This window comes from Syntrophus sp. (in: bacteria) (genome assembly GCF_040768185.1).
In the GTDB taxonomy this organism is placed as follows: domain Bacteria; phylum Desulfobacterota; class Syntrophia; order Syntrophales; family Syntrophaceae; genus Syntrophus; species Syntrophus buswellii.
The window spans coordinates 115,343-172,062 of sequence record NZ_JAXGNC010000004.1 but is presented as its reverse complement, the minus strand read 5'-3'; the positions used below and the strand labels follow the sequence as shown (position 1 = coordinate 172,062).

At 56.5% G+C, this 56,720-nt stretch carries 56 protein-coding genes and 1 tRNA gene (2 of these 57 running past the window's edge); 25 read left to right on the top strand and 32 right to left on the bottom strand.

The window, feature by feature from the left end:
• Positions 1–159, top strand: partial view of a hypothetical protein gene (locus AB3175_RS06380; protein WP_367360109.1) — the 3' portion only. 678 nt of this gene lie to the left of the window's left edge; only the last 159 of its 837 coding nucleotides appear in the window; its start codon lies beyond the left edge, outside the window; it ends in the stop codon at positions 157–159.
• Positions 160–177: 18 nt separating this feature from the next.
• Here AB3175_RS06380 and AB3175_RS06375 read toward each other — a convergent pair whose 3' ends face one another.
• The 4 genes from AB3175_RS06375 to AB3175_RS06360 form a co-directional block, all read right to left on the bottom strand.
• A complete protein-coding gene (locus AB3175_RS06375) occupies positions 178–1,071 on the bottom strand; it encodes a hypothetical protein (RefSeq protein ID WP_367360108.1) in 894 nt (297 codons plus the stop codon).
• A gap of 251 nt (positions 1,072–1,322) precedes the next feature.
• Entirely contained in the window at positions 1,323–2,117 is a 795-nt protein-coding gene (ubiE, locus tag AB3175_RS06370) for a bifunctional demethylmenaquinone methyltransferase/2-methoxy-6-polyprenyl-1,4-benzoquinol methylase UbiE (RefSeq protein WP_367360107.1), read from the bottom strand.
• A gap of 346 nt (positions 2,118–2,463) precedes the next feature.
• Positions 2,464–3,294, bottom strand: a complete 831-nt coding sequence (locus AB3175_RS06365) for a zinc metalloprotease HtpX (RefSeq protein ID WP_367360106.1) — start codon at positions 3,292–3,294, stop codon at positions 2,464–2,466.
• 31 nt (positions 3,295–3,325) lie between these two features.
• Positions 3,326–3,595: a PspC domain-containing protein gene (locus tag AB3175_RS06360; RefSeq protein ID WP_367360105.1), complete on the bottom strand. Its 270-nt coding sequence runs from the start codon at positions 3,593–3,595 to the stop codon at positions 3,326–3,328.
• A gap of 314 nt (positions 3,596–3,909) precedes the next feature.
• On the opposite strand from AB3175_RS06360, the gene rnhA reads away from it, so the two are divergent.
• On the top strand, positions 3,910–4,485 hold the full coding sequence (gene rnhA, locus AB3175_RS06355) for a ribonuclease HI (protein WP_367360104.1): 576 nt from the start codon (positions 3,910–3,912) through the stop codon (positions 4,483–4,485).
• Between the two features lie 69 nt (positions 4,486–4,554).
• Here the strand turns inward: rnhA and AB3175_RS06350 are convergent, their stop codons facing one another.
• The gene (locus AB3175_RS06350) at positions 4,555–4,902 is read right to left on the bottom strand and encodes a hypothetical protein (RefSeq protein WP_367360103.1); all 348 of its coding nucleotides are present in this window, start codon (positions 4,900–4,902) and stop codon (positions 4,555–4,557) included.
• 48 nt (positions 4,903–4,950) lie between these two features.
• Positions 4,951–5,457: a molybdopterin-guanine dinucleotide biosynthesis protein B gene (mobB, locus tag AB3175_RS06345; RefSeq protein WP_367360102.1), complete on the bottom strand. Its 507-nt coding sequence runs from the start codon at positions 5,455–5,457 to the stop codon at positions 4,951–4,953.
• A gap of 257 nt (positions 5,458–5,714) precedes the next feature.
• On the opposite strand from mobB, the gene AB3175_RS06340 reads away from it, so the two are divergent.
• Together AB3175_RS06340 and nth are read left to right on the top strand one after the other, a co-directional pair.
• Positions 5,715–6,545 (top strand): formate dehydrogenase accessory protein FdhE, encoded by an 831-nt coding sequence (locus tag AB3175_RS06340; RefSeq protein ID WP_367360101.1) that lies wholly within the window; start codon positions 5,715–5,717, stop codon positions 6,543–6,545.
• Positions 6,546–6,569: 24 nt separating this feature from the next.
• Entirely contained in the window at positions 6,570–7,226 is a 657-nt protein-coding gene (nth, locus tag AB3175_RS06335; protein WP_367360100.1) for an endonuclease III, read from the top strand.
• A 121-nt stretch (positions 7,227–7,347) separates the two neighbouring features.
• On the opposite strand, the gene polX is transcribed toward nth, so the two are convergent.
• Entirely contained in the window at positions 7,348–9,081 is a 1,734-nt protein-coding gene (polX, locus tag AB3175_RS06330) for a DNA polymerase/3'-5' exonuclease PolX (protein WP_367360099.1), read from the bottom strand.
• A gap of 345 nt (positions 9,082–9,426) precedes the next feature.
• On the opposite strand from polX, the gene secG reads away from it, so the two are divergent.
• The 5 genes from secG to AB3175_RS06305 all read left to right on the top strand — a co-directional run bounded on the left by secG (position 9,427) and on the right by AB3175_RS06305 (position 12,229).
• On the top strand, positions 9,427–9,801 hold the full coding sequence (gene secG, locus AB3175_RS06325) for a preprotein translocase subunit SecG (RefSeq protein ID WP_367360098.1): 375 nt from the start codon (positions 9,427–9,429) through the stop codon (positions 9,799–9,801).
• A gap of 150 nt (positions 9,802–9,951) precedes the next feature.
• Positions 9,952–10,038, top strand: a tRNA-Leu gene (locus tag AB3175_RS06320).
• A 423-nt stretch (positions 10,039–10,461) separates the two neighbouring features.
• Positions 10,462–11,217 (top strand): SDR family NAD(P)-dependent oxidoreductase, encoded by a 756-nt coding sequence (locus tag AB3175_RS06315; RefSeq protein WP_367360097.1) that lies wholly within the window; start codon positions 10,462–10,464, stop codon positions 11,215–11,217.
• A 374-nt stretch (positions 11,218–11,591) separates the two neighbouring features.
• Entirely contained in the window at positions 11,592–11,777 is a 186-nt protein-coding gene (locus tag AB3175_RS06310; RefSeq protein ID WP_367360096.1) for a DUF2080 family transposase-associated protein, read from the top strand.
• A gap of 8 nt (positions 11,778–11,785) precedes the next feature.
• Positions 11,786–12,229: a GNAT family N-acetyltransferase gene (locus tag AB3175_RS06305; RefSeq protein WP_367360095.1), complete on the top strand. Its 444-nt coding sequence runs from the start codon at positions 11,786–11,788 to the stop codon at positions 12,227–12,229.
• A 136-nt stretch (positions 12,230–12,365) separates the two neighbouring features.
• Here the strand turns inward: AB3175_RS06305 and rnfB are convergent, their stop codons facing one another.
• The 18 genes from rnfB to AB3175_RS06215 all read right to left on the bottom strand — a co-directional run bounded on the left by rnfB (position 12,366) and on the right by AB3175_RS06215 (position 29,504).
• On the bottom strand, positions 12,366–13,226 hold the full coding sequence (gene rnfB, locus AB3175_RS06300) for an RnfABCDGE type electron transport complex subunit B (RefSeq protein ID WP_257395006.1): 861 nt from the start codon (positions 13,224–13,226) through the stop codon (positions 12,366–12,368).
• 28 nt (positions 13,227–13,254) lie between these two features.
• Positions 13,255–14,223, bottom strand: coding sequence for an electron transport complex protein RnfA (locus AB3175_RS06295; RefSeq protein WP_367360094.1), 969 nt, complete (start codon positions 14,221–14,223; stop codon positions 13,255–13,257).
• On the bottom strand, positions 14,220–14,843 hold the full coding sequence (gene rsxE / locus AB3175_RS06290) for an electron transport complex subunit RsxE (protein WP_367360093.1): 624 nt from the start codon (positions 14,841–14,843) through the stop codon (positions 14,220–14,222). Before rsxE ends, AB3175_RS06295 begins: the two co-directional genes overlap by 4 nt.
• 17 nt (positions 14,844–14,860) lie before the next feature.
• Positions 14,861–15,763, bottom strand: coding sequence for an FMN-binding protein (locus AB3175_RS06285; protein ID WP_367360092.1), 903 nt, complete (start codon positions 15,761–15,763; stop codon positions 14,861–14,863).
• Positions 15,760–16,812: an RnfABCDGE type electron transport complex subunit D gene (locus tag AB3175_RS06280; protein WP_367360091.1), complete on the bottom strand. Its 1,053-nt coding sequence runs from the start codon at positions 16,810–16,812 to the stop codon at positions 15,760–15,762. Before AB3175_RS06280 ends, AB3175_RS06285 begins: the two co-directional genes overlap by 4 nt.
• Before the next feature lie 26 nt (positions 16,813–16,838).
• The gene (gene rsxC, locus AB3175_RS06275) at positions 16,839–18,161 is read right to left on the bottom strand and encodes an electron transport complex subunit RsxC (protein ID WP_367360090.1); all 1,323 of its coding nucleotides are present in this window, start codon (positions 18,159–18,161) and stop codon (positions 16,839–16,841) included.
• A gap of 302 nt (positions 18,162–18,463) precedes the next feature.
• Complete coding sequence (locus tag AB3175_RS06270; protein ID WP_367360089.1) at positions 18,464–19,387, bottom strand: radical SAM protein; 924 nt, start codon at positions 19,385–19,387, stop codon at positions 18,464–18,466.
• A 164-nt stretch (positions 19,388–19,551) separates the two neighbouring features.
• Positions 19,552–20,319 (bottom strand): ABC transporter permease, encoded by a 768-nt coding sequence (locus AB3175_RS06265; RefSeq protein WP_367360088.1) that lies wholly within the window; start codon positions 20,317–20,319, stop codon positions 19,552–19,554.
• Positions 20,316–21,101, bottom strand: a complete 786-nt coding sequence (locus AB3175_RS06260; RefSeq protein ID WP_367360087.1) for an ABC transporter ATP-binding protein — start codon at positions 21,099–21,101, stop codon at positions 20,316–20,318. Before AB3175_RS06260 ends, AB3175_RS06265 begins: the two co-directional genes overlap by 4 nt.
• A complete protein-coding gene (locus tag AB3175_RS06255; protein ID WP_367360086.1) occupies positions 21,098–22,108 on the bottom strand; it encodes an FAD:protein FMN transferase in 1,011 nt (336 codons plus the stop codon). Before AB3175_RS06255 ends, AB3175_RS06260 begins: the two co-directional genes overlap by 4 nt.
• Before the next feature lie 138 nt (positions 22,109–22,246).
• A complete protein-coding gene (locus AB3175_RS06250) occupies positions 22,247–22,765 on the bottom strand; it encodes a SoxR reducing system RseC family protein (RefSeq protein ID WP_367360085.1) in 519 nt (172 codons plus the stop codon).
• A 175-nt stretch (positions 22,766–22,940) separates the two neighbouring features.
• A complete protein-coding gene (locus tag AB3175_RS06245) occupies positions 22,941–23,417 on the bottom strand; it encodes a universal stress protein (RefSeq protein WP_367360084.1) in 477 nt (158 codons plus the stop codon).
• A 25-nt stretch (positions 23,418–23,442) separates the two neighbouring features.
• Positions 23,443–24,267, bottom strand: a complete 825-nt coding sequence (gene fdhD, locus AB3175_RS06240) for a formate dehydrogenase accessory sulfurtransferase FdhD (protein WP_367360144.1) — start codon at positions 24,265–24,267, stop codon at positions 23,443–23,445.
• Positions 24,268–24,269: 2 nt separating this feature from the next.
• The gene (locus AB3175_RS06235) at positions 24,270–24,971 is read right to left on the bottom strand and encodes a formate dehydrogenase accessory sulfurtransferase FdhD (RefSeq protein WP_367360083.1); all 702 of its coding nucleotides are present in this window, start codon (positions 24,969–24,971) and stop codon (positions 24,270–24,272) included.
• Positions 24,972–25,187: 216 nt separating this feature from the next.
• The gene (menA, locus tag AB3175_RS06230) at positions 25,188–26,072 is read right to left on the bottom strand and encodes a 1,4-dihydroxy-2-naphthoate octaprenyltransferase (protein ID WP_367360082.1); all 885 of its coding nucleotides are present in this window, start codon (positions 26,070–26,072) and stop codon (positions 25,188–25,190) included.
• A complete protein-coding gene (gene menH / locus AB3175_RS06225; protein WP_367360081.1) occupies positions 26,069–26,920 on the bottom strand; it encodes a 2-succinyl-6-hydroxy-2,4-cyclohexadiene-1-carboxylate synthase in 852 nt (283 codons plus the stop codon). Before menH ends, menA begins: the two co-directional genes overlap by 4 nt.
• Positions 26,917–28,380: an AMP-binding protein gene (locus AB3175_RS06220; protein WP_367360080.1), complete on the bottom strand. Its 1,464-nt coding sequence runs from the start codon at positions 28,378–28,380 to the stop codon at positions 26,917–26,919. The genes menH and AB3175_RS06220 overlap by 4 nt, the downstream gene beginning before the upstream one ends.
• Positions 28,377–29,504 (bottom strand): enolase C-terminal domain-like protein, encoded by a 1,128-nt coding sequence (locus AB3175_RS06215; protein WP_367360079.1) that lies wholly within the window; start codon positions 29,502–29,504, stop codon positions 28,377–28,379. The genes AB3175_RS06220 and AB3175_RS06215 overlap by 4 nt, the downstream gene beginning before the upstream one ends.
• 346 nt (positions 29,505–29,850) lie before the next feature.
• Between AB3175_RS06215 and AB3175_RS06210 the strand changes: the two genes are divergently transcribed.
• Positions 29,851–30,189: a hypothetical protein gene (locus tag AB3175_RS06210; protein WP_367360078.1), complete on the top strand. Its 339-nt coding sequence runs from the start codon at positions 29,851–29,853 to the stop codon at positions 30,187–30,189.
• A gap of 78 nt (positions 30,190–30,267) precedes the next feature.
• On the opposite strand, the gene AB3175_RS06205 is transcribed toward AB3175_RS06210, so the two are convergent.
• Together AB3175_RS06205 and AB3175_RS06200 are read right to left on the bottom strand one after the other, a co-directional pair.
• Positions 30,268–30,732 (bottom strand): LEA type 2 family protein, encoded by a 465-nt coding sequence (locus AB3175_RS06205; RefSeq protein WP_367360077.1) that lies wholly within the window; start codon positions 30,730–30,732, stop codon positions 30,268–30,270.
• 219 nt (positions 30,733–30,951) lie between these two features.
• Positions 30,952–32,724, bottom strand: coding sequence for a flavocytochrome c (locus AB3175_RS06200; protein ID WP_367360076.1), 1,773 nt, complete (start codon positions 32,722–32,724; stop codon positions 30,952–30,954).
• A gap of 441 nt (positions 32,725–33,165) precedes the next feature.
• On the opposite strand from AB3175_RS06200, the gene AB3175_RS06195 reads away from it, so the two are divergent.
• Positions 33,166–33,915, top strand: coding sequence for an FmdE family protein (locus tag AB3175_RS06195; protein WP_367360075.1), 750 nt, complete (start codon positions 33,166–33,168; stop codon positions 33,913–33,915).
• Positions 33,916–34,074: 159 nt separating this feature from the next.
• Here the strand turns inward: AB3175_RS06195 and AB3175_RS06190 are convergent, their stop codons facing one another.
• Genes AB3175_RS06190 through AB3175_RS06180 form a run of 3 tightly spaced genes read right to left on the bottom strand, consistent with a single transcriptional unit; the run spans position 34,075 to position 38,097 of the window.
• Positions 34,075–34,968, bottom strand: coding sequence for a 1,4-dihydroxy-2-naphthoyl-CoA synthase (locus AB3175_RS06190; RefSeq protein ID WP_367360074.1), 894 nt, complete (start codon positions 34,966–34,968; stop codon positions 34,075–34,077).
• A gap of 28 nt (positions 34,969–34,996) precedes the next feature.
• The gene (gene menD, locus AB3175_RS06185; protein ID WP_367360073.1) at positions 34,997–36,733 is read right to left on the bottom strand and encodes a 2-succinyl-5-enolpyruvyl-6-hydroxy-3-cyclohexene-1-carboxylic-acid synthase; all 1,737 of its coding nucleotides are present in this window, start codon (positions 36,731–36,733) and stop codon (positions 34,997–34,999) included.
• Complete coding sequence (locus AB3175_RS06180) at positions 36,733–38,097, bottom strand: isochorismate synthase MenF (RefSeq protein WP_367360072.1); 1,365 nt, start codon at positions 38,095–38,097, stop codon at positions 36,733–36,735. Before AB3175_RS06180 ends, menD begins: the two co-directional genes overlap by 1 nt.
• Before the next feature lie 266 nt (positions 38,098–38,363).
• Between AB3175_RS06180 and AB3175_RS06175 the strand changes: the two genes are divergently transcribed.
• From AB3175_RS06175 to AB3175_RS06125, 11 genes are all read left to right on the top strand, one after another.
• The gene (locus AB3175_RS06175; protein WP_367360071.1) at positions 38,364–38,813 is read left to right on the top strand and encodes a Fur family transcriptional regulator; all 450 of its coding nucleotides are present in this window, start codon (positions 38,364–38,366) and stop codon (positions 38,811–38,813) included.
• Between the two features lie 134 nt (positions 38,814–38,947).
• Positions 38,948–40,408, top strand: coding sequence for a catalase (locus tag AB3175_RS06170; RefSeq protein ID WP_367360070.1), 1,461 nt, complete (start codon positions 38,948–38,950; stop codon positions 40,406–40,408).
• A gap of 433 nt (positions 40,409–40,841) precedes the next feature.
• Positions 40,842–43,352, top strand: a complete 2,511-nt coding sequence (locus AB3175_RS06165; protein WP_367360069.1) for a transglycosylase SLT domain-containing protein — start codon at positions 40,842–40,844, stop codon at positions 43,350–43,352.
• Positions 43,353–43,358: 6 nt separating this feature from the next.
• Positions 43,359–44,606 (top strand): hypothetical protein, encoded by a 1,248-nt coding sequence (locus AB3175_RS06160; protein ID WP_367360068.1) that lies wholly within the window; start codon positions 43,359–43,361, stop codon positions 44,604–44,606.
• Positions 44,607–44,947: 341 nt separating this feature from the next.
• Positions 44,948–45,976 (top strand): undecaprenyl-diphosphate phosphatase, encoded by a 1,029-nt coding sequence (locus AB3175_RS06155; protein ID WP_367360067.1) that lies wholly within the window; start codon positions 44,948–44,950, stop codon positions 45,974–45,976.
• 126 nt (positions 45,977–46,102) lie between these two features.
• Positions 46,103–46,864: a DtxR family transcriptional regulator gene (locus AB3175_RS06150; RefSeq protein ID WP_367360066.1), complete on the top strand. Its 762-nt coding sequence runs from the start codon at positions 46,103–46,105 to the stop codon at positions 46,862–46,864.
• A 33-nt stretch (positions 46,865–46,897) separates the two neighbouring features.
• The gene (locus tag AB3175_RS06145; RefSeq protein WP_367360065.1) at positions 46,898–47,113 is read left to right on the top strand and encodes a ferrous iron transport protein A; all 216 of its coding nucleotides are present in this window, start codon (positions 46,898–46,900) and stop codon (positions 47,111–47,113) included.
• Positions 47,114–47,191: 78 nt separating this feature from the next.
• Entirely contained in the window at positions 47,192–49,351 is a 2,160-nt protein-coding gene (gene feoB, locus AB3175_RS06140; RefSeq protein ID WP_367360064.1) for a ferrous iron transport protein B, read from the top strand.
• 15 nt (positions 49,352–49,366) lie between these two features.
• Positions 49,367–49,540, top strand: coding sequence for a hypothetical protein (locus AB3175_RS06135; protein WP_367360063.1), 174 nt, complete (start codon positions 49,367–49,369; stop codon positions 49,538–49,540).
• Positions 49,537–49,806, top strand: coding sequence for a hypothetical protein (locus AB3175_RS06130; protein WP_367360062.1), 270 nt, complete (start codon positions 49,537–49,539; stop codon positions 49,804–49,806). The genes AB3175_RS06135 and AB3175_RS06130 overlap by 4 nt, the downstream gene beginning before the upstream one ends.
• A gap of 137 nt (positions 49,807–49,943) precedes the next feature.
• Complete coding sequence (locus AB3175_RS06125; protein ID WP_367360061.1) at positions 49,944–51,173, top strand: carbohydrate porin; 1,230 nt, start codon at positions 49,944–49,946, stop codon at positions 51,171–51,173.
• 96 nt (positions 51,174–51,269) lie between these two features.
• Here the strand turns inward: AB3175_RS06125 and AB3175_RS06120 are convergent, their stop codons facing one another.
• The gene (locus AB3175_RS06120; protein WP_367360060.1) at positions 51,270–52,328 is read right to left on the bottom strand and encodes an agmatine/peptidylarginine deiminase; all 1,059 of its coding nucleotides are present in this window, start codon (positions 52,326–52,328) and stop codon (positions 51,270–51,272) included.
• A 15-nt stretch (positions 52,329–52,343) separates the two neighbouring features.
• Positions 52,344–53,219 (bottom strand): carbon-nitrogen hydrolase, encoded by an 876-nt coding sequence (locus tag AB3175_RS06115; protein ID WP_367360059.1) that lies wholly within the window; start codon positions 53,217–53,219, stop codon positions 52,344–52,346.
• Positions 53,220–53,822: 603 nt separating this feature from the next.
• On the opposite strand from AB3175_RS06115, the gene AB3175_RS06110 reads away from it, so the two are divergent.
• The 3 genes from AB3175_RS06110 to AB3175_RS06100 form a co-directional block, all read left to right on the top strand.
• Complete coding sequence (locus AB3175_RS06110; RefSeq protein ID WP_367360058.1) at positions 53,823–54,929, top strand: cytochrome-c peroxidase; 1,107 nt, start codon at positions 53,823–53,825, stop codon at positions 54,927–54,929.
• A gap of 222 nt (positions 54,930–55,151) precedes the next feature.
• Entirely contained in the window at positions 55,152–55,880 is a 729-nt protein-coding gene (locus AB3175_RS06105) for a hypothetical protein (protein ID WP_367360057.1), read from the top strand.
• Positions 55,881–56,720, top strand: partial view of a M48 family metalloprotease gene (locus AB3175_RS06100; protein ID WP_367360056.1) — the 5' portion only. The gene runs 339 nt beyond the window's last position; only the first 840 of its 1,179 coding nucleotides appear in the window; its start codon is at positions 55,881–55,883; the stop codon falls past the right edge of the window.

Here is a 56,720-nt window from a genome sequence, read left to right as displayed (position 1 = left end):
CGGCAGGAAGAGACAGCCCGTCTTCTCCGGGAGATTTTTTCCGTCGAGGCCCGCATTTTCCGCTTTTTTCTGGAACGTGGGAAGGGGCTACCCGATTACGAACAGCTCATGCGCCGGGTGGAATGTCTGGTGGAGCAATTTCTGGAGGGAACCGGCTGAAAAAAAATTATTTTTTCTTCAGAAAATCCAAAGCAATCCGGAGGGTTCATCATAAAAGGTCATATGGGCCAGGAAACCGGATGCCAGGGCGGGAGGCGCTCTTTTCACCCGAGGCTCTTCTTCGGGTGACATGGAAAGGGTGCAACAGTCCTTTCCGGATTCAGCAGGAGCCCTGACGGCAACACCTGCGTCTCTGCCAGGCTCCGCCTTGGCGAGTCCTCCAGGCGGAACAGGTTCTCCTGGCACCGGTTTTTCTCGATGCGACCCATCACCTGGAACACGTGCGGCCGATTGGGCCGCTGACTGCGCTATGACGGCATGGCGTAGGTTGCCGTAAAGATCCATGCCGAAGGTCAACCCCCTTTTTCCGGCAATCCGGGCGTCCGAGCTCAGAACCGTCTCAATCTTCGGCGATTTCTTCTTTACGCAGAGATGCACCTCGGCTGTCAGATAATCGTATTCCCTGCTGTCGTTCGGAGGTCCGCAAAAACAATCTTCCCGTGTATGATTGATCAGCGTCTTGAACGCGTGGCAGAAAATCAGCGGCTCGATAAAAAACAGATTTGCGGAAAGGGACTGAAGGCCCGAATCCTCCCAGAGCTCGTAGAGCGTCTGTCTTTCCTGGATTCGCCGCCCGTGGCTTGCCAGCATGATCCTCGGTTCCAAAGGAAGAGAGCAATAGCCGGAAGAAGATCGGCTGGACAACACATTCTCCTCGCTCCAGCTTATGATCTCCCCCAGATCGGGGCGGACATAGGGATTTTCCACTTCCACCAGATCGGGCCCGAAGAGGAGCAGAGAGTCGCTGAATTCACGCACAGCACTGCGCAGGGTGCATTTGCCTGTTTTCCATGCGCCTTTCCGAAAACAGGCAACCTTCCAGACAACCTCAAAGAAATAAATAGCCGGCACGATCGTCTCACACTGTCGAATCAGGAGATATGGACAAGATATTTCCGCTCGAGAGGCAACATGTCATCCTTTACCTGAACCGTTTTCCCGAACCTTCGCTGCCTGCGCCTCTATCGCTGCTTTCCGGAGAACAGATCATTCTTTACCTCTTTTTTCAAGAAAAAAATCCCCGGTGTTCCTGCCGGAAGGAAAAGATTCACATTCCCGCCGGCTCACCGGACCGTCACAATGAGCCCCTGTCCGAATTCTTTTCAGGAAAATGGCCGGGTTGCTTTTCGGGGGGGCAAGGAGCAATCGGGCTTCGTGCCGACATAAAGCCGTGTGATGCCCAATGTCAGAGGATAGTGACGTACATTGGAAAAGCCGGCGTCGCGAATCATCCCCGCGAATCGTTCCGGGGCTGGGAACTGGATGATGGAATCGGCAAGATAAAGATAGGCCGCCGGGTTTCGGGTGAAACACCGGGCCATGCGGGGCAGGATCCGGCGGAGATAGAAGCTGCACAAAAGCTGCAAAACCTTCTGCTGCGGGAGCTGCATCTCCAGTATGGCCACCTGGCCGCCTTCAATGAGAACCCGGGAAAACTCCCGGAGCGCTCCCGGACGGTCTGGAATGTTGCGGATCCCGAAGGCTATTCCCACCACGTCAAAAGACCTGTCCGCAAAGGGAAGGGCCAGGGCGTCACCCTGGACGAAGGATACCCGGTTCCGGCATTCCTTCCGACGGGCGGTTTTCATTACTGCTTTTCCAAGCATTTCCAGGACAAAATCAACGCCGGTTACTTCAACATCCGGATAGCGGCTCGCCACCTCCAGGGCCAGATCCGCCGTGCCGGTGGCCACGTCCAGGTAACGACGGGTCCTGGGGAAATGCATCTTCCGGGCGGCAAAGCGCCGCCAGGCAACATCGCGCCGGAAACTGAGCAGGTGGTTGAGAAAATCGTACTTTCCCGTAACCGTCGCAAATATATCCTGAACGATGCGAATGTGGTCATCCGCTTTCAGGTTCTTGACCGGGGCGTAATCCCGCTTCAGGCGTTCTTTCAAAGATTGAGGTCCTTTTCGGAAGTTCTGGCGATCTTTCTGTGCTTTCAGTCGGGAATTGCCGCTGTAACCGTCCTCAGGCCATTCCGGAACCCGGAACCCGGAACCCTTTGCGGGGTTCCGGCCGCTTCAGCGTGGCTTTTCTATCACAGTTCAAGGCGGATCACAACAGGAGGTGTTCTCCCTGAATCCACCGGCCTCCCGACCGTTCGGTTTTTTCATCGATTATTTGAAGATGGTCCCGGCGGGCAGGTCCAAATCCGGCGGCGGTCATGGGAGGCTCCACGGGACCAAAAAAGCATGGGGCCGATCCCTACCTCCAAGGGATGCTTTGCTCTTTCATCAATCCCTATGCCTTCTGAGCCGCTTTCATCGCCAGCAGCCGCTCGATCCTTTTCTCGATCGGCGGATGGGTGCTGAAGAGGGTCCGAAGAAAATCTCCTGATAACGGATTCACGATGAACATGTGCGCCGTGGAGGGGTTCACATTCATCGGGTTGGCCCTCGAGGCTTCCGACAGCTTCCGAAGGGCGGAGGCCAGGGCTTCCGGCTTGCCGGTGATCCTCGCGCTGCCTGCGTCGGCGTCATATTCCCTGGACCGGGAGATCGCCATCTGAATGACCGTTGCCGCAACAGGTGCGATCACGGCCATGGCAATGGCGGGGATCATTCCCCCTCCCTCGTCATTGCCGAAAAAAACAGCCCACCGGGACAGAAGCACGACGGCGCTCGCCACCGTCGCGGCCATGGTGCTGATCAGGATATCCTTATGCTTGATGTGGGAAAGTTCATGGGCGAGGACGCCCTCAAGTTCATCCCGGTCGAGAATCTTCTGGATGCCGGACGTCACTGCGACGGCGGCATGATCTTCATTTCTTCCTGTTGCAAAGGCGTTGGGAACATCGTTGGAAACCACGTAAATCCGTGGCTTCGGAAGACCGGCCTTCGCGGCCAGGGCTTCCACTGAGTTGTGGAGGGCAGGGGCCTCCGCACGAGGTACTTCGCGGGCGGAATACATGCGAAGGACGATGCTGTCCGAATACCAGTAGCTGCCGAAGTTCATGAGCGCGGAAAGGACCAGGGCGATCACCACGCCCGTTCCCCGCGCGACAAAATAGCCGGCCAGCATGAGCAGCCCGGACAGGGAGGCCAGCAGGAGGATGACTTTGAGCGTGTTCATGGCATGTTACCTCGGGATTGTATCGCGCCGTTCAGCTTCCGGCGCCGTTTCTCCGGTTTTCGTCATTCCATTGTTGCGGGACATCCGATTCGCCCCCAAAGTTGTCGCCTTTGGGGACGAGAATCCACAGGAGAAGATACAACAGGAATCCAAATCCGCAGAAGAAGAACAGAAATGCAAACAGGAACCGCCAGCACCACGACGGAATGGGCGTATGCTCCCCCAGGCCTCCGCAGACTCCGCCGATCCATTTGTCCTTTCGTGATTTCTTAAAGCGTTGCAGCCAGTTCTTTTCCTCCATGTTGCAACCTCCAATGCCTCGAAATGTTCCATGAATCCGATTTTATGGCCGGCTTTTCGGCGTTTCGCCGTTTTTGCCCGATCCGCGTTCCTGCCGGGCCTCTTTGCTTCGTTCGAGCTGCCATCATATCCAATCATCCCAATGAGATACTAAAACCAGTAATTTTGTAAAGAACATTCTGAAAGCAAACCGCCCTGAAAAAGGACAGGCCCCTTCAGGGACTTCGGCAACGGGGCTTTCCCGATTTTCTTTTCTTGCAACCTTGCGTCCCGCTCTTGTATGATGCGTTCTTCTTTTGAGGCACAAGAAAGGTCGTGATGAAAAAAAGTCGGGAAAGAACAAACCTTGAAGATACGGCTGCGACGCCCCGAACCGGTGGCGGGGGGTCGACGTCGTCCGGCGCGGCGTCTTCCCAGAAGCAGGTAATCCTTTATACCGACGGCGCCTGTCTTGGAAATCCCGGGCCGGGCGGATATGGCGTTGTGCTTCTCTATGGGGAACGCAGAAAGGAGCTTTCCGGGGGCTACCGGTTGACCACGAACAACCGCATGGAAATTCTCGCGGCAATCAGAGGTCTGGAGGCCTTGAAGGTTCCCTGTTCGGTGACGCTTTACTCGGATTCCCAATATCTGGTGAATGGGATCACCAAGGGGTGGGCAAAACGCTGGCGGGCAAACGGCTGGAAGCGGAATTCAAGGGAAAAGGCGCTTAACGCCGATCTCTGGGAGCGGTTGCTGAATCTGTGTTCCCTTCACCGGGTCACCTTTGTCTGGGTGCGGGGCCATGCGGACATCAAAGAAAACGAACGTTGCGATATCCTTGCCAATGAAGCTGCCGGACAGGCCGACCTGGAAGAGGATCACGGGTATTTGCAGAAGGCGTCTTTCTGAAAGGCCGTGCCGCCGCAGCCCATGGAACAGCGGGGTGTCCTCTGCCGGACTTCGCACTACGGGGATCCTTCAAACGTCCTCCTTCTTTTTCTTTTTTTGCTCTTTGACCTGTGCCTTGAGCGCTTTTTTCCGGAGCTTGGCCTCGTCTGTTTCCGATGGAGGAACGGCATCCGCGAACGTTGCGACTTCCGGCTCTTTCTGCGCCATGGAAACGCGCTCCGGCGGCAGGGCCGGCTTCGGGGGCTCTTGGCCGCTGGCGGCCGAAGTCAGCTTCTCCGCTTCCAGGGCTTTTCTCGCCCGGATTTTCTCCAGGAGATATTTGGCGAAGGATTTTCCAAACTGGGCAATAAAACCGGTAATCAGGACAATCAGCACCCATTTCAGGATGCGCTGGACGTCAATATTCGAAATATCCATGGGCCACAGTAAAGATGATTCAGCAATCGTAAAAAGAGCCGTTTCTCTTCATTTCAAGACCGAGGCTTCAATGAGATCCGCCAGGCCCTGAATGTCGTTGATATCCAGGCAGGGCACCCCGATGTCAAGCGGTGTGTCGCTGGCCAGGGCAAGCAAATTGTCCTGCGGGCCGCAGAGAAGTTCCCGCTTGAGGGCAGCCCGGTATATCTCGATTTTCTGATGGGGGTTGCCTTTGAACCCTTCCGTCAGGATCAGGTCTACATCGTGGATATAGCGTTCCCGGAGGGCGTCGATGCTGAAATCTTCCTCCACGTCTTCAATCAGGGCCGCCTTCCGGGGGGTCGCAATGACCGTTGCCCGGGCGCCTGCCTGCCGGTGCCGCCAGCTGTCTTTTCCTTCGATGTCGATATCGAAGTCGTGCAGATGATGCTTGATGGTCGCCACCCGGTATCCCCGCCTGGCCAGTTCCGGAACCAGCTTCTCAATCAGGGTCGTTTTTCCCGTATTGGATTTGCCGACGATGGAAATCACAGGAATGAGGGTATGTGCTTTCATGCCTTCTCCTTGGGCCCTTTCCCGGCCGCCATGTTCAACGGATGAACCAAAGCAGAGCGAAGTTCCGAGCATCTTGATCCATCCAAACATGAACTGTCTGAAATTTATAGACGAAGGCAGATTGCATTTCAAGCAGTATATCTCCCTTTCCGGGGGATTAATAATTGCTTGCACTTTTGGCAGGAAGGATTATATACGTAGCAGGCGCTTGAATTGTAACCAAGGCGCAAGTCCAAGGACAGGAGGCCTGAAACTGCATGGCGAACATGCTGAATGCCCTAAAAACGATCGAGCAGTACAAATCCGACAGTCCGTATTACAGCGAACTGCTGGATATTCTCGCGGAGCTTCTCATCCTGCGGGAAGAGTATCACAAAACATCCGACAGGATGATCTTTCAGGTGGATGAGCACCTGATCCCCCAGAAGGTGGCGGGCGGATTGCCCCTGATTGATTTTATCTCGGGAGAATTTAATCTTTCCCTGCCCAGGGATTATTTTCTTAAGCTTCTGGATATTGCAAAAAAGCGTTCTCCGGAAAAAACAGAGGAAATGATCGAGCAGCTGCACAGCGGGGCTCTGGATTTTGAGAGGATGATCCGTCATACCTTCGACCCCCTTGCGGAAGGGGATTTTCCGGAAGAAAAAGATGATGATTTTTATGATCTTGTGGAGCTGTTCCTGGAAGAAAGCCTGAGACCTGAACTGGAAAAGATCGCCAGCCATTATGGTGACCGGATTTCCCAACTTAAATGGTCTGAAGGGTACTGCCCGATCTGCGGCAAAGAGCCGAAAATCGGCAAGATCAAGGCCGGCGACGGACGGCGTTATCTTTTCTGCAACCAGTGCGGCTTTGAGTGGCATTACCGGCGGGTGAAATGCCCCTTCTGCGGCAATGAAGAGCAGCACGCCCTCGCCTATTTTACGATTGAAGGGGATGAGCGCTACCGGGTAGATGTTTGTAACGTCTGCAAACGGTACATCAAGATGGTGGATCTGAGAGTGACGGAGCAGGAGGCCGATCTGGATGTCGAAGACATTGCCACCCTTCATCTGGACATGCTGGCCTACGAGGAGGGGTATAGTTAGTCCGCAGGATTCGGAGCCCGGTTCATGGACAGGAAAGAAATCGACCTCCTGGTTCACAGGCTTGAAGTCAGTGCCGGGGGAGCTGACTTTCCCATCGTCACCCAGCTGGCGGAAAGGCAGCACGATCCTTTCAAGATCCTGATTTCTACCGTGCTCAGTCTGAGGACGAAGGACGAGGTCACGGGTAAGGCCACCGAGAAGCTGTTCCGTCTGGCTTCAACGCCTGAGGGGATGATGAAGCTGAGTGAAGAGGAAATTCGCCAAGCCATCTATCCCGTCGGCTTTTACCGGAACAAGGCCCGGCAGATTCCGGAAATCTGCCGGGCTCTTGTGGAGCGCTTTTTCTCCCGGGTGCCCGACACCCTGGAGGATTTGCTTTCGTTGAAAGGGGTGGGGCGAAAAACCGCAAATCTCGTTCTTTCGCTGGGCTACGGACAAGAGGCCATCTGCGTCGACACACATGTGCACCGGATCTCCAACCGCCTCGGTCTGGTCAAGACAAAAACACCGGAGCAGACGGAATTCGCTCTCCAGGATACCCTTCCGCGATGCTACTGGTCACGCTACAACACCCTGCTGGTTTCCTTCGGCCAGCGTGTCTGCCGTCCGGTTTCTCCCCTCTGCAGCTCCTGCCTCCTTGGTGATCTCTGTCCCCGCATATCCGTTACCAGCCATCGATGATCTCCTGCCTGGGCGCCGCCGCCGGCTTTGCTGCTTAAAGGCCGTCATTCGGCTTCCTCGCGCGTTTTCCATGAACGGATAAGGGCTGTGTTCCATCCGAAACGCAAAATGGTCCGGCAGGCTACCGGGAGGTGTTCCCCTGTCTGAAATGAGCAAGCACCTCGTCAACCGATCGAGTGTTCAGGATGGAAGAGGGCCGGCACCAGCCGCGCCGGGCCATGCCGATTCCGAAGCGGATCAGCTCGAAATGCTCCGGGCGGTGCGCATCCGTATTGATTGCCAGCAGGACGCCCAGCTCCCGCGCCCGGTAGATGAAGTTGTCCTTAAGATCCAGGCGGTCGGGCATGGAATTGATCTCCAGGACCTTGCGATACTGAGCTGCGGCGGAAAAAACCGCCTCCAGATCCACTGCGATGGGCTCACGCTTTCCGATGAGGCGGCCCGTCGGGTGAGCCAGGATGTCCACATGGGGATTCTCCAGGGCCTTCAGGATCCTCCGGGTCATTTTCCCCTCGCTCTGGTTCAGGGATGAGTGGATCGATGCCACGACAACATCCAGCCCGGACAGGATCTCGTCCGGCAGATCCAGCCGTCCGTCGCTCATGATATTGACTTCAATCCCCGTAAGCAGCCGGATTCCCTCGATCTGCTGGTTGAGTTCGTGGATGGCCTGCTGCTGTTTCAGCAGCCGATCTTCATGCAATCCCCCGGCAATGCCCAATCCGCCGGAATGATCCGTAATGGCCAGATAGGCATACCCCGCTTCCTTCGCCGCCTGGGCCATGGATTCAAGGGATGCCGTTCCGTCGCTCCAATGGGTATGCACGTGGAGATCCCCCCTGATGTCTGAGCGTTCGACCAGTTCAGGAAGGGCATGGGTTGCCGCAAGTTCGATCTCCCCGTAATCTTCACGGATTTCCGGCGGGATGTACTGCATTCCCAGGCGCGCATAAAAGTCCTCTTCCGTTGCAAACGTTTCCAGCCTGCCCGTGGAGGCATCGGTAATTCCGTATTCGCTGAGTTTCAAGCCCCGTTTTTGATTCCTGGCCCTCAGGGCGATGTTGTGCTGACGGCTCCCCGTAAAATACTGCAGGAGCGATCCGAAGGCCTCATGCTCCACCATCCGGAGATCGGCCTGAAGCCCGTCGGCCAGAATGACGCTGGCCTTGGTGGGCCCCTGGCCGAGGACGTCTCGAACGGCGGGCAGGGACACAAAGGAGCGGATGACCTGTTCCGGGTAATCCGCCGTTCCCATCAGGTCGATGTCGCCGACGGTTTCCCGGAAGCGGCGAAGGCTTCCCGCTGCGACCAGATTCTTCACTCCCGGCAGGGGGCGGAGCATGGAGAGAACGTCTTCGACCAGGGGAAGGGCCCGCCCAAGGGGAATGCGCTGATCCTTGCGCCGCAAGGACTCGATCTGGTGCAGCAGATTGTCCGCCGTCCTGTCGCCCAGCCGAAAGAGGGAGGCCACCTTACCCTGCCGAATGGCTCGCTCCAATTCGTCCACGGAGGAGATCCCAAGCTCTGACGCCAGGCGAAAAGCGGTTTTCGGACCGATGCCCGGTATTTCCAGGAGTTCGGAGAGGCCTTCGGGAAGGGAGCCTCTCAGGGTTTCCCAGGCGGCCAGGCGTCCGGTGCGGACCAGCTCTTCCGCCTTGGCGGCAATCGCCTGGCCGATCCCCGGAAGGCTTTTCAAATCCTCTCCCGCCGCAAGCATGACGGCGAGTTCCCGGGGCAGATGTTCTATGACCTGGGCGGCTCGTCGATAAGCCCTTATCTTGAACGGGTTTTCTCCCTTGATTTCCAGAAAATTCGCCATGTGTTCGAAGATCCCGGCTATGTCGGTATTGTTCATGATGCCTCCTTTTGCCCGGATAGGTTCGCTGCGCATCGTCCCGTGAACAGGGCCCGGGAAGCACGGAACGCAGTGCTGCAGCCATAGTTATAATCCATAATGGAACCCTCGCAACAGAAGAAAATGAAGAAATATCCGGTTATCGGCGGGTATGAGATCTCGGTTTTCCTGGAGAGCACCGGCTTCAACGGGAGAAAAGAATCGCGGATTATAACGGCTGCCCTCCTGAAAAAGGATTGAATTCTTTTGACATCGGTGATATACGGCACTGCGTCGCTGTTTATGAACGCATGTCCTCTTGGTTCCGGCAGGAGGCTCAATAAAATTAAAAGAGGCGGAATTACTGTGCACATTCTGATTAATGTATTGCATATCATCTCCTGTTTTGTCCTTGTGATCGTCGTGCTTCTTCAGGCGGGAAAAGGCGCCAGTATGGGGGCGGCATTCGGCGGTTCCAGCCAGACCGTCTTCGGCAGCAGCGGGGCAGGGACCTTTCTCGGAAAAATGACGACCGCCGTAGCCGTCGTCTTCATGCTGACGTCGCTTTTCCTCTCCTATGCGTCGATCCATAAAGGCTCCTCGCTGATGGAAGGGGCTTCCAGGCCTGTAGCGGAAAGGCCGGCCGCACCTGCCGCACCGGCAGCACCCGCCACGGCGCCGGCACCGGCGCAGAACACAGCGCCTCCTGTCTCCACGCCTCAGTCACAGCCGGCGAAGTAGGGGGCCGTACCAAGAAAAATGGCCGGGAGACTCTTTTCGTATTGACAAATTCATGAGGGGTGGGGTAGCTTATCGATCGGCAGGAAAATGGGCCTGATCGAGATAGTTTGAAAAAGACCGTTTTTTGCCGTATCCGTATTCCGGAATATTGCCGAAGTGGTGGAATCTGGTAGACACGCTATCTTGAGGGGGTAGTGAGCCACGCTCGTCCGGGTTCAAGTCCCGGCTTCGGCACCATAAATCCAATATATCACTTCTGATACTGGGGATTTAGAGTGGGACTCTAAACCCCTTTATTGTTTGGAGTCTCTTTCGGAAACAGACCATAGAACGGGAGGAAGAAGGGTATTTCCCATTTGAATTGCAGAAAAAGCCCGCGAAAGAGAAGCGTTGAGCCCGTAGAATTGACTTGACAAAAGAGGATCAAGTTGTTATTGCAGCACACTGTAATAGTTCATGATTTTGCTCCCGAGGTGCAAGGAGATCTCCAGCCCTCAAAAAGTCGTGCCCTTTCTTAACATTCTGAAAGATGGTCAAAGCCGGATGAGTTTTTTGAAGTCTGAACATTGTGGACCGATCGTAACCTTCTTTAGATGATCAAGAGCAGAAAAAAATACTTCGAGTAACGAACATCAACAATAATAACAGGGGGATTTAGAAATGGGAAAGCTAGAAGGTAAGGTAGCGGTAGTAACCGGCGGCGGAAGAGGTGTGGGAAGAGCCATTTGTCTTGCCTATGCGGAAGAGGGCGCCGATGTTATCGTAAACTACGCCGGTAATCATGCCGCAGCCAATGAAGTGGTTGCTATGATTGAAAAGATGGGGCGTCGTGCCGTGGCCGTTCAGGGGCGTGTCGAAGTCAAGGACGAGGCGGTAAAGACCATCCAGGCCGCTGTCGATAATTTTGGAAGAATTGATGTCCTGGTGAATAACGCCGGTGCGACGAAGCCCGCAATGCTCCATAAGATGACGGAGGAGCAGTGGGATGCGGTCGTTAACATCCACATGAAAGGCCCCTTCCTCTGTGTGCAGGCGGCGGCAAAATATTTCATGGAGCAGAATTACGGCAAGATCATCAACGTCACTTCCGTTGCGGGACTGGTGGGAACGACGGGCCAGATTAACTACGCGGCTGCTAAAGGCGGCATCCTTTCCTTCACCATGTCAGCCGCGAGAGAGCTTGCAAGATTCAACGTCACGGCCAATGTGATCTCTCTGGGCATCGTGACAACGGACATGACCGAAAAAATCACAACTGATGAAAAATTGAAGGAAATTTACATGAGGCGCATTCTCCTCAATCGCTATGCGGAACCTTCAGAAGTGGCTCCCGCCTTTGTTTTCTTCGGCTGCGACGATTCCAGGTATATTACGGGACAGCTGCTGAGAGTCGACGGTGGTTACGGTATGACCTAAGCCGCTGCATGGGGATGAAAACGCTCTGCACGTGCGAAACAGCCTGATAGTGCCTATAAGACCCTCTGGAATAAGAAAACTATATTCAGAGGGTTTTATACTCATAGGGGCTGCCTTCAAGAATTTTGAAAGCGGTCATCCTGAAGGCTGGACGCGAGAGGAAGACAGGACAAAGCTGATGAATTGACCTCTTGAAAGATATTTCTTGACAAAAGTAAAGTTACATCATAGCTAAACCATAGAATAATTTAAAATATGGCAGGAAAAAAAGTCAGGAAATAAGGATTATGGGAACAAGGGAATCAGAAAAAAAGAGCTCTTTGTCGAAGCCTCCATTGTCCAGAAAGCCTTCTGAGAAATCAGATGAGAGAATAATGGAAGCGACCTCAACAAAAAGCGCGGATCAGCAGGCGGACAAAAGCATCTTTGAAAAAGTCAAATTTGAAGTCTATGGAGAAGAAATGATTTCCAAGGAGGTCAAGCAAAGCGGCAACAGCGGCCGGGTGTACCTGCCTCCGGATTGGATTGGAAAGCATTTAAAAATTATACGGATCGATTGAGTTGCATTATGGCAGATGATATAGAGATAAAAGAAATAGATTTAACATATGCGCCTGAGATTACAGAGATTCATCGTGCTATCATGAAAGGCAATATTACCGATTCCTGGATGCAGAGTATTGAACTCCATCTTCGGAAGCAGGACGTTGTCGGTTACGTGGCCATAAAAGACGGCCGCGTGACGGGATTTATCATCGGTGAAATTAAAGGACCGAGTTTTGGACTGGAAAAGAGCGGATGGATCATTGCCCTTGAATCCCACCCGAATCACATGGGTGGCGGGATCGGCAAGGCCCTTGTGGAAAGCATCTTTAAATATTTCAAGCAGAAGGGAGTGCGGGAGATTTATACCGCACTGAGATGGGATGCGGTGGACATGGTGTCCTTCTTCATATCTGTAGGGTTTGACCGCTCCGAGTTCATCAATCTGGGAAAGCATCTCGATGATTAACTGAAGTCCAGGCTCGGATCAGGCAACGCTGCAAAACAACAAGCAGCGTAAGAGAAGAGACAAAAAGAGGGTGCGGAACCGAAAAGGTCCGCACCCTCTTTTTGTCTGTCTATTATAAAGTTGCTATGAAATGTCCTCAGGCCGCTTCAAGCTCTCCCGCCTTTTTAAATTCCTTCCGGAAGGGCCGGAATATGTTGCGGGGACACTTTGCAACGCAGGCTTCCTGGCAGTCCGGTCCGTAGGCCAGACACTTGTCATGATCAATGTGGACCACATCGTTTTCAATACTGACCGCTCCCGCCGGACACGCCTTGACACACATTTTGCACGTGATGCAGCCGACCTTGCAGATGTTCCTCACCGTCTTTCCAGGATCCTTTGTGCTGCAGGGAACCCAGACGCGAGCCTTCAGGGGCATCAGCTCAATAACCTTCTTGGGACAGGCGCGTACACAGGATCCGCAGCCGACACACTTTTCCACATCGACAACGGGAAACTGCTGCTCCATGGTAATGGCGCCAAAGGGGCAGGAAGCGGCACAGTCGCCCAATCCGATGCAGGCGTATGCGCAGTCCTGCGGACCACCAAAGGCGATACTTGCACCTGCGCAGGTATCGAAACCAAGATAGGAATACTTCTGTTTGACCTGCCCTTCGATACGGGAACATCGGATCTGGGCAACCACATTTTCGACACCGCCGACCGTTTTTCCCGCAATTTCGGCAACTGCCGCAGCCACTTCCGCCTTGCCGGGAAAGCAGAGATTCGGTGGAACGTCAGGGTCGTGGACAACCGCTTCGGCATATGCTTCGCAACCTGCAAAGCCGCAGCCGCCTCATTGAGCCCCCGCCAGAACTTCCAGGACCTCTTCTACCTTGGGATCGCCCTCCACGGCGAACTTCTGAGCGGCCAGCGCCAGGCCGATGCCGAACAACAGACCGATGCAGCCGAGGAACGCGATGCCTCCAATTGCCAATTTAATCAATACAGGATCCATGACATACCTCAATTCATTTCAGTTAATTTTAAAAAATCGCCATTCCGGAAAAGCCCATGAAGGCCAGGGCAAAGAGCCCTGTAGCCACAAAAGCGATGGGCAATCCACGGTAGGTGGGAGGCACGTTTGCCAACTCCAGGCGCTCCCTGGATGATGCCATGAGAAAGAGTGCAAGAAGGAATCCGCCGCCTGCACCCAGGGCCAGCATGAAGCTTTCAGCGGCGTTGTACTCGGCACTCGCCAGAGTCAGGGGAACGGCGATAATAACGCAGTTGGCGATGACCAGCACGAGGTACACACCGAAGGCCTTGAAAAGGGCCGGGTTGACCTTGCGGAGGATGGTATCGACGGCCTGCACGGTCAGCGAGACGAGGCCGATAAAGGTAACAACCTGCAGAAAGTCGAGCCGATAGGGTTTCAGAACGAACTGGTAGAGGAACCATGAGATCATGGCGCTGATGACGATGACGATGGTAAAGGTGACCCCCATTCCAACCGCCGTACTCTTTTTCCTGGATGTTCCGATAAAGACGCAAAGCCCAAGATACTTGGTGAATACGTAATTGTTGATCAGCATTGCACCGATGAGAATGGAAAAGAGGTAGCCGAAATAGGACTTCTTGACGTCCAGAAACGAGGCGCCCATGTCTTTCCCCTCGGATGGAATGCTTGCCATACTGACCGTGTGCGCCAGTTTCAGATCAAGATCTTCCCCGAATTTCAAGAAGACGGTCTTCTTGTCCGGGCCCACATCCACCTGCCTCACCGGCAGGAGAACATCGGGGTTATTCTTCTGAAAAACCTTGAAATTGGCGGGATCCGAGACCCATGACGCATCGGGCGCCCCGGCGAATTCGATCATGATGGAGCGGGCGTCCTTGAATCCACCCTTCTTGATGAAGGGATTATCAATTTTCTCACATCCGGCAAGAAGGAACAGCAGGGCAAGAACCAACCAGACCGGCCGAAAAGCGGATCGTTTTATCGAAGCGTTCATGACTTACTCTCCTTCCGGCGATTGTAAACAACTTCCACATAGTTGAACATCGCCATCATGATACCCACGCAGAAAAACCCCGCCGCAGGAAGAACAAAGAACAGCAGCGGCTTGAATCCCAGAACATCGTAGCCAAGGAGCATGCCCGAACCGAGAAGCTCGCGGACAAAACCGATGGTGACCATGCCGAACATGAAGCCGAAACCCATGCCGATGCCGTCCCACCAAGAGGCGGAGACGCTGTTTTTGCAGGCAAACATCTCAAGGCGCATGGTGATGATCGCGAAAGCCACGATCAGTTTTACGAAGAGACCGACCTGCTTATAGGCATCAGGAACATAGGCAGCAAGGACCAGGTCGATCACCGTGACCCAAGTGGCGATGGTCAAGGTGTAGGTGGGGATTCGAATCCGGGGGTGTATGAAGTTTTTTATGGCAGCAATCGTGCAGCTGGAAAAGACTTGCACGAAGAGGACTGCCGTGCCGAGCAATAATCCGTTCTTGATGGAGGTCGTCAATCCGACGGCCGGGCACATGGAAAGGGCCAGGCGGAAAATCGGATTTTCCAGAAATATCCCATCAAGGACAAGCTGACTGTTGGTTTTTTTCGTGGCGGCCAAGACTATCCTCCTTTATATCAAATCAAAGCTGGTATTTTCTGGTCGGCAATCACATCGTTCAGGACCTGGATCCTGTAGGCGAAACGCTTGACCATGTTCTTGACACCATCAGTTACAGACCGGCTGGAAATCGTTGAACCCGTCAGGGCGTAAATGTCCTTTTCACCATACTGTTTGATAATGGCATCCGCTTTATCCTTGTCCATCTTATCCGGCGCATTCAGATAGGCGCGATACTCATCGGGCAGAGGCTCCTTGATGACATCGAGAGATTTCAGACGTTCAAAGGATTTATTACGAAATTGGTTTTTGAAATAATTCTGGGAAATTTCAGCACCCAGACCGGGGTCTTCCTCGTGCTCCATGATTTCCAGGCCGCGGATGGCGAAATCTGGATTCAAAGACAAAATGACGTTGATAAATGTCTTGAATCCGCCGAACTTGCCGGGGAGCAGATAGGCTAAGCGCTGATCTCCGAGGCGGGCTACGACGGTCCGGTCCTGGTAGGAAATGCCCTGCTCCGTTTTCAGAGCCTCCTTCATAGCGGTCGCACGCTCCGCGTCTTCAGCCGCCGCATCCGGGGAGATATTCATGGGCACACGCTGCATCAGCTTCCCCTCCAGGTTCAGCTTGAGCAGTTCATAGGACTCCTTGCCCGACTCGGTGACGGGAACCATGTAGCCCAGGTAGGTCGTTCCCTTTTCTTCAATGATGTAGCGATAGAGGGAATAAAGCTTCAATTCCTTGGGGGCGGGGTTCAAATCGCTGTAGCCGAGCAGGCTCAACATCGTTGTCTGAACATTGACGTGTTCATTGTGCTTCTTTGCCTTGTCTGTGAAGATGAACGCTGTTCCCATCACCAGGGCAGCCATGAGACAAGAAAGGGTCAAGCGAAATGTTATTTTTACAAATTCGTTCATTTTGTCGCACCTTTCGCTGGAGCAAAACGCTTGGGTTGAAACCATGAATCCAATGCCGGCGTGAGGGTATTCATGAGCAGAATCGCATAGCAGACACCCTCCGGATAGCCGCCTTTGAGGCGGATCAGAACCGTAATGGCGCCGACCCCGAATCCGAAAGCAAGCTGGGCGTATTTCTGGGTGGGTGAGGTGACGTAATCCGTAGCCATGAAAATGGCGCCAAGGAACACGCCGCCGGTAAGAACGGCCAGAATGGGATCGCCGTTGAAGTAGCCTTCACCGCCGAAAATCCAGGTCAACACACCGATGGTTGCAATAACGGAAACCGGAATGTGCCAAGAGATGTATTTTTTGAAGATCAGCACCAGCCCTCCAAGGAGGAGGAGCAGATTGGAGACTTCACCGATGCAGCCGGGCCGCACACCAAGAAAGAAATCCTTGTACATGGTGGAAACAGCGCCGTATTTATCGATGAGGGCCGCCAAGCCGTAATGCTTCAGCACATAAAGAGGGGTAGCTGTGGAGACCGCATCGACCCCGGGCTGCATGTATTTGAAGATGGAGAAGTCGTTCATGGGCATGATCCAGGCCGACGTCATGGCCACAGGGAACGTGGCCACCAGGAAGGCGCGCCCGATCAGTGCCGGATTAAAAATGTTGAAGCCCAGCCCCCCGAACAGATGTTTGGTGATGTAGATCGTAAAAACCGCGCCCAGGATCGGCATCCAGTAGGGCACTCCAGGGGGTATTATGTAGGCTAGAAGCAGACCCGTCAACACGGCGCTCCCATCCTTGATGGTGATGGAGCGGTGAAGAAGCTTCTGGGAAACCGCCTCGGCGATAACGCAACTGAAAACGCTGACCAGGGTGATGATCAGGGTCTGAAATCCGAAGATGAAAACGGATAAAAGAAGGGGAGGCAACAAACAGGCATTCACGGTCCACATGATCTTGGCCGTGGATTCGCGGCTCTTGACATGCGGAGAAATGGAGACCGTGCATGCAGGTAACGGATGTTCTGAAATTTGAGTATCTTTTACTTGCTCCACGATGGCTTTGCTCCTTATCTTTTAGACTATCTTTTTGCCTTTTGCTTGGCCAGGCGGATGAACTGGACCAGCGGTCTCTTGGCAGGACAGACAAAGGCGCAGGAACCGCACTCAAAACAGTCGAAGACTCCAAAAGGCGCCGTGTCCGCAGCCCGTCCGGCCTCAACATAAAGGCCGATCTCGTTCGGCGACAATCCCATGGGGCAGGCCTCTACACACCATCCGCAGCGGATGCAGGGCCCATGGGGCTGATCATCGATCTCTTCTTTGGTCAGGAAGAGGACTCCCGAAACCGTCTTTGTCACAGGAATGTCCAAAGTTGATACGGCGAATCCCATCATGGGGCCTCCCATGACGATCTTTGCCAGATCCGGCTTCGTACCGCCAAGATATTGAACGATGTCCCGAATGCGCGTACCGACCCGAACCTGGAGGTTGGCCGGTCTCGAAATGCCCCTGCCGGAAATGGTAATGACCTTTTCATAGAGCGGCTTATTGAGAACAACAGCGTCATAAACAGCCTTCGTTGTGCCGATGTTCTGAACAATCACGCCGACGTCGAAAGGCAATCCGCCACCCGGGACTTTGCGTCCGGTCACACTTTCAATCAACTGTTTTTCAGATCCCTGGGGATATTTAACCTGGAGTGCGTCAATCGAGATCTTCGCGCCGTCGAGCTTCTGCGCTTCAGCGGCCTTCCGCAGGACATCGATGGCGTCGCTTTTGTTGGCTTCAACACCGATATGCCCTTCCGAGATCCCCAACACGCGAAGGAGAATCTGGGCCCCCACGATGACCTCTTCAGGCTTTTCCAGCATGACCCGATGGTCCGTGGTCAGGTAAGGCTCGCATTCGGCGCCGTTCAGGATCAGTTTGTCGACCTTGGTGCCCGGAGGCGGAGCCAGCTTGACATGGGCCGGGAATCCGGCGCCGCCGATGCCGACAATGCCGGCATCCTTTATTTTCGAAAGCAGCTCCTGCGGGCTCAGAGATTTCCAATCCGAAGGCGTATAGGTTTTATCCGGCGCTTCGAGATCCCTGGAAATGGTCACCGAGGGGACATTGAGGGAGACCGGCCCGATGGATGTGCCGATATCCGTGATGGTTCCGGTGACGCTGGCATGCACATTGGCTCCCAGTCCGCCCGTAACCTGGCCGATGAGATCGCCTTCCTCAACACGGTCCTTTTTCTTGACCAGAGGCTGGCATGGGGCGCCAAAATGCTGAAGGAGCGGAATTTCGAACTCCTCGGGCAGAGGCATCTTCTCAATAGCCAATCTTTCGGTAATTTCTTTGGATTCTGGAGGATGAACCCCACCTTTGGCAAAAGTCAATAATGACGTGCTCATAGTAGACAGTCCGTTGATAAAATTAAAATTTATTATGCAAGCCGAAAAACTCTTGAGATCTAACGCGCCTCCCTAAATGAAAGAGGAAAAGGTCAGAAAAGCTTTCAACAACCAGACTTGCCACCCGAATACGATCTTGCATTACCCATCGGTGAACTGCTTGAGAATTCTCTGAAAACATCAGCATCTCACCGACATTCAGCCTCCTAGGATAGCGTCGATGTGGATATTATGTAATCATGGCTTTGTCAAGAAATATTTTGTCGGCAACAGGAGGGAACATCGGGAGTCTCCGTGCATGGTTAAGCTTGAAAGGGGTCGGTCCGTGAAAAATCGGGCAGGTATTCCTGTTGACTTCCGCACTCCTGAACGAAGGCATTTTCCAGGCCGAGTTCCAGGGCGCAGTCGATGATCGATTCGTACTCCTCTTCGGAAAGAGTCCTGTTGATCCGTGGATAGTCTCCTGCCCGGAATTGCGGGGAATACTGGGACATGATGCTGACGGGAAGATCCCGGGAAAAGCCGGCCAGAAAACGGAGGCAGGAACGGCTGTTTTCAAGATGGCCGGGCAGAACGAGATGGCGGACCAGCAGACCCCGCCGGGCTGAGCCGGCCTCATCGAGCACGAGGGGGCCGACCTGGGCGAACATCTCCCCGAGGACGCCGGGGACGATCCGGGCATAATCGCCGGCGGCGGAAAGCCCCCTGGCCGCATCCTCGTCGAGATACTTCAGATCGGGCAGAAAGATATTGATGAGCCCCCGGATCTCACGGAGCGCGGCAACGGAATCGTAGCCGTTGGAGTTGTAGACGATGGGAAGGGTGAGCCCCCTGTTCCGGGCGATTGAAATTGCATCCGCCAGGGGGAAGATGAGGTGGGACGGAGAGACGAGGTTGATGTTGTGTGCCCCGGCTTTTTCAAGGCGCTGCATTTCGTCGGCGAGTTCCCGTGGGGAAAGGGTTCGCACGCTCCCCCTTTGAAACTCCTGGCTGATCTGATGATTCTGGCAGAAGACGCAGCGGAGATTGCATCCGGCGAAAAAGATGGTGCCCGATCCACGGGAACCGGAGATAGGGGGCTCCTCTCCGAAGTGCAATCCGATATGGGCAACGGGAATGCCGGAACCGGTCCGGCAGAAGCCGGTCTCCCCCCTGAGGCGGTTGACACCGCATTCACGCGGGCAGCACCGGCAGCAGGCCATTTCTTCGCTGAAGGATCGTCTCATCAACCTATTCCAATGCCATATCAAAGCGCCATTTTAGCATACTGCGTTGCCGGCTCCCCGACGTATGCCCCGATGCGCCTTCGTCGCCCCATTTCCGCCGCTCTGCCGCCATGTTCGATCCGGAAGCGGAGTTCATCCCTCTTTCGGGATCGATGATCCCTGCTTCAAGGATAATATTGCCTGCGCTGCGCAAAGAGGTAGAGCGCGGACAGGAAAATGACGTTGGTAAACAGGACGATGGTCAGGATGTCAAGCACGGGATCTCCATCCAGCCCCAGAAGAATAACGCGCAGGAGATCCACCGCATAGCTGAAGGGATTGAGATAAATCAGAATCTTCAGCCAGTCCGGGATGTTGGACAGGGGATGAAGGGCGCCGCTGAGGAAAAAGACCGGCATGACAACGAAGTTGTTGACTGCGCCGAAGCCTTCAAGGGTGCGGATCCGCGCGGCGAGCAGCACGCCGACGGCGGTTACCGCCATGGCGATGAAAAAGATGGCCAGCAGGGTCTGGGCCAACTGCAGAAATCCGAGGGAGATGCCCAGGAGCGGATAGACCGCCAGAACGAGAACTCCCTGGCAGCCCGCGATGATGGTGCCGCTGAGGACCTTCCCGAGAATGATCGACCAGCGGGGTATCGGAGCGATGGTGATCTCCTTGAGAAAACCGAATTCGCGGTCCCAGACGATCGTGGCCCCGGACATCACCCCGGAAAAAAGGACGTTCATGGCGATGATGCCGGGAAAGATGTACTGCTGCCAGTTGATCCCGACGAGCGGCAGGGCGATGAACCCGAATTTGAGTCCGGTCCCGAGAAAAAAAAGCCAGAGGATAGGCCGGACAACGGCCCCGATGAGCGGCATCTTCTGGCGCGTCATCCGGATAAGATCGCGCTTCATGATGTAGTAACTGTCTTTCAGGCCGCTGGTCATTTGATTCTCCGAACGCGCAGGGCCGCCTTCAGCCGCTCCAGTTCACCGGTTTCCGAATCCTGAAGGTCCCGTCCGGTCAGGTGGAGAAAGAGGTCGTCCAGGGTCTTCTGCCCGTGGATTTCTTTTAAGCGGGCCGGGGTATCGCAGGCGATGACGGCCCCGTGATCTAGGATGGCGATCCGATCGCAGATTTCCGCCTCCTCGAGGTAGTGGGTTGTGAGAAGGATGGTGAGGGGGTAATCCTGGCGGAGGCTGGCGATATAGTCCCAGATGCGGCGGCGGGCCTGGGTATCGAGGCCGACGGTCGCCTCGTCCAGAAGCAGGAGCTGCGGCTGGTGCAGGATGCTCCGGGCGATTTCCAGGCGGCGTTTCATTCCGCCGGAGAAGGTGATCACCCGATCGTTGCTGCGGTCGGCCAGGCCCACCATGGCCAGGAGAGCGGTGATGCGTTGAGAGGCTTCCCGGGGGGGTACGTGATAGAACATGGCGTGAAAGTACAGGTTTTCATAAGCGGTCAGACGCTCGTCCAGGCTCGAATCCTGAAAGATCACGCCGATGGAACTTCGGATCTTCGCCGCTTCGGTTGCCAGCGGCCAGCCGTTTATCGTCACGGAGCCGCTGTCCGGCTGCAGCAGGGTCACGAGGATGTTGATCAGCGTCGATTTTCCTGCGCCGTTGGGACCGAGCAGGCCGAAGCACTCGCCCGGCGAGACGGAAAAAGAGAGGTTCTTGAGGGCGGGATAACCATGAAAGGAATGGGAAACGCGCTCCACGGAAATCATGACGGCCTCAGCAATTGAAACCCCGGGGTCTTGTGCAGCTTTCCCTGGCTGTCGATCAGGATGGCCTTGAGGTTTTCCTGTTTTAAAAAGGCCATGCTCCAGTCGATGTTGTTCAAGAAGAGGGCTTTGGTGACGATGTCGGCCGTTGCTGCATTGTCCGTAATCACGGTCACCAGGGCCATGGTTCCCTTGGCCGGCCAGCCGGTGCGGGGGTCGATGATGTGGGAGTAGCGGTGACTGTCCTTGATGAAAAAGCGCCGGTTGTCGGCGGATGTGCCCATGGCCTCACCGGAGCGCAGGACAATCACCCCAACCAGCTTTCCGGCCGATCGCGGGTTTTCCACACCGATTCGCCAGCCGCGGCCGCCTGGGCCGTCTCCGATCACCTTGATGCTGCTGCCGGCATTGATCATGGCGTTCGTGATGCCGTTCTTCATGAGAATCCTGGCGGCCTCTTCAACGGCGTACCCCTTGGCGATGCCGCCTACGGTCAAGGACATTCCAGGCTTCGCCAATCGGATCTGCCGCTTTCCCGGGAAGAACAGCATCTTGTCACTGCCGACCCTGGGCAGGGCGGCCTTGATGGCGTCAGGTTCGGGAAAATTGCCCTCTCCGTCGTAGCCGAAACCCCACAGTTCCAAAAGAGGATTAACCGTTACATCGAAGGCCCCGTTGGTCTTCCGCCAGTATTCGGCGGCCAGGGAGAGGATCTCCCACGTATCGCTGCTGACGTTAAGAGGGGGGCCTCCGGCTGAGGCGGCCAGACGGCTCAGGTCGGACCATTCTTCCCTGCCGACGGCGTCCTCGATCTGCTGCATGCGCGTAAAGGCCGCCGTGATCGCCGCTTCGGCACCCCGGTCGCAGGCCGTAATCTCGATGATGGTCCCCATCATCAAACGGGAACGGACCAGGGGCTCGTGAGCAATCCGGTTCCAGGCCATCCAGAAAAAGCCGAACATGGATCCGGAGAGAAGGAGCATCAGGATCGCTTTATGACTTTTTTTCATCGTCTTGTATTTCTGACCGTTTTCTCAATATGTTAAGGGGCGGGGCTCTGTCTCCTGTAGGCGCTGTCCTGTCCATGGGGCTCTTCGGCATCATGACGGGGAAATTCTGGGAGGCTTCGGGAGGAATGGAAGGAGTTGTTATAACATGGAAGCGCAACGGTCACAGCCAACCTGGCAGCCTGACGGCCCCTTTCCCTCTGCGCCGGACCGGGCTGCAAAAATGGCGGCAACCTCATCCCTGGTTTTGATAATGGAATCGATGACCGGCATATTCTCATCGGACCAGCGCCGATAGAACCAGATCCCCAGCAGGAAGCCCAGGAGCGCTCCTGCAGGAACGAAGATCGCCAGATTGCCGCTTTCCATCGAGGCACCCAGAATCCCGCCGGCCATCGAACCGGCACAGGGGAACCCGACCAGCACCATCACATTCTTGACGACGGATGAGCGCTTTCGGGAAACAGACACCCAGTCGCCGGGGGAGGCGCCTGCCAGGTTCAATGCCTCGGTCCGGACGATGGAGTTCTCCGTTGCGCAGTGGCATACGCGACCTGCAATTTCGCTGGCATGGGGAATGTCGGGCCTGTCCGGCCGGATGACAATCTCCGCCCTGCCGTTGGGAAGAAGGCCCGTTACCGTGGCCCCATACTGTGCCATATCGTTACATCACATCCATTGCTTGAAGCAGAAGTATTCGGAGAGGAGCATAGGAAAAGCACCCTTTCCTGTCAATGAAAAAAAAGTAACCGCCGGATATGGGAGCGGGAATGAAGTGCGGCGCCCCCGGCTCCTGTCCTGATCTCATGCCGGGGGGCGCCGGATGTTCCTTCCGTCAGTCTACGACAATGATCGACAGATTTTCCGCATGCTGGATGATCTTGTTGGAAACGCTGCCAAAGGCGTACTTCTTGTTGTCCGCCATTCCCCGTCTGCCGATAATGACGGCGTCGTAGTTTTCCCTGGCGGCCTCGATGAGAATGTCACCGGCAATATCGCCTTCCTGACTGCGAAGTTCAACGCAGATATGCTCGGCGGGAAACCCGGCCCTGACCAGCTTATTTTTGGCTTCATCCAGGAATCCCTGGGCGGCCGCTCTCTTGGCTTCCTCGATCACGCAGAAGTCCTTGAGGCCCTCCTCCAACAGGGGATGCAGCTCCGTAGGCCCTTTCAGTTCACAGGCTGCCGCCGGATCCGCCACAACGCTCATCAGGGTGATCTGGGCCGAGGGATTGATGGTGCCCGCCACGAAATCGATCGCTTTCAGGGAACTGTTTGACTTGTCCAGTGCCACCAGAAATTTCTTTGCCATTATCCTTCTCCTTTCGTCTGATTTGTTAAAGCACCCTTTCTGCGCCGGTATAAATCTTCATTTCCGCTTTCTCGGCAATGTTGCTGTCCCCCATGTCCTTGATCATTCTGGAACCTGCGGCCCGGGCGGAGCCGATGACGGTCATTCCGCACTGCTCGCCGATCTCCCGCCCCCTGTCTGTGACAGCGGTCTTGGTGGCGACCAGTGGGATGCCGGCGCGGGCGATTTTGATGACCATTTCGGAGGCCATGCGCCCGGTGGAAACCATGAAGGTGCGGGTGCAGTCGATCCCGTTCAGGAGTGCATAGCCGATGATCTTGTCCAGTGTGTTGTGCCTGCCGATGTCCTCCATGAGGCACAGGAGATTGCCCCGGGTGTCGAAAAGGGCGGCGGAATGAGCGCCTCCCGTTTGCTCATAAAGCGCGGCCTTTTCAAACAGGAGGGTCATGGCCTGGAAGATGTGCTGCCTGTCGATTTTAACATCCGACGTGAGGCAGGGAAGGACGGATGTCTCAAAATAGGCTGTTCGGCCGCCGCCGGAGACGATGCGGTAGGTGGTTTTTTCTTTCCTGCCCTTGAGCGCATCCGCATCAGCCAGAACCGCGTAGGCCCCTTTTTCCTTAATTTCCAGCGACACGATTTCCACGGCACTCTCGATAAAGCTCTGTCCGAAGAGGTACCCGGCGACGAATTCCCTTTCCATCAGGGGCGTCACCGACGCTGTTGCGAGAAGTTCGCCGTTGACGATGATCGGAAGCTCTTTTTCAATGATGAGAAGAGCCTCGGCAGGCACAAAGGACCCTTCCTCCAGCCTCTGGACGTTAAACCGCTTCAATCCCGGCGCCGTCATTGTCACAGGATCCTCCAGGAATGAGAGTACACGACCATGGAATTCCGTTTTACCATGCCCACCAGGGTGATCCCCGCCTTTTCCGCCAATTCCACGCCCAGGGACGTGGGGACGCCCTTGGTTGCGATGATGGGAATGCCTGCGCTCAGGCACTTCAGGATCATTTCCGCCGGTTGGCGGCCCGTGGAAGTGGCCACGACGTCAGCGAAATCGACATCCTTCAGCAGGCCGGCTCCAATGACCTTGTCCAGGGCGTTGTGGCGGCCCAGATCTTCAGCAATGCAGACCGATTCCCTGCCCTCACGGAACAGCCCCGCACAATGGACGGCCCCTGTCTCCTCGAAAATCGGCGAGGTCAGGATGGCCTGGACGCAGCGGCGGACATCCTCGTGCTGCACCTTCAGTCCCGAGGTGAGCGCGGCGGGGAGGGCGCGCTGTTCTAGGCCGGGCCTGAGTTTAACGCGGACGGTTTGATCTTCGATCTCGATCGAGGAAATGTCTCCTGCATGTCGAATTCGCCCCTGGATGTACAGGTGGCCGATGACAAACTCCTTTTCAAGGGCGCCCAGAATCATGGCGGTGGCGAAGTGCCGTCCATCCACAAGCACGGTCAGCGCCGTCTCCCGGATGATTCTCTCGCTGGTGGCGACGACCTCTCCGTCAGCCCGGATGCAGGAAACTTCCTGGAGTATTTTGCTGTCCATAGAACACCATAAAGGGTTTTGCGAAACCGCTGAGGGCAGTATCGCTCGTACGGCTGTTTATTGAGGAGCGGGTTCCACAATCCATTCCGCTAAAGACTATCTGATTTGCATCCTTAACGCAATCATTTTAGACCACGGCATCGGCCCCGCCGTTGCCGTCCCTCGGACATCTCTTCCGGGGGGTCCGCCTCGCCGTTGGGGCGGGCGAGACCGGTCCTAAAACAGGGCGGCAATGAGGATCAGACCGTTGATGAAATAAAAGATGCGGATATATTTTCCATGAAAATCCAATTCCACCCAATTGCGGATCGAGACGACAAGTCTCCAGACCTTGATCAGAAGGGGCAACGTCAAGAGCGTACACCAGGCGATCGGGGAAAAGTAGCCGGCCAGGGTCAGGGCGGCGACGCTGGCATAGATCGACGTCCAGAAGACGGCCAGGATGGTCCGGGCGCCTCTTTTCCCGAGGCGGACCGCCAGGGTGCGCTTGCCCGCGGCCTCGTCCGTTTCCATGTCGGGCAGGCTCTGGTAATACAGGATCAGAGCCACCATCAGTCCGATGGGAAGTGAAACGGGCAGGGCGGACCAGTCAACGCGACCCAGGAGGACCCAGTTGGAACCCATGACCATGACCGGACCCATGTTGATGGCGACGAACAGTTCGCCAAGACCGTGGTAGCCGTACCTGACGGGGGGCGCCACGTAAAAGAGGCTGCTGAAAAAGGCCAGGGCCATCAGGGGAAGAATTGCCCACAGTTTCAGGGTCCAGACGAGATAGAAACCGATGAGCGCAGCGACGGTATAAAGAAGGATGATGGCTTTCCCCAGCTCCGTTAACGTGATCTTGCCCTCCTGGAGAACGCGGGAGCCGCCGATGGATTCCCCGGCATCGGTTCCCTGCATGTGATCGAAATAATCATTGGAAATATTCGTTGCAAAGTGCACCAGAAAAGATGCCACGAGGACCAGGGCAAAAGGGAGCACTTCGAACGAGTCCTGGCGATGCGCCAGGACTGCCCCGGCGGTCAGCGGAATGAGGGTGGCGACGAAGAACGGCGGTCGGCTTGCCTGAACCCACGCCTTTAATGTTTCTCGATTCACCTTTCAGCTCCTTTGTCTGCGCCCCGGGGGACGGCGGTCTGCTCCGCCTTGAGAATCCGCTCCAGGGCCCGGAGGATCTTTTCCGGGAACTGGGCGTGGATGTTGTGAGAAGCGTTATGAAAGACCGTCACGTTCATCCCGGGGATCTTCTCCTTGATCGTTCTGGCTGTTCCGCAATAGGCTTCATCCCTCTCCCCGCAGAAATAGAACAGGGGAAAGCGCAACCCCGCCAATCGCTCCGCAAAGAAGGGGTGGCTCCCGACGCTGAGAATCTTCAGGGATTGGCGGAGTTCCGCGACGTTGTTGTCCCGCCTCGTCCGTAGAATCTCCTGCAGGGCGGATGTACCCGCAAGGGTGCGAAACAGGGGCAGACGATACCACCCTTCCAGAAATGCCGCAAGATCCTTCTCCGTCCGCACATCGGCCAGCAGGTCCTGATCCTGGAGGTATCGCCGTCGTCTCTCTTCCGGATCGGCAATGCCGAAAGAGGCCGATTCAAGGACGATCCGCTCGATCCGATCCGGAGCCAGAAGGGCGACATTCTGAGCAAGCCGCCCTCCCATGGAATATCCGTAGAGGCTGAAGCGGCTCACCCCCAGGGCATCCAGATTCTGCAGGACCAGATGGGCGGCGTCTTCCATCGTCTGCAGGGCCCTGAGGGAGTCGCTTCTGCCAAAGAGGGAATTCCCATGCCCGGGAAGATCGAAGGTCAGGCAGCGGCAGATCCCGGCAAGAGGCTGTGCGATGGCTTGCAGCGAGTGGCGGCTTCCCATGAATCCGTGCAGAAAGACAACGGTGCGGAGATTCCGGTGGCCGAATTCTCCGTAATGCAGAGACAACGCCTTCATCGGCCGCCTGCCGGCCCCGGGCCGGCCATTTCTTCGGCCAGCTTCGCCAGGGCTTCCCGGCTGTATTTCATTTTTCCCTCCCTGTTTTGCGGTTCCAGCCGGAGGATCCGCTTCGGAACCTTGTAGCCGGGCAGCCGCTTCTTCAGGGCGGCAAGAAGCCAGCCTGCATCGAACAAACCTGAACATTCGACGAAAGCCCAGGGGACCAGCCCGAACTCCCGATCGGGGACCGGCACGGCGATGGCCGTTGAGATGGAATCCAGCGCCAGCAGGGCATTTTCAATCTCAAATGGGGAGATGTTCTCGCCTCCGGAGATGAAAATCCCATCCTTCCGCCCCAGCACCACCAGATTGCCTGCGGGGTCCAGATAGCCGAGGTCTGCCGTCCGAAAGATTCCTTCTCCTTCGGCGGGTGGTGTCGGGGGATCGTCGAGATATCTTCGGAAAAGCGTCTTTCCCCCCAGCAGGATGGTCCCGTCCTTCGCAATCCGGATTTCCCGATAGGGAAGCGGCTTCCCGGCGGTGAAATAGGAGCTCCTGTCCGAACCTTTCGCCACACCTGTGGCCTGGGTGCATGATTCCGTGGACCCGTAGGTCGGCATCACGGGAATGCCCAGATCCAGAGCCTTTTCAATCAGCCATGCCGGAATCGGCGCGCCGCCCAGCTGGATGGCCTTGGCCTTTTGAAGGGCGGCGACGGTGTCTTCTGAGGACAGGCAGCGGATGAGCTGAGTCGGCACCAGGGACAGGACGGAGGGGCGGTGGATCCGGATCGCGGCATCGATTCCTTTCATCGATTCCGGCAGGATGCAGGCGCTTCCTGCCAGGAGAGTGCGGATCCAGATCAGGATGCCGCCGACATGGAAAAGGGGCAGGCTGATAAGCCAGCGGTCCTCCGGCTCCATCCCGATGAAGATGTCCGTTCCCAGGGCGCTGTAAATGTAATTGCCCACGGTATGAATAATTCCACGGGGTTTTCCCGTCGATCCCGATGTGAAGATGACGCTGGCCTCCTGCCGGAACGGGATCGCCGGCCATGGACGGCCTTCCCTCCAGAGATCCGCATCGGAGGGCGGGCTCTGAAGCAGTATGCCGGGGTGAAGAATGGGCACGTCGGCGGAAGGCGGCACATCCCCGGCTGTAATGAGAAAATCAAGCGGGGCGGCCTTCAGAAGACTTTCCAGCGGTGCTTTGAAATCCAGGGGAAGATAGAGAAATCCCTCAACCCAGGCCGCGAGCATCAGGAGCAGGTGCAGCTCGCTGTTTTCCCCGTGGAGTGCCGCCAGATGGCCCCGGCGCACCCCGGCCTTCCGGAGGGTGGCGATCACGTCTCCAAGGCTCTTGCTGATGTCACCAAAGGTCCGGACGCCCTCCGGCGTCAGCAGGGCCGGATTCGGCCGGAACTCCTCGAACAGCCGCGCCAGGTCGATGGATTCGTTCTGCAGGAAGACGGGCTTCATAAGACTTTTTCCCCGAGGCAGGACGGGTTGAGCAACGCCCTTCCGAGGAGGAGCCCGGCGGGAATTTCCAGCTTCCCTCCGCTCAGTCCGGGGGACGGCGTCAGAATATCGGCGGCAAGGTAGCGCAATGTATCCAGACCATGGGCTGTCTCCGGCGGAATGCCGGCCAGGCGGGAAAAGACGCCAAGGACGGAGAGGGTGAGGCCGGAATTGAAGGCGGAGCTGAGGATCGTCCGGATGCCGCTGCGCTCCGCATCCTCGACGGCCCGAGCCATGGCATGCAGACCCCTGAGGAGTCCGGGCTTGAGGATGACCGCCCTCACCGCCGGGTCCAGTTCCGATGGACGGGGTTCTTCCGGATCGAGAAGGCCTGCCAGCGATTCATCCAGGGCCAGAGGCCATGGGAGATCGCCTGCCTTTTCCAGCTCCGCTTCCGCAAGGGGCTCTTCGACGTACTCCACGGGAAGATCGCAGAGAGCCTCAAAATAGCGCCGGTATGCCGCCGCCGTCAGGTTCCGGTTGCCGTCAAGGCGCAGGGAGACCCCCGTTCCCATCTCTTCGGCCAGGATGCGGATCTGCCGGATTTCCCCATTTTCCGGGAGCCTGCCTATCTTGATCTTGATTGTCGTTGCACCGCTGTTCTTCAGGTCCCGGATCTGCCGCTCCAGGCCCTCTTCGGCGGGCTCCGGGATGAAAAGGGCGTTGACGGGGATCCTCCAGGTTCCATCCGCAAAGGGGGGAAGGTTGTTCCGGCTCTTCCCGCCACCGGCCTGGAGATAAAGGCCCAGCAGGGCGCTTTCCACACCGAAGAGGGTGTGTTCCGTCCAGGAGGACACCGGGGCGTCGGCCATGCCCAGAAGAGGCTCCGTCAGCAGGAGCGGTCCGCAGGTGACGCAAAGGCTTTTCATGGTCTTCCCTACCGACGGGATATCCTGGAGACATCGTTCCAGCGTCACCGTATCAAAGCCGGCCAGGGGGGCGATCTCCCCATAGCCGCAATGGTTGTTCCCGGCTCTAAGGGCGATCAGGAGCCCGTCCCTGTCATGCAGGACCTTCCGGCCGACCGTCACCGGCCTGGCGAAGGGAAGAGAAAAGCGATAGACTTCTGTGCCGATGATCCTCATCGTGAATGTGCCCCGAAATCCCCCTCTGTGGGAGGAAAGCATGGTAGACGAAGAAACGTCCAAGGTGTCCCCGCGCAGGGATGGATGGAAGCCTTCGTCTTAACAGAAGGTGAGCATAGGGAAAAAGACCGCAGCGTGTCAATGATAAAAGGCGGCCGAGGGGGAGGGGCTTGTGCCCTTCGGCCGCGAAGTTCTGGGCAACCTTTATGTTGAACAGCCATGGGAACTTGAGTATGATGATGAGCAGGTCACGCCGGGGGGAGACAAGGGGCAACGGCCGGGATGACGGGCGATTTGACGCGATGGAAAGAAGTGGCAGGGAAGAGGCATGCCGGAGGGTGGGCAGATGAATTACAAGTTCAAGAGAATCAAAGTCCATGGACTCCTCGTCGTGGAAACGGAAGAAGGCTATGACCAGCGGAGCGTCGATGTCATTCCATTGGAGGTTGACGCGAATCTGGAATCGGATGCAAGGACGATTCAGCCCGGCGAAACGGTCATCGGCCTGATTCAGAACCCGAAGATCTTCCATGTCTATGCCGAGATGGAAGACGGGACGTGGCTCGACCTGGGATACGACTGCATCGAGGACGAATATGAACGGGACTGGGACAAAGTCGTAGAGGAAGCCATCGCGGAATACCAGAGGGAGCAGGCACAGGGCGGTCATGATACGTCGGGGTAATCGATGAACCCCATCCTAATTAAGGGTGCTCCCCCGGTTCAACCGGGGCATGGACCTGCAGGAAAAGCCCCTCTTCTTCTACTTGAATTCGCCCGTTTCGTTGAAGGGGATGCGGAAAAAAGGCGCCCCCGAATAAAGGGATCCTTTCAGCCGGTACTTCAATCCCGAATCGAATCCCCCTTTCCCCAGCTCCGAAAGCTGCCGCAGGATGCTGGTGAGCCCGGTATAAGCCTCGATTTTGACGGTCTTCGTGCTCAGGCGCTCCACGGTAAGGCTCTGATTTGAAACCCCCTTGGCAAAGGGCTGGCCGTTGATCTCCAGATCGAAAACAACCCCGGTGATGTTCAAGTCCCTCTCCGTGGTATTGAGAATCCGAAGCTCCATCAAAAACGTCTGCTCCATAAGGCGCATCTCCTTGGGAGCAATACTGACGATATCGATGCGTGGCTTTTCCCCCCTCCAGAAAACCGGGGCGCATCCGGAAACCGCAGCCGCGAAGAGCACCATCCACAGCGCATACGGCCAAATGACGTTTCTTCTCATTGCCTCTGCCTTCTTTCCGGCGATGCCGCCAGATGAACATGATGGATTCCAGTGGTGAAATCCCTGAGAAAAAGCTTTTTGATCCGGAGCGGCACCGGATCCCCGGGGCTGTCTCGTGATCATTCCTGATTATGAAAGAGTTTTGGGGGCATAACACGTATGAGCCATCCGGAAATACATGTTATGTCCCCCGAAAAGATGAGATCGATTTGTCCGTCATCACTGTTTTGCAAATTTTGCGGCGCTTTCACCGACGATTCTTCCAAAAACGATGGTCTGCGTGATGGAATTTCCGCCCAGGCGGTTTGCGCCATGAACACCGCCTGTCCCCTCGCCGGCGGCAAACAGTCCGGGAATGGGCTTGCCGTCCTTAGCCATCACCTGGGCGTTTGCGTCCACCTTCAGGCCGCCCATGGTGTAATGCACACCGGGCATGATTTCAATGGCATAGAATCGCGGAGTTTTGATCGACCGGGGCATGTCAGGCCTCTTGAACGCGGCATCGCTCTTTTCGTCAACGGCCTTATTGTAGGCGCTGAGGGTCGCCTCAAGTTCTGCTGCAGGCACTTTGATCTTTGCTGCCAGGTCGGCTATGGTCGTCCCGGCGGTGACCAGATTCAGATGAAAGTAGCCTTCGATCTGCCTGAGGCTTTTTCGGATCCCTTCGTCAAAGACGAGGAACGCCGACTTGCCGGTCTGGGCGAGAATGGCGGCGGAGGCGGCATCGCGGGTCGTCATTTCGTTTACAAACCGCCTGCCGTCGCGGTTCACGAGAATGGCACCGTTGCCGCGCACCGCTTCAGTAATCAGGATGCGGCTGCCTGCGGCAACCGTGGGATGTATCTGTATCTGCTTCATATCGACCAGATCCCCACCTGCCGCATCACCGAGTTGTATCCCGTCGCCCGTCGCGCCCGGTTGATTGGAGGTGGTCATCCCTTTGAACGTCGGCTGGTAATAGGCCACTCGTTCGGGATTGGCGGAAAATCCCCCGGCGGCAATGATGACCGCCTTGGCCGAAATCTTGTAGAGTTTGCTGTGCTTGCCTTCCACCAGCACGCCGGTCACGCGTCCCTTGCCGTCCTCCAGAATCTTGATCGCCCGGCTGTTGACCCGGATATCGATCTTGCGGTCTTCCGCATTTTTCTTCAGGGCCTGGGTGATGTTCGCGCCGACGGCGGCTCCCCCGCTGGGCCTGTGGGCCCTGGCGGCGCTTGCCCCGCCCAATCGCCCCACATCGCTCAGATCGGCTCCGAGAGAGGTGAGCCAATCAACGGCGGCGGCGGAATCCTTTGCCAGAATTTTGACCAGACCGGGATCACTGGTGTTCTTTCCGCCTTTCATCGTGTCTTCGTACATGAGATCCACGGAATCCTTGATGCCTTTCTCCTTCTGAATCCTTGTTTCCGAGGCGTTCATTCCGCCCGCGGCAAGCTGGCTGTTCCCGCCGGTAATGGGCATTTTTTCCAGGAGAATGACTTTCGCCCCTCTGTCGTGGGCGGTGATGGCCGCGGCAAAGCCCGTTGCCCCTGCCCCGATGATCACGATATCCGTCTTGTCCGTTCGAAGGTTCGCCGGGATCTCTTTCACAACGGGCAGAGTGGTCGAAGGCACACGGGCGGCGACTTTGCCGAAGGGTATGTTCATGTCGAAATGATGGCAGCCGAGACAGTACGACATGGAATCGGCATGCCCGGCATGGCAGACCGTGCAGTTCATGTTGCCGAGATGCGATTTGTGCGCGTTGACCGCTTCTTCCGACTTTTCAGCCACCTTGGCGAGCGACCCGTGGCACTTGACGCAGGCGGAGTTGACAAGTGTTTCGTTGTCATCAACCTCCATGGTGTCGCCATGACAGGCGGTGCAATTCAATCCCTTGTCCTTGTGGGCATCGGCAAGATAGGGCCCATTTGCTGAAGCCCAGAGCAGCACCGATGCGAAGACGGCAATGACCGCAAAGAGCATTGACGCCATCCATTTTCCTGATTTCATGGGAAACCTCCTCATATCGGGGAAACATAAAAACGGTTGTGGGTTTGAATACGCTTCCTGAACCCTGGGGCTTGATCCTGCAAGTCCGCAACAAAAAGATTATAGGTGCAAAAAGATGCCGTGTCAATCGGCGCTGATATCGCCAGGGTGCATTGACGAGAGAAGAGTTGTCACGACATGTTCCGGCGGCTTTTTCTTTGCCGGGGGTCGGTTGCAGAGGAAGGTTCAGCGGGCCCCGGGGTGGACATCCGGGTGGACTCAGGAACATCCGGATTGCAACGCCCGCAAGAGGTCAAAAAGAAATGGCCACAGAGGATTCGCATGGTATAATCGATCCGCCGGTGTGCCGTCACGGGAGGCTGCATGGAATGGTGGCGAGATGCTTTGGGGTGAGTCGATACCGTGCGGCTTGAAGAACATATCTAAGGAGGGCTTTGAAAAATGAGACGTTTGGAAAAGGGGCAGGCAAGCGTTGGTGAGGCGGCGTCCGATCCGCATCGGGCAACGGATCTGGATCGGAGAGATTTTCTGAAGAGTGCAACCATGTTAGGCACGGCAGTGATCGCGTTCACCTCTTCGGAGCGTGTCTTTGCCGGGAACGAACGTTCCGGTGCCCCTCCGGCGGCAGGCCTGCCGGGAAACGAACAGGAACTTCCTTTTGTGAAAATTCCCGATGTTTCGATCCTGATGAGAAGTCCTGATTCCGTCCTCGTCGGGGTGGCCACAAGCGATGTGGTTGAAATTAAGCTTGCCGACGTGATGAAGGTTCATGGATACTGCGGGGGGAGCGCCTTTGCCTTCCGGGCGGCTCAGGAGGCCTTCAAAATTTTATATCCCGACAGGCTTCCTCTGCGCCAGTCCATCAAGGTGCAGACCTCGATACATTGCTGCCAGGCTGATGCCCTGGCCTACATTACCGGCGCCAGGACGGATCTGAGCGCCTTGCCCACCAGGGGAGACCTGGTGTTGATTCCCGTGGAGAAAAACCAGATGGTTTTCATGGACAAGCAAACGGGAAATCAGGTTATCCTGAAGCCCAACGTCAACCCCCACGACACCTTCAGCCCCCTGTACAAGCGGGTGCGCAAAGAGCCCGGTTTTGCGCCACAGGTCCACAGAGTGATGCATGAGAAGATACAGGAATACATTTACGCGCCTCAGGAAAAGCTGTTTCAGATAGTCCGGGTGTAAGAAGCATTCTCCGGCATCGGGGCACGCAAGGCGCTCTCTCTTCCGTTGCGGCCGGGAGTGCGGAGCGCATCCCCTTTCCGGCCGATCCGTTTCGGCATCCCGGGCGTTATGCGTCGGCTGGACGCATAACGTGCCCGATCCGCCCTGGTTCTCTGGATTTCAGAAGTGCCAGGGGAATTTCTTGAAGTCCTGGGGGCGCTTCTCCAGAAAGGCATTGCGCCCTTCTTCGGCTTCCGGTGTGCCGTATGCCAGCCGTGTAGCCTCCCCGGCGAAGATCTGCTGTCCCACCATGCCGTCGTCCAGCAGGTTGAAACCGTACTTCAGCATCCGCATGGCCGTCGGCGATTTGGAGTTCATGATTCCCGCCCATTCAAGGGCGACGTTCTCCAGATCCACGTGAGGAACGACCTTGTTCACCATGCCCATCTCGAAGGCATCCTGGGCGGTATAGTTGAACCCCAGGAAAAAAATCTCCCTGGCGCGCTTCTGGCCGATATGCTTTGCCAGGTAAGCGGAGCCGTAACCGCTGTCGAAGCTGGCGACATCGGGATCGGTCTGCCGGAAGATGGCATGCTCTTTCGAGGCAAGCGTGAGATCGCACACGGCGTGGAGGCTGTGACCGCCGCCGACGGCCCAGCCGGGGACAACGGCCACGACAATCTTGGGCATGAACCGGATCAGGCGTTGAACTTCAAGGATATGAAGCCGTCCCAGGCGGCTGAAATCGACCGCCCCTTCCTGGCCTGCATATTTATAGCCGTCCCTGCCCCGGATCTGCTGATCGCCCCCGGAACAGAAGGCCCAGACGCCATCCTTGGGAGAAGGGCCATTTCCCGTGAGGAGCACCACGCCGACGTCGGGGGTCATGCGGGCATGGTCCAGAGCCAGGTAGAGTTCGTCGACCGTCCTGGGCCGAAAGGCATTGCGGATTTCCGGCCGGTTGAAGGCGACGCGCACGGTTCCCTGTTCCTTGGCGCGATGGTAGGTGATGTCCGTAAATTCGAAGCCGGGAACTTCAAGCCAGAGTTCCGGGTCAAAAATTTCTGAAATCATGGGTTTCTCTTTCCTTTCTGAAATGGGGTTATGGCAGGCGGATCTGCTGCATGTCCGCAAACGTTCTCAGATCTTCCTCCGGGGACAGGATCACTTCGAGGATGGCGGAACGCTCCAGCTTCAGGGCCTGGCCGTAATGATGAGCCAGTTCCCCCGGTGTCCCCGCCTTGAAATAGGGCAGATCGAACTGAGCTGCCATCCGCTCGAAGGTCATGCCATGGGGGGTTGTCATGTAAGGATCGATAATCTCGGGAAAATTGCGGATGGGGAGCCTCTCGAAAATCCTTCCCCCCCCGTTGTTGATTACGACGAGGATGACGGGTGTCGTGCTCCCGGCGAGAAGCAGGAGGGAATTCAGATCATGAAGAAAGGAGATGTCGCCGATCACCGCTGTCACCCGCCGCTGTGAGGCTTCGGCAAAGCCGACGCTCGTGGCGATATTTCCCTCGATCCCGCTCACCCCGCGGTTGGAGATAACGGAAATCCTCCGTGGAAAGGGGGAACGGACGGCATCGAAGGCCCGGATGACCAGGGAATTTCCCAGGAACAGGCCCTCCCCGTCGGGAATCCCGGCAAGGATGTCGACCGCGATTCCGGGAAAGCTCAAGACCTTCCGGGCAAAGAGGGTTTCCATGAGCTGGTAGAGGGTTTCCATGGGACCGAGAAGACGCAGTCGCGCCACCCTGTCCAGGGACAGATCGTTCTGAAGATTCAAGGCGTCTACAAAGGCATGGGCGGAAACCAGGATGCGGCTGTTCACCCGATGGGCGGGATCGCGCAGCCCCTTCCGAGGGCAGATCTGGATCACCTCCGCCTCGCTTTGAGGCAGAAGGGTGGCGTAGTAATGCTTGGATACGAGACCGGAACCGAACTGCAGGATCGTTTCGGGGGAGTATTCCGCGATCAACCGGATGGCTTCGGGGTGATCCAGGCTGAAGAGCTGCCGGGTCGCCGGAAGAATCCCCTTCATGGACGAAGAGACGTCGCAGAACACCGGCCAGCCGAGGGTCATGACCAGCCATTCGAGGGCTTCGATATCCTCAGGCCCATCGAGGCGGCCGATGACCACCAGCCCCCTGGAGGTGGCGGCGATTTTAGCCGCGATGCCGTCCATGTCGCGGATCATCATCTCCGGGGCGGGGTAGCTTGTGTAGGGCCTGCTTCGGCTGTACAGACGCTCTGCCATCTCCAGCAGCCCTTTGGGAATCGGCTGAGGGTCGGGAAGGCCCGGCACCAGGGGGTCCCGGAAGGCGCAGTTGACGTGGACCGGACCGGTTGCCGCGGTAACGAGGTAATCGATCTTGGCCAGCAGGGCCTCCAGGGGATAATCAGCACAGGGGCAGGGCAGGAAAAGGGAGTCCCGGCAATAGGACCCGTAAAGATCCGGCTGGACAATCGTCTGGTTGGCGTCGCTTCCCACGAGCTCCGGGGGGCGGTCCGCGCTGAGGATCATCATCGGGACCTCGTCCCGGAAACCTTCAATGGCCGCCGGGTAATAGTTGGCCGGCGCCGTTCCGGAGGTGCAGACCAATACGCCGGGACGGCCTGTGGCCTTCGCATGACCGAGGGCACGGTATCCGGCCGCCCTCTCGTCCACGCAGACCTTCTTCCTGGCCCGGTCCTCATGGGCCAGGGCGGAGATCAAGGGGGCATTGCGGTTGCCGGGAGAAATAAAAAACGTGTCCAGCCCGTTCTTGATCAGTTCGGCGACGATCAGCGACGACCACAGCAGATTGAGATTATCGGACAGCGGCAGGGGAGGCATCAGATTTCTCCCAGGATGGCGGCAAAGTTGTCCATCTTCTTTTCCGTTTCCTTCCATTCGGCATGGGCGTTTGACTGCAAGACGATACCGGCTCCGGCGAAAATATGCAACGACTTCCCGTTGACCAGGGCCGAGCGGATCCCGACGGAGAAATCGGCGTTTTTCCGGTTCATCCAGCCGATGGGGGCCGCGTACCATCCCCGCTGGAAGGGTTCATAACGGCGAAGGCACGAACGGATTTCCTCCTGGGGAAAACCGCCCACGGCGGGGGTGGGGTGAAAGGCTTCGGCAATGGCCAAAGGGGAGAAATTCTGCTGCGACCGGCCGGAATACCGGGTGATGATGTGCTGAACATTTTTCAGCTTCAGGATCTCTTCCCTGGATTCTACCTGCACATCCGCGCAGAGCTGATGCATCCTGGTCTCGATGAAGCCGGCGACAAAACGATGCTCTTCCAGCTCCTTCGGGGTGTTCAGCAATTCCGCCTCGAGGCGTTGATCATCGAATGGATTTTTCCCCCGGGTCCGCGTTCCGGCGATGGCATCCGCCAGGAGGATCCCGTTCTGCATGCGGAAGAGCCGCTCCGGGGAACGGCCCAGGAACGCAACGCCGTCCTCGATCTGGTAGAAAAAGAGCGAAGACATCTCTGAAATTCCCGCCAGGACCGCGGCAATCTGAACAGGATCCCAGCGATCCTTCCGCGTGAAAACCTTCTTCCGGGCCAGGACGATCTTTTTCAAATCCCCCTCGACGATGGTCCGGAGCGCCTTTTTGATCATCCTGTTCCATTGAGGCTTTTCAGGGATCAGCGTCCTCTCCGCAGGGACCGGCTGGCCTGCTGCCGGGGAAAGGCGGGGCAGGGCGTCCAGGGATTGCAGACCGTCCGTCAGTTCCCGGAGGACATGCTCCCGGGGCAGCCTTTTATTATTGATATGATTGACGCGGATCCTTGCGCCCCCGGGGGATCTGAAAATCTCAACGAGCGGCAGCGTGAACCGGTAGCGTCCGAAGGATCGCCATTCGGGAGCGGGCTCTTCCTCGACATCAAAGGCAAAGCCGCCGAAGACGGGAATGGTTTCATCCCGGTTCCACAAGCGGCGGAACCCATCCAGCACTTCGCCGCCCGATGCGGCCTCGATCACCAGGGCGCTTCCCAATCCCCCGAGTTCAAAGGGGGCGTCCTTGGCGCTGTAGTAGAATTTTTCCGGCACCGGGCAGGAGAGGACAAGATCGAGGACCGGATCGGGCAAAGCCACCTCCTTCTCGATGCGCACAAGGTATCTGGCCTCTTTCCTCCCGGGATGCTGGACGAGGCGGTTGATCTCTTCCTGAAAGAGGGGATAAAAGAGAAAATCGGATTTCATGGTATAAACAACTGGTTGTTTCCTTATTTTAAATGACGGACTCCCGGGAGGAGACGTATTACAAGAAAGGTTCGATGTCAAATCAAAGATCGAGGTCGGGTCCTGCCGGCTCGAACTCACGGAGAGATGCTCACTTTATTTCTTGACACTTTTGCCTGCATACTTTAGTTTTATTGAGTTGTTACGATCTCCTATCTCCAGCGTTTCTCTTCCGAATGTCGTTTTTACGGTCCAATGCCCGGTATGATGGGGTCTGCGGGGTAAGTATGGAAGCCTTACAGGAAAAAAGTGTTGATTTTGAGGCAATCTGCCGGAAGGCCGGACTCAAGGTAACCCGCCAGCGGCTGGAAATCTATCAGGAACTCGTGCGGTCCACCGACCATCCCACGGCGGAGGCGCTGCACCGGCGCCTGCGACGGAATCTGCCCAATCTTTCCCTGGACACGGTCTATCGGACCCTCGCCACCTTCGCACATCACGGCTTGATCAGCAGGGTCGAGACGGCGGAAAGCCTGTCCCGATTCGAGGCAACTTTTGCTCGCCACCACCATCTCATCTGCCGCCGGTGCGGAAAAATCTCCGACTTTTCATGGCCTCATCTGGATGACGTCTCCCTGCCCCCTGATGTCAGCGACTGGGGAAATATCGATTCCAAAAACATCGTCATCTACGGCATTTGCGGTCAGTGTCTCAACGAACTTCCTGAAAAAATTTAAAATAAAAACGATTGCCTTTTTCTTTTAATTAGGATAGATTCCTATCAAACTATAATGACGGACATTGTGGACGTGACAACCAACCTTTTCCGGTTTTCTTCCGGAACAAAACCATTTCAAGGGAGGAAAAAGCAATGGCTGAAAAGAAGAAATTAACGACCCGGGCCGGCGCCCCCGTTGTCGACAACAACAACATTGTGACCGCCGGGCCGCGAGGGCCACAGCTTCTGCAGGACGTCTGGTACCTGGAAAAAATGGCGCATTTCGATCGGGAGGTGATTCCCGAACGGCGGATGCACGCCAAGGGCTCCGGCGCCTACGGAACCTTCACCGTCACCCATGACATCACCAAGTACACGAAGGCAAAAATATTTTCCGAGATCGGCAAAAAAACGGAGATGTTTGCACGCTTTTCCACGGTGGCTGGAGAGCGAGGCGCTGCCGACGCCGAGCGGGACATTCGCGGTTTTGCGCTTAAATTCTACACCGAGGAAGGCAACTGGGACCTGGTGGGCAACAACACGCCCGTTTTCTTCCTCCGCGACCCTCTCAAATTCCCGGACCTCAACCATGTCGTCCATCGCGACCCGCGCACCAATCTGCGCAACGCCAACAGCATGTGGGACTTCTGGTCGTCCCTGCCCGAGGCCCTCCATCAGGTGACCGTGGTGATGAGCGACCGCGGTATTCCGGCAAGCTTTCGCCACATGCACGGCTTCGGCAGCCACACCTTCAGCTTCATCAGCCCTAAAAACGAGCGCTACTGGGTCAAGTTCCACCTCAGAACCCAGCAGGGGATCAAAAACCTCACCGATGCGGAGGCGGAGGCTGTGATCGCCAAGTGCCGGGAAAGCAATCAGCGGGATCTCTATTACAGCATCGAGAACGGTGATTTTCCGCGCTGGACCATGTACGTCCAGATCATGACGGAGGAGCAGGCCCTGAATCATCCCTACAATCCCTTTGACCTGACCAAGGTCTGGTATCACGGCGATTATCCCCTCATCGAAGTGGGGGTCATGGAACTGAACAAGAACCCGGAAAACTACTACGCAGAGGTCGAACAAGCGGCCTTCAACCCGGCCCACGTTGTTCCCGGCATTGGTTTTTCACCCGACAAGATGCTCCAGGGCCGCCTGTTTTCCTATGGCGACACCCAGCGCTACCGGCTCGGCGTGAACCATCTCTCGATCCCCGTCAACGCCCCCCGCTGTCCCTTCCATAGTTATCACCGCGACGGCCAGATGCGGGTGGACGGCAACTACGGATCAACGATCGGCTACGAGCCCAACAGCTACGGCGAGTGGCAGGAGCAGCTGGACTTCGCCGAACCGCCGCTCAAGCTCTATGGCGATGCCAAGAACTGGAACTTCCGCGAGGACGACGATGATTACTTCACACAGCCCGGTAAGCTCTTCCGCCTCATGAGTGCGGAGCAGAAGGAGGCCCTCTTCGGAAACACCGCCCGCGCCATCGCTGAAGCGACAAGGGAGGTCCAGCTCCGCCACATCGGCAACTGCATGAAGGCCGATCCGGATTACGGAAAAGGGGTCGCCGATGCGATCGGCATTCCCCTGAGTGAAATCCCCAAGTAGGCTTTGTTTTTTCCAAACTGATCAAACTGAGCAGGGGGTTGCCCGGTAAATCATCGGGCAGCCCCCTGCTTTTTGTGGCCGGTTCCCGTTGTGAGGTCGGTATCCCCGGTTTTCTCCCCGGCACATCTCTGTCCGCGCATCGTGCCGACGGCCATATTCCCGCCGCTGTTTCCCGCCGCAATACAAGCCCTGATCGTACAGGCCTGTAACCAACCCTGCAGCAAAGAAAGCCTGTGCTTCGGCCTCCGGCACTTGATTTCAGGGATCGTCTCGGAAAACACGGGCGGGATTTGAACCTGGCCGGAATGTCACCGTGAATTGGTTCCCAGAAAATCAATTGCAATAATGAAAGGGAGATAACATAATAGAAACCATTGAAAATCAACTCTGGAAGCATGCTCGGGGTGTATTGTTAAATGGACGGGAGACGGCAATGACCTTTCTGTGTGTTCAACAAAAACGTCGAGTTTCAATGGGGATCTTCCTGTTCAAAGAGATCGGGGTCTCCCTGAAAGCGTTGCGTTTTGTTCCTTCCTCCTTGCAGGTCTTTCATCCACACCAGGAATCCAACGCAAACCGAAGGTGGGCGCTTTGCCTCCTGGGCCTGGTGATCCTCTGCCTGGCCTTCGCGGGTTGTCGGGCGAAGGAGGAGACGCTCCCGATCGATCTCACGGAGATGCTTGTCTACACGGAAGACGCTTCCAGGGCAAAATCAGCCGACATGAATCGACTTGAGGCTATCGGCGGAAACGTTGGAGAGGAGTCCCCTCTCTGGCCGGTCTATACGTTTCTCCTGGGGGAAGTGCGCCGGTTGAGAGGGGAGATCCGGGAAGCCGAGATCTGTTTCGAAAAAATCGTCTCCTGGTCTGCCGCGGATTCCTCCAGGGAAAAATGGGGAGGGAGCGGTCTTGCCGGGGTCGCCTTATGGCGTCTCCTGCAGCTTCGCAATTCCGATCCGCGATTGGAGGCAAGGGATGTTTCCCGGCTCCTGAGTTCGGCGGACAAGGTGTTAAAGGCCCGGCTGGCCCGGGGTATGTTTCGCCTGCCCGTCCTGGAGTCGCTCCCCATGCTCGAAGAAGACATAAAACGGCAGTCGGCCCTGCTTGCCGAGCGTTCAGGCATGCCAAAGGAAGCGCAGAGGTTTTTTCTCGACTACCTGGCTGTTGCCAGGGCGGTTGATCTGAGCAAATCCGAAAAAACGCTTCTCCAGGGGCTGGTGGCTTCCGGAATGGCATCAGAGGACCATGTCGCCCTTCTGCGCGGGCGCCGGCTGTACGAGTTGAGGCGCTATTCCGATGCCGCGAAGTTCCTGGAAGAGGCCCGGAAGGGTGAAAATCTCCAGGTCCGGGCGGAAGCAACGTTCTACCTGGCCATGATGAAAAGCTCCTATAAAGAAGCCCACCGTGAAGAGAAGCTGGCCTGGTTGTCGGAGGTTGCCGATTCGGCCCACGATCCCGATCTGGCCCAGAACGCCCTGTATTCCATGGGGCGCGCTCTGAGAGTGAAAGGAGAAAAGTCCTTGTCTTTAAAGGCTTTTGAGAGAATCCTGACGGACTTCCCTCTCGGGAGCCGTGCGGACGACGCCCTCTATGAACTTGCCCAGGAGTATCACTATTCCGGAGAGGTCGACCGGTCCCTGCAGCGCTATGAAGAGTTGAGGAATTTCAAGGGGCGCAGCGATTTTGCGAGCTACTCCGGGATGGATCCTGCCATGATGTTATACGGGAGAAACGGCGAAGAGGGCAGGGAGGCTGCCCAGGCCCTCCTGCAGGATCTTGAGCGGAGAGTCCCGGAGGGGCCCTATCACCTCAATGCCCTCTTCTGGATGGGGCGAATCGCGGCTGACCGGGGCGACCACCGGCGGGCACAGGAATATTTCAAAAAAGTTATCGAAACCAGCCCCTTTGACTACTACGCCCTCCGGGCCCGGATGCACCTGCGCATGGGAAACAGGGCTTCGCAGTCTCTCCTGCCCGATGAGGAGACCCGGAAGGAACTGCGAAGCCTCTATAACGGGAGCAGGCACGAAGTGCACCTGTCGGGACGGTCAGCCTATCACCTCCGCCTGAAAGCGGCGCTCGACACGGGATTATACCGGGCTGTGTACGGAGCCTATCAGCGGCTGCGGGAACGGATCCCGGCAAAGCGCCTGGAGGATTTGACCGTTGAGGAGTTGGAGCAATCCGGCCTTTTCCCCCAGGTCTCTGTGCTGCTCGCCCTGCGGCAGGATGCCTTTGCGGCGGCCGAGTCACTGGATGATCGAGACGATATTGCAGCAAACTACCTGGAGATTTCCGACAAAGTCGGCCAGGCTGGGGACTTGCCCCTGTCCATGTCCATTATCATTGAGGGGAGGGATATTCCCGAAAAAAGCCGCAACGAGCAGCGGGCCGCCATGGAACGCCGCGCGTTTTACCTGGCGACGGCCTATCCCCCGTGTTTCCGGAACGAGATTCTTGCGGCGGCCACCCAGCAGGCAGGGGCCGGGGATCAGGTGAGCCCGGAACTCGTCTACAGCATTCTTCGACGGGAAAGCCTCTTCTGTTCGACCGCACTTTCAAAAGCCGGTGCGTTGGGATTGTTCCAGTTCATTCCCTCCACCTTTGACAGCCTGAACGCTCGATGGGATCTGCTTCTGGAAAGCGGCGCACCCTCAAGGGAAACGTTTCTGCTCAGCCCGACACTGAGTATCAGCCTGGGAGTGCGATGGTTCAATGAAGAGCTTCTCCCTCACCATGACGGCCATGTTCTTTTTGCTCTCATGGAGCACAACGCGGGGCTGGGCAACGTTCTCCAATGGAAACGGTATTGGAAGGATCTGGGCAGGCTGGAAGATGTCGAGTACATCATTGAAACGATACGGGCCAGAGAAACGCGCCTCTTTACACGGAGGACCGTGGCTGACCTGATGGTGGTCGATGCCATCGGACTCTTCAAGGATTGAAGGACTATGCCGACAACCGATGAGAAGAACGGCACGATGCTGCAGTTCCTGAAAACCTGGCCGGGCATCATCACGCAGATCCTGGTTCTGGTATCGACGTTGCTTGGCCTGCTGAAAATGTGTGACCTCCTTCCCACCGCCGAATGGCAGAAGGCGAAACAGGATGTCACCCCTTTGAAAGTGGAGCCCGGAAAGATCACCTACGAAACGATTCCCTATTACCTCAAAAATAATGTCGGGTTGGAGACCAGGGATAATCCCCTCTACTGGTTCAAGTTCTGGGTGCAGAACAGGACCAATGCCGATTTGGTGGTTCGCATCACCTTCCAATTGCACGAGAGGGCCGATGTGCCCGTTGTCGTACGGCATCCCGATGACAATGTGTTCACGATTCCCAAGAGCAAGGATGACGCCTGGTGGCCGAGTCCGCCGGTAGAGCCCCGCTTTGAGTTCACCGCGGAGGAAGTGAAAGACACGGTCTTGAACGTCAACGTGGAAATTCTCAGCTGGGATCGGAAAACAAGCTATTATGCGAATCCAGCCAGGATAAAGATCCTTTCAAAAAACAAGTTTACCTGGGATATCAGGACGCCGGAGGGTGGCATGGTGTCTCGCGACTTCCTGGCCGCCTCGCTGACCGCCTGGGTGTTTTCCGAGGAGAACGCCGTTAGAAAGCGGACAGGCGAAATATTGAGCCGCTTTCGCACTTCGGATGGCGCTCCACAGCTTGTCGATCGCTGGTTCGAGGCCTGCTTCGAAAACCTGTTCAAGGGGGTGGAGGGCATTGATGTGGATGCGGAAACCGAAGGTCGGAAGCTCTTCCAAAGGGACATCGTCGAAATCAGGCCCACCGGTCAGGTGCTGGCGCAACGGGAGGCTTCCCCTCTTGAAGCAGCCCTGCTGATCGGGGCGTTGAGCAGGCAGGCCGTCCTGCAAAGCGGCAACGTGAAGAACGTCATGGGGAAAGAGGAACTGCGGGTTGTGCTCTTTTCCCTGCCCGAAGATGAAACAATCCTTGCATGGTCTTTCAAAAAGGGAGACTGGGAAGGGATTTCGATGAACGATGCCCCGGGTGGAGACTATCGATTGAACAAGGAAAAAACCAGGATACGCCTGGAAAAACTGATGAGAATGGAGCCGGGGCTCGTGGATGCCCTTTCGTCCAAAGGGGTTTTTGTGGACAAGAGGAAGCGTCTTTTGGCCGTGGATTTAAAAAAAGCGAAAAGAGATTACGGCATTCAGGGGCTTCCGTAAGAGCAGGGTGCCGGGCGAACCTGTTCCATCGCCGTGAATTTCCGCTGTGCATTGGAACCATTTCCAGCCGTCTGTCCGCGTTTTTTTCATATCAGAAAATCCCTCGGAAAAATCGTCATCCTTTCAGCGCTCCTTTTTGACTGGATGATGCGTTTGCGAAATGCTAAAGGGGACAGCGATTGCGCTGAAAAAAAAGCGGTTCCAGAATTCTGTGCGGGAGAATCGATCCATGAAGTCTGAAGGGGCGGAAAAGGAGAAGGTGCTTGAACTCGGCAGGGCATGAAGATTTTATTCCGGCGCAAGCCCGGGAAGCGGAAAGGAACGTCAGGGAGTGCAATAACATGAGAAACGGCTTCCGATTCGTTCTGTTCGGAATTTTGATTGCGCTGGTTCTTGCGGCGGCTTCTGTCGGCTCAGCGGCTCCGGAACCCGGATGCCCTGCTGCGTCCGAGAGAAAGATCGCTGTCTGGGAAGCCGCTGTGCTCGGCATCGTCGAAGGCGTCACGGAATATCTTCCCATCTCCTCCACGGGCCATCTGATCCTGGCCAATCACGCCCTGGGCATGACCGAATTCAGCGAAATGCGGGGTCCCCTGGGGGCTCTCATGGACAAGAACGATGCCCTGGATTCTTTCAATATCGTCATCCAGCTCGGGGCGATTCTCGCCGTTTTAGGGCTTTATCGCAAGCGTGTGAGGCAGATGCTTGCCGGGCTGAAGGGGGCTCTCATGGCTGTTGCAGGCCGGCGTCCTGTTTCTTCCCTTGAGGATTCCGAGCAGCAGGGGCTCAAGCTGCTGGGCCTCCTGCTGATTGCCTTTATTCCCGCCGCCGTTTTCGGGAAGCTCTTTCACCGGCCCATTGAAACGTATCTGTTCGGGCCGCTTCCCGTGGTGTACGCCCTGGTGGCAGGCGGCGTTCTGATGATTGCCGCAGAGTATTTCTTCTGGATCCGGAACCGCAACCGGCCCTGGATATCCGACGTCAATTCCATGCTGTACCGGCAAGCCCTTTTTATCGGGATTCTCCAGGTGGTTTCGATGTGGCCGGGCACAAGCCGGAGCATGATCACCATGATCGCCGGGCTTATCGCAGGCCTCAACATGGTCGCCGCCGCCGAGTTCAGTTTTCTGCTGGCTCTTCCCACCCTTGGGGCGGCGACACTGTATTCCGCATACAATAACTGGCATGTCCTGGGCGATTCCGCAGGCATGCTGACCCTGGCGGTGGGCCTGGCCGTGAGCTGGCTGACCGCCGTGATCTCCGTCAAGGCGCTGGTCAAGTGGCTGACGCATCATGGGCTGATTCCCTTCGGAGTCTACCGGATCCTGCTGGCGGGCGTTCTGCTGGTGTATTTCTGGCAGTGGCGGTGATGGCGCCAAGGCAGGTGCGTGCGGATTCTTTCCGTTTTATGCCAGGAAAAAGAGATTGACAAAAGTTTAGTCATGCCTTAAAAGTTTAGCCAACTAATACCGAAGAGGCCTTGGAGGAAATACAGCATGACTCTGACCGATACCCTGACAGCCAGTCTGGAAGATTATCTGGAAGCGATTTTCCAGATCATCGCGGAGAAACAGGCGGTGCGGCCGAAGGACATCGCCAGAAGGCTCAAGGTCAGCAATGCGTCGGTAACCGGCGCCCTGCGCTCCCTTGCCGAAAAGAAACTCATTAATTACGCCCCTTATGATGTCATTTCCCTGACCTCCGATGGAAAAACCGCGGCAAAGGATGTCATCCGTCGCCACGAGGTCCTGCGTGATTTTTTCGTCAAGGTCCTCGCCGTCGAAGAAACCAACGCCGATCAAGCGGCCTGCCAGATGGAGCATTCCATTCCCAGGGATATCCTGGAGCGGTTCATCCAGTTCGCCGAATTCATCGAGGTCTGCCCCCGGGGCGGATCCAAGTGGATTGCGGGATTCAGCCACCACTGCGACCAGGGGGATACAGAGGAACATTGTGAAAAATGCATTTCCGTTACCCTTGATGAGGTCAGAAATAGGAAGAAGAGGAAAGGAGATCGTCGAGCAATGACTGTCGTAAGCCTGAAGGATCTGAAGCCCGGACAGAAGGGAAAAGTCTTGAAGATCAAGGTCAGGGGAGAAACAAGCAGGCGCATTGTTGAAATGGGAGTCACTCCCGGTGCCGTTGTCGAAGTGGAACGCATCGCCCCGCTGGGCGATCCCATTGATATCAAGGTAAAAGGCTATCATCTTTCCCTGCGGAAAGAGGAAGCCGAGGGGGTTGAGATTGAATCCCTGTAGGTTGCAGTCGAATTTATCCGTGAGGTGTTGCCTATGCCGTTGACCATTATACAGCCGGGAAGGCGCGTCAGGCTCGTGGCCGTGGATGCCGGTCATGGACTTCAGGGCCAGTTGACCGCTATGGGGCTGGTGCCGGGCGTGGAGATCGAAGTGCTCCAGAATTCCTTCCGGGGGCCTTTCATTATTGCCGTCAAGGGCAGTCGGATCATGCTGGGCCGCGGCATGGCGCAGAAGATCGTGGTGGAATAATTTTTTTTGCCATAAAGTTTAGGGCAAGCTAAATTTATATGGTTTTGCTAATATTGGGGAGGAGGGACGATAATTCCCATGAAATCAAAGATCGTCGTTGCCCTTGCAGGCAACCCGAACTCCGGAAAGACAACGATATTCAATAACCTGACCGGTGCCCGCCAGCATGTGGGGAACTATCCCGGTGTGACGGTGGAGCGCAAGGAGGGTTTCCTCCGTCATGGAGATACGGAACTGAAGATCGTCGACCTGCCCGGTACGTACAGCCTGACTGCCTACTCGGCGGAGGAACTCGTGGCGAGAAATTTTCTTCTCGACGAAATGCCCGATGTGGTCGTGGACATCCTGGATGCATCCAACCTGGAGAGGAACCTCTATCTCGCCGTTCAACTCATGGAACTCGGCGTGCCTCTCGTGCTGGCCTTCAATATGAGCGATATGGCCAGGGCGCGGGGATATGAATTCGATATCGAGAAGATTTCCCGGTATTTCGGGGCGCGGATTGTCCAGACGACGGGAAACAAGGGCGGCGGGATGAAAGAGCTTCTCGACGCCATCGTGCTGACCGCCGGGAAAAGCGAGTCGGGAGTCGATAACGCGGGCAACGGTCGGCCTGCGGCTATCAGTTACGGCCCGGAGCTTGAGGAAGAGATTGCCACGATCGAAGCGCTCATCAAAATGGCGAACTCACTCAACGGGAAATACGATGCGCGATGGCTGGCCGTCAAGCTGCTGGAAAACGACAGGGAATTGCGCAAGGCGGTCGCTTCCCCGGAGGTGCATGCCCAGATCGAGAAAAGTGCGGCCCATGTGGAGAAGACCCTCGGGGAGCAACCCGAGACGACCATTGCCGGCTGCCGGTATGGATTTATATCCGGTGTCTGCCAGGAAGCGGCCCGCTCCACCATCGAGATCCGTCATACCATGTCGGATAGGGTTGATGCCGTCGTCACGAACCGTGTTCTCGGTCTTCCGATCTTTCTGGGGTTGATGTACCTTGTCTTCCAGTTGACCTTTACCTTGGGCGATCCGCCCATGGGCTGGCTTGAAGCCCTCTTCGGCTGGATGGGGGAACAAATGGCAGGGTGGTGGCCGGAAGGATCGGAAAGCCTGCTGAAGTCCCTTCTGGTGGATGGCGTCATCGGCGGCGTGGGCGGGGTCGTCGTGTTTCTGCCGAACATTCTGCTGCTCTTTCTGGCCATCGCGATCCTGGAAGATACGGGCTACATGGCCCGGGCGGCCTTCATCATGGATCGTCTGATGCACAAAATCGGGCTGCACGGCAAGAGTTTCATCCCGATGCTCATCGGTTTCGGCTGCTCCGTACCGGCGATCATGGCAACCCGAACCCTGGAAAACCGGCGGGACAGGCTGACGACGATGATGGTGGTTCCGCTCATGAGTTGCGGCGCCCGGCTGCCGATCTACGCGCTCATCATTCCGGCTTTTTTCCCGCAGGCATGGCATGGCCCCATGCTGTGGATCATTTATGTCATCGGCGTCCTCCTGGCCGTCGCCAGTGCGAAGCTCCTGCGCCTCACGGTCCTGAAGGGCGAATCCGTTCCCTTTGTCATGGAGCTGCCGCCCTACCGGTTGCCGACGCTCAAAGGCGTCCTGATCCACATGTGGGAACGGGGGTGGCTCTATCTGAAAAAGGCCGGAACCATCATACTTGGGATCTCCATTCTGCTTTGGGCGATGACGACCTTCCCCGGCTTGTCCGCTGAAGAGTCCAGCCGTTATGAAAAGGCCCGGCAGGCCGTTGCGATGGAAAATATCGGGGAGGAGGAGAAGGCGGAGAAACTCGCCGCTCTTGACAACGCGGAGAAGGAGGCGGCGCTGCGCGGCAGCATCGCCGGGAACGTCGGGCATGCCCTGGAGCCCCTTCTGAAACCCATGGGATTCGACTGGAAAATCGGTACGGCGCTCATCGGGGCCTTTGCCGCGAAAGAGGTCTTCGTCGCCCAGATGGGCATCGTTTACGCCATGGGGGAAGCGGACGAAGAATCCGAAACGCTTCGGGACAAACTCAAAGGCACCTATTCCCCGCTGGTCGGCTTCTGCATCATGCTCTTCTGCCTCGTCAGTGCACCGTGCATGGCGACCATTGCCGTGACAAGGAGAGAGAGCAATTCGTGGCGGTGGGCGCTGTTCCAGCTCGGAGGGCTGACGCTGATGGCCTATGTGCTCACGGTGATCGTTTTTCAAACGGGCAGACTCCTGGGCATCGGGATCTGAGAGGGGGATGGGATCATGGAGATGGTGCTTGTGGCCGGCATAATCGCTGCGGCCGCTGTTGGGATCGGGGCATTCTATTATGAAACCCTGACGGGCGGAAATTCCCGCGACAACTGTGCGGGCGGCTGTGCCGACTGTCCCCGCGGAGAGATGGGAGAAGCGGATTTCAAACAGGATAGCGGAAAATGAACCACTACGATCTCCTGGCAAGAAATCTCGAAGAGATCCAGGCGGCATTGAAGGATCAGGAGAACCTTCTGGATGGACTCAGGAAAGGGGGTGGCATCCCGGTTTTATCTTCGTGCGTTTCAGGAAGCTGCCCTCATCGGCATAAATTCAAGGAAACGTTGCTGGATGCCATTTCGGTTCTGGAGGAGAGCAGAAAATCCTTCCGTTCGAAGCAGCTTGAAGCGCTGCGGAAAAAGTTGACCAGAGTTCTGGGAGAGATCGCCTAGTTCCAGAAAGGGACAGGATAAAACCTACGGCCCGGCGCTGGGAGCCGGGAAGTGAGGGTGTAATGAGATCGGCAGAAAATGCCGGATGCTCGTTGCACCCTTTTTTATTGATAACAGTTGAAAGGAATATAAAGAATATGAAACGCTTGGTAATATGGATGATTTCTGGATTTGTCCTCCTGCTGGCCTCAACAGCCGTCTTTGCTGAAGAATCCACGGTTTCGCGGGAGGAGATCAATGCCCTGAGGGAAAAACTCGAACGTCTGGAGAAAGCTTTCGAACAGCAGGCGGCAACGGATTCGAAAAAGGAAGAGGAAAAGCGCTGGTACGAAAAGATCGAGATCGCCGGAGGAGCGACGGCTGGTGTTCAAGGTTCCGCAGGGGCAAAGAAGCGGCATAGTCGTAAAGGAAACGTAACCGACGGCACGCTCTCCTTCGATCTGGAAGCGTCACTCCCGCTTGCCGAATCCGGCAAGTTCTACTTCCTGACCGAGGCGGGAACGGGGAATGGCATCGATGGCGATCTCCCGACGCTGTCGGGTTTCAATGATACGGCAAATGAAGAGGACAAACTCAGTCTTTCGGAAGTATGGTATGAACATACCTGGTTCAAAGAACGTCTGCGCTTTCGCGCCGGCAAGATCGATCTGACAACGGACTTCGATACGAATGCCGTTGCCAACTGCGAGAAGACGCAGTTCCTCTCCGGCGGATTCGTGAACAACCTGGCCGTGGAATTTCCCGATGACAACGGCATCGGGGCGATGATCTGGTTCTCCCTCCGCGATGACCTGGGGTTCGGGGTGGGATTTGCCGATGCGGACGGTGATGGGGACAGCCTGTTCGATGATGTTTTTTCCATCGCAGAGATCGGTTTCAAACCGAAGATCGGCGAGTGTCAGGGGAATTATCGGTTCTACGGCTGGTTCAACAACAAGGATCATGCCGACCTGGTGGATCCGGACAAGACCGGGGAGAAGAATTACGGGATCGGTTTGTCCCTCGACCAGGAGATTACCGACCTGTTGACTCTCTTTGCCCGGTATGGATGGCAGCGCGGCAGCGTCTCACAGATCAAACATGCCTGGAGCGCGGGGCTGAAGTGTTCGGGGAAATTCTACGGTCGGCAGGATGATGTCATCGGCCTGGCGTACGGGATGGCCATCATCGGTGACGACTGGGAAGAAACCGACCGGGACAGCGGCATCCGTTCCGGGAACGAGCATCACGTGGAACTCTATTACAATCTGAAGGTTCACGACCATTTCCGCATCTCCCCCGACATCCAGTGGGTGAAGAATGCAAACGGCGATGCGGACAACAGGGACCTTTGGGTCTTCGGCGTGCGCGCGCGGGTGGCTTTTTGAGCAGGTGCGACGGGAGGGACTCTTTACGGAGTGTCGGCCTGTTCAGGGGGATCATGGGTGAAACGGGTGGGATAATCGGGCTACAAATTCAAGGGATTAAGGACAAGGAGAGGGGCGCTCCGGCTCCTGCTGGCTGAGGCAGTGCCAGCTCCCCAGTCCCCAGATGATTTCCACGGAGTCGATGCCGATCACCGGGCGGTCGGGAAAACATCGGCTGAGCAGGTCGATGGCCAGCGAATCCTTGGGGCACTGGAAGGTGGGGACGAGCACACCGGCATTGCAGATGTAGAAGTTGGCGTAGGAGGCGGGCAGGCGCTGCCCGTCGTAATAGACGGGATCCGGCATGGGAATTTCAACGACATTCAAGGACTTGCCGTTGAGAAGCCTCATCGATTTCAGGGTTTGCAGGTTGGTGTGCAGGGGGAAATGATTGGCGTCCTTCCGGTCGGGCTCCACCATGGTGATGACGGTATCGGGTGACACGAACCGGGTCATGTCGTCGATGTGGCCGTTGGTGTCATCCCCTTCGATCCCTTCACCCAGCCAGAGCACCTGCTCGACCCCGTAAAAGTCCTGCAGGGCCTGTTCTATCTGTTCCCGGTTCAATGATGGATTGCGGTTTTCGTGGAGCAGGCAGGCCGTGGTTGTGAGCACCGTCCCCGCGCCGTTGAACTCCACGGAGCCCCCCTCCATGACAATCCCGGGGGAAAACACCGGAAGATCGAGGAGCGAGGCGATCCGCTCGGGGATGGTATTGTCCAGGTCATGGGGATACTTGTTCCCCCAGGCGTTGTACTTCCAGTTGACGATGACTTTCGGCGGTCTGAGGTCCGGGCGTCCGGCAATCAGGAAGGCCGGGCCGTGATCCCGGCACCAGGCGTCATTGGTGGGATGGAGGTAAAGGGAAATCCGAGACGGATCGACGCCGATTTTTTCCAGCTCCTCCCGGACATGCCGGCCCATGGCCTCGTCGGTCACGTTGATGTTGACCCTCTCACCGCGGCTGATTTCCTTGATGAACGAATGGTAGGCGGGGAATATCGTCGAGATCTTTCCCGGCCAGGAAGCCTCGTTGTGAGGATAGCTCAACCAAGTGGCGGCGTGTGGATGCCATTCGGCGGGAAAATAATACCCCAGTTCTTTCGGTGTCTTCATAGGAGATGGAAGGGCTCAATCAAGGAAACGTTTTGAAAGATCCCCGTAGGCGTCAATCCGCCGATCGCGCAGGAACGGCCAGTGGGTCCGGTAAAAGCCGGTCAGGGACAGATCGATCTCCTGGACATGTACGGCCTCTTTGTCTGCCGGCGCCTGCCAGAGCACCGACCCGAAGGGGTTGGAAACAAAGGAGCCGCCCCAGAACAGCATCTCTCCTTCCCGGCCTGTACGGTTCACCGCGACGACGTGCACCCCGTTGGCGACGGCATGCCCCCGCTGGATCGTCTGCCAGGCGTCGAACTGCTCCCGGTTGGTTTCCGAATCCTGTGCCGTCGCCCAGCCGATCGCCGTGGGATAGAAGAGAATTTCAGCCCCCATAAGGGCGGCGATCCGGGCCGCTTCAGGATACCACTGGTCCCAGCAGATGAGCGTCCCGATCCGGGCATAACGGGTCGAAAAGACGCGAAACCCCAGATCGCCCGGCGCAAAGTAGAACTTTTCATAGTAGCCGGGATCGTCGGGAATGTGCATCTTGCGGTACTTTCCCAGGTATTCTCCCCCCGCGTCAATGACGGCGGCGGTATTGTGGTAGAGGCCTTCGGCCCGCTTCTCGAAAAGGGAGGCTACAATGACCACGTTCCGTTTCCGGGCGAGCTCCTGCAGGCGTTCGGTGGTCGGTCCGGGAACGGGTTCAGCCCATTGGAACCGGTCATAGTTTTCGTGATCGCAGAAATAAAGGGACGTAAAAAGTTCCTGGAAGCAGAGGATCTGCGCTCCCTGATCAGCGGCGAAGTCCGCTTTTTCCAGTGCGCGGCCCAGGTTGCCCTTCCTGTCCGGTCCACAGGCCGTCTGAATCAGGCCGACTGAAATTTTCCGTTCCTTTTCGTTCATCCCCTGGTCATTGCTCCTTGTCCGCTGAAAAAAAACGCGTCAGAATCCTTATAGATATACATACCGTCTGCGGGCTTGTCAACTCCTGCCTGAGCATCAGGCCAAATGGGCGATGCTATCTATTCATACCTTTGTTTTTATAAGACTATTTAGCTATTGACAGCTTAAGGACCAGATGCGTATAATTCTTATCAGTGGAAAAAGGTTCCTTGAACCATGGATATCCAGGCCCACGATGATGCCGCTTATTTTTAAGGAAGGAAAAGACCGTATCCATTTTTTCTTTCCCCCCGTTTTTTGTTACTGGTCTTCTCCGGTTGAATGCAGCCGCCCATGTTCCGGTCCGAATTCCCCGCTGCCGCTGAATGGATCCTTTCCTTCGTGGTTTCAGGATGGCAAAAGAGGTGACACAGGCGCGCAATTTTTGAAAGGAGGTGAAGAGGAGGCGACAACGGAATGTCCGTGACCAGACGACACGGACCAAGCATTCATAAGGAGGTAAGATCATGAAAGGCAAAATTCTGCTTTATTCCACGATGTTGCTTCTATTCGTCGGATTGATCGCCATCTCTACGTCACAGGCACTCACTCCGTAAGGAAGAGTTGGGAAAGAAGATCTTTTTCGATGAGAACCTTTCCATCAATAGCAATCAGTCTTGTGCGACCTGTCATGCCCAGGGGGCCGGTTGGACGGGACCGGATTCGAGCATTAATGCACATGGGGCTGTCTATGAGGGGTCGATTCCTGGCGCTTTCGGGGACCGGAAGCCGCCCAGCTCCGCCTATGCGACGCAGAGCCCCGTGCTCCACGTCGACAAGAAAGGGCTGTTCACGGGAGGAAACTTCTGGGACGGCAGGGCCACGGGTGAAAGGCTGGGCAGCGCCGCTGCCGAACAGGCCCTGGGCCCTTTTCTGAACCCGAAGGAACAGGCTCTTGGCAGTCCGGAGGATGTGGTAACAAGAGTCTGCAGCTCCAGCTATGCGACGCTTTTTATGAATGTCTGGGGTTCCGAAGTCTGCACCGGGGATGTGGCTTCAGCCTATGACAAAATCGGCTATTCCATCGCCGCCTATGAGGCTTCGACGGAGGTCAATGCCTTCTCTTCCAAATATGACTACTCGCTGCCGGGAAAGGTGCAATTGACCAAGCAGGAGCGTAAGGGGCTCGCCCTGTTCCAGGGGAAGGGAAAATGCTCCAAGTGCCATGTGATCGATGGCCGCGCCCCGCTCTTCACCGATTTCACCTATGACAACCTCGGCGTCCCGAAAAACCCGGAAAACCCCGTCTATGATGACAATCCAACATTTGTCGACCTTGGGCTTGGTGGGTTCCTTGCCACGCGGCCGGACTATGCAAAATATGCGGACGCCAACATGGGCAAGCACAAGGTCCCGACTCTCCGCAACGTGGACTTGAGGGACTTTGATGGGGGTGTAAAGGCCTATGGTCACAACGGCTACTTCAAAAGCCTCGAGGGCATTGTGCACTTCTACAACACGAGGGACGTAAAACCGGTTTGTCCCGGACCTTACACCGAGGCAGAAGCGCGGGAAGCAAACTGCTGGCCCGCGCCGGAGGTAGCCCAGAATGTGAACACGGCGGAATTGGGGGACTTGAAGTTGACGGAAGAGGACGAAGCGGCCATCGTCGCCTTTTTGAAGATCCTGTCGGATGGGTACGAGCCGCCTCTGCCCAAGAAAAAGAAGTAGGATGATCCGCTTTCCCGGGCGGGGCCGGCAACGGCCCCGCCCTTTTTTCTCCTTCCAACCGCTAAAAGATTAGCCAACACATTGATAATCCTATGGATTATTTTAATTGACAATCTCTTGGATCGGGCGGAATATGTTAAAAAAGCGGGGATAAGCCAATCCCTACCAGAACGTATCATGATGGAGACAGCGGAAAGATTCCGACGAGCGGAGGAGGATGCCATGAAAAGGGAATCTTGGACGAAAGCGGTGTGGGTCGTAATGTTTTCGCTTCTTCTCTGCCAGGCTTGTGCGCCGACGAAAACATTCCGGACACATCCACAATTCGACACGAGAATCGCGGCGGTTTCAAAGCCCGGCCTTCTGCCCGTGGACGCAAAAGTTTATGTATTGGATGCAGGGGGAATCCAGGAACTCCAGGATGAATGGAGCGCCGAAGCGGGAAGGCATGTTCAGGGTTCATGCATAGGCTGTCTCGCACAGAAGCAGCGAACCGTGGAGCCGGTCGTTGTTTCCAAGGAGCTCGAAGAGGAACTGGAAGACATCCAGGCTCTCTATCGTGCCGTCAGCACCAGCATCCTCCTTCATACGTATACGCAGCCCAACCTGTTTCCGGAGAAGGTGAGTCATTTTGATTACACCCTGGGCCCCATCCAGGACTTCCTCGCCAAGGTCAACGCTGACGCCCTGATTTTTGTTTATGCCCAGGATAAAATTTCCACGGCGGGACGACAGGCCTTGATGGCGACCGGCATTGTCCTTGGCGCCCTGGCCGGCGTCGCCGTTGTCCCGCGTGGAGGTGCAGCGTTCGTCAGCCTTGCCGTCGTGGATTCCTCCGGGGACATCCTCTGGTTCAATGTACAAAGCGGGCCTCAATATGACTTGAGAAAGCCGGAGGATGTCAAAGCTCTCGTAACCGCCCTATTGGCTGATTTTCCCGCAGGCCGCTGAATGAAAAAAACCCTGCCCCTTTTCATGTTGTTATTGACCGCTCTTACCCTTCTTGCCGGGTGTGAAACGACGTCTGTTCTGCCTGTTCGAGGCGGTTCGTCCTCGTCCTTCCAGATGGAGGGCGACGAGCGGCGTCTCTGGAACCGGTCGGAAGAAGAACAGAAAAAGTTGGAACGGAGTGACCTGTTATACAGGAACGAGGAACTGGTCTCCTACGTCAATGAAGTGGCAAGGAGGCTGCACCCCGCGGAAGTCCATCAACAGATTGCCTTCCGGATTGTCGTCCTGAAGAATCCGCTCCTCAATGCCTTTGCATACCCGAACGGCGTGATTTATGTCCACTCGGGGATGATCGCCCGGATGGAAAACGAGGCGGAACTGGCAACGTTGCTGGCTCATGAGATGACCCATGTCACCCACCGGCATGCGTTGCAGCAAATGAGGGATTTGAAAAACAAGGCGGCCTTCATGGCCACATTCAACGTCCTGACCCTTGCAGCCGGGGGAGTGGGAAGCCTCGCCAGTTTATTGGGGCAGGTGGGAACCCTCGCAGCTGTTCAGGGGTACAGCAGAGAACTGGAAACGGAGGCGGATACGGAGGGCTTTGGGCTCGTTGTGGCGGCGCAATACGATCCGGCGGAGACAGGGAAACTTTTCCTGCGGCTGAAAGAGGATGTGGAGGAGCGCAAGATTGACGAGCCCTTCTTTTTTGGAAGCCATCCCCGGCTCCAGGAACGGATCGAGAATTATGAAAAACTGCAGACCCTCCACCCCGGCAAGGGCGGAATGAAAAACGAAGCGATCTTCTCTCGGAAAACCTCAACCCTTTGGCTCATTGAT

What these genes read in the sequence shown, in the direction of transcription:
- AB3175_RS06365 (WP_367360106.1), bottom strand. Translation starts at nt 3,294, where the DNA reads ATGAACACGCTCAAAGTCATCCTCCTGCTGGCCTCCCTGTCCGGGCTG.
- AB3175_RS06360 (WP_367360105.1), bottom strand. Translation starts at nt 3,595, where the DNA reads ATGGAGGAAAAGAACTGGCTGCAACGCTTTAAGAAATCACGAAAGGAC.
- AB3175_RS06350 (WP_367360103.1), bottom strand. Translation starts at nt 4,902, where the DNA reads ATGGATATTTCGAATATTGACGTCCAGCGCATCCTGAAATGGGTGCTG.
- mobB (WP_367360102.1), bottom strand. Translation starts at nt 5,457, where the DNA reads ATGAAAGCACATACCCTCATTCCTGTGATTTCCATCGTCGGCAAATCC.
- AB3175_RS06340 (WP_367360101.1), top strand. Translation starts at nt 5,715, where the DNA reads ATGGCGAACATGCTGAATGCCCTAAAAACGATCGAGCAGTACAAATCC.
- nth (WP_367360100.1), top strand. Translation starts at nt 6,570, where the DNA reads ATGGACAGGAAAGAAATCGACCTCCTGGTTCACAGGCTTGAAGTCAGT.
- polX (WP_367360099.1), bottom strand. Translation starts at nt 9,081, where the DNA reads ATGAACAATACCGACATAGCCGGGATCTTCGAACACATGGCGAATTTT.
- AB3175_RS06315 (WP_367360097.1), top strand. Translation starts at nt 10,462, where the DNA reads ATGGGAAAGCTAGAAGGTAAGGTAGCGGTAGTAACCGGCGGCGGAAGA.
- AB3175_RS06310 (WP_367360096.1), top strand. Translation starts at nt 11,592, where the DNA reads ATGGAAGCGACCTCAACAAAAAGCGCGGATCAGCAGGCGGACAAAAGC.
- AB3175_RS06305 (WP_367360095.1), top strand. Translation starts at nt 11,786, where the DNA reads ATGGCAGATGATATAGAGATAAAAGAAATAGATTTAACATATGCGCCT.
- AB3175_RS06295 (WP_367360094.1), bottom strand. Translation starts at nt 14,223, where the DNA reads ATGAACGCTTCGATAAAACGATCCGCTTTTCGGCCGGTCTGGTTGGTT.
- AB3175_RS06285 (WP_367360092.1), bottom strand. Translation starts at nt 15,763, where the DNA reads ATGAACGAATTTGTAAAAATAACATTTCGCTTGACCCTTTCTTGTCTC.
- rsxC (WP_367360090.1), bottom strand. Translation starts at nt 18,161, where the DNA reads ATGAGCACGTCATTATTGACTTTTGCCAAAGGTGGGGTTCATCCTCCA.
- AB3175_RS06270 (WP_367360089.1), bottom strand. Translation starts at nt 19,387, where the DNA reads ATGAGACGATCCTTCAGCGAAGAAATGGCCTGCTGCCGGTGCTGCCCG.
- AB3175_RS06265 (WP_367360088.1), bottom strand. Translation starts at nt 20,319, where the DNA reads ATGACCAGCGGCCTGAAAGACAGTTACTACATCATGAAGCGCGATCTT.
- AB3175_RS06260 (WP_367360087.1), bottom strand. Translation starts at nt 21,101, where the DNA reads ATGATTTCCGTGGAGCGCGTTTCCCATTCCTTTCATGGTTATCCCGCC.
- AB3175_RS06255 (WP_367360086.1), bottom strand. Translation starts at nt 22,108, where the DNA reads ATGAAAAAAAGTCATAAAGCGATCCTGATGCTCCTTCTCTCCGGATCC.
- AB3175_RS06250 (WP_367360085.1), bottom strand. Translation starts at nt 22,765, where the DNA reads ATGGCACAGTATGGGGCCACGGTAACGGGCCTTCTTCCCAACGGCAGG.
- AB3175_RS06245 (WP_367360084.1), bottom strand. Translation starts at nt 23,417, where the DNA reads ATGGCAAAGAAATTTCTGGTGGCACTGGACAAGTCAAACAGTTCCCTG.
- fdhD (WP_367360144.1), bottom strand. Translation starts at nt 24,267, where the DNA reads ATGACGGCGCCGGGATTGAAGCGGTTTAACGTCCAGAGGCTGGAGGAA.
- AB3175_RS06235 (WP_367360083.1), bottom strand. Translation starts at nt 24,971, where the DNA reads ATGGACAGCAAAATACTCCAGGAAGTTTCCTGCATCCGGGCTGACGGA.
- menH (WP_367360081.1), bottom strand. Translation starts at nt 26,920, where the DNA reads ATGAAGGCGTTGTCTCTGCATTACGGAGAATTCGGCCACCGGAATCTC.
- AB3175_RS06220 (WP_367360080.1), bottom strand. Translation starts at nt 28,380, where the DNA reads ATGAAGCCCGTCTTCCTGCAGAACGAATCCATCGACCTGGCGCGGCTG.
- AB3175_RS06215 (WP_367360079.1), bottom strand. Translation starts at nt 29,504, where the DNA reads ATGAGGATCATCGGCACAGAAGTCTATCGCTTTTCTCTTCCCTTCGCC.
- AB3175_RS06210 (WP_367360078.1), top strand. Translation starts at nt 29,851, where the DNA reads ATGAATTACAAGTTCAAGAGAATCAAAGTCCATGGACTCCTCGTCGTG.
- AB3175_RS06205 (WP_367360077.1), bottom strand. Translation starts at nt 30,732, where the DNA reads ATGAGAAGAAACGTCATTTGGCCGTATGCGCTGTGGATGGTGCTCTTC.
- AB3175_RS06200 (WP_367360076.1), bottom strand. Translation starts at nt 32,724, where the DNA reads ATGAAATCAGGAAAATGGATGGCGTCAATGCTCTTTGCGGTCATTGCC.
- AB3175_RS06195 (WP_367360075.1), top strand. Translation starts at nt 33,166, where the DNA reads ATGAGACGTTTGGAAAAGGGGCAGGCAAGCGTTGGTGAGGCGGCGTCC.
- AB3175_RS06190 (WP_367360074.1), bottom strand. Translation starts at nt 34,968, where the DNA reads ATGATTTCAGAAATTTTTGACCCGGAACTCTGGCTTGAAGTTCCCGGC.
- menD (WP_367360073.1), bottom strand. Translation starts at nt 36,733, where the DNA reads ATGCCTCCCCTGCCGCTGTCCGATAATCTCAATCTGCTGTGGTCGTCG.
- AB3175_RS06180 (WP_367360072.1), bottom strand. Translation starts at nt 38,097, where the DNA reads ATGAAATCCGATTTTCTCTTTTATCCCCTCTTTCAGGAAGAGATCAAC.
- AB3175_RS06175 (WP_367360071.1), top strand. Translation starts at nt 38,364, where the DNA reads ATGGAAGCCTTACAGGAAAAAAGTGTTGATTTTGAGGCAATCTGCCGG.
- AB3175_RS06170 (WP_367360070.1), top strand. Translation starts at nt 38,948, where the DNA reads ATGGCTGAAAAGAAGAAATTAACGACCCGGGCCGGCGCCCCCGTTGTC.
- AB3175_RS06165 (WP_367360069.1), top strand. Translation starts at nt 40,842, where the DNA reads ATGACCTTTCTGTGTGTTCAACAAAAACGTCGAGTTTCAATGGGGATC.
- AB3175_RS06160 (WP_367360068.1), top strand. Translation starts at nt 43,359, where the DNA reads ATGCCGACAACCGATGAGAAGAACGGCACGATGCTGCAGTTCCTGAAA.
- AB3175_RS06155 (WP_367360067.1), top strand. Translation starts at nt 44,948, where the DNA reads ATGAGAAACGGCTTCCGATTCGTTCTGTTCGGAATTTTGATTGCGCTG.
- AB3175_RS06150 (WP_367360066.1), top strand. Translation starts at nt 46,103, where the DNA reads ATGACTCTGACCGATACCCTGACAGCCAGTCTGGAAGATTATCTGGAA.
- AB3175_RS06145 (WP_367360065.1), top strand. Translation starts at nt 46,898, where the DNA reads ATGCCGTTGACCATTATACAGCCGGGAAGGCGCGTCAGGCTCGTGGCC.
- feoB (WP_367360064.1), top strand. Translation starts at nt 47,192, where the DNA reads ATGAAATCAAAGATCGTCGTTGCCCTTGCAGGCAACCCGAACTCCGGA.
- AB3175_RS06135 (WP_367360063.1), top strand. Translation starts at nt 49,367, where the DNA reads ATGGAGATGGTGCTTGTGGCCGGCATAATCGCTGCGGCCGCTGTTGGG.
- AB3175_RS06130 (WP_367360062.1), top strand. Translation starts at nt 49,537, where the DNA reads ATGAACCACTACGATCTCCTGGCAAGAAATCTCGAAGAGATCCAGGCG.
- AB3175_RS06125 (WP_367360061.1), top strand. Translation starts at nt 49,944, where the DNA reads ATGAAACGCTTGGTAATATGGATGATTTCTGGATTTGTCCTCCTGCTG.
- AB3175_RS06120 (WP_367360060.1), bottom strand. Translation starts at nt 52,328, where the DNA reads ATGAAGACACCGAAAGAACTGGGGTATTATTTTCCCGCCGAATGGCAT.
- AB3175_RS06115 (WP_367360059.1), bottom strand. Translation starts at nt 53,219, where the DNA reads ATGAACGAAAAGGAACGGAAAATTTCAGTCGGCCTGATTCAGACGGCC.
- AB3175_RS06105 (WP_367360057.1), top strand. Translation starts at nt 55,152, where the DNA reads ATGAAAAGGGAATCTTGGACGAAAGCGGTGTGGGTCGTAATGTTTTCG.